Here is a 55,085-nt window from a genome sequence, read left to right on the forward strand (position 1 = left end):
CGGTTGTGTAGGGCTGTGACCTGTGTCTTCGGTTGTGGCCTGGTGCGGATTTGTGCACTAGCCGGTGGGCCGTAGGGTGCCTGCGTGGCCTATGTGCGCACGGTGAAGACATCCTCGGGGGCGATGGCTGTGCAGGTCGTGTGGTCCTCGCGGCGCGGGTCACGCCGGATCGAGCATCTGGGTTCGGCGCATGACGAGGCCGGGGTGGCCGCTTTGAAGGCTGCCGCGGCGCAGCGACTGGCCGCCGGCCAAGCGCAACTCGACCTTGGCTTGGCCGAACGTTCGGCGGCCGAGCCGTTGCCGATCACGTCCTCGAAGTCGGCGCTGCTGTGGGAAGCATTGTGCGCTGCTTATGACAAGGTCGGGTTCGCCAACGTCGCCGATGGGGATGAGGCGTTTCGTCAGTTGGTGTTGGCCCGGATCATCGAACCGACCAGCAAGGCCGATTCACTTCGGGTCGTCGAGGAGACTGGGGTCGTCCCGGTGTCGTATCCGACGCTGAACCGCCGTCTGCCGGTGTTCGCCAAACCCGCTTTCCGGCAAGCGCTTTCGACCGCATGCGCTGCCCACGCGCAATTGGGTCCGGCCAGTCTGGTGCTCTATGACGTGTCGACGCTGCACTTCGAGACCGATGCTGGTGATGGGTTCCGGGAGCCCGGATTCTCCAAGGAAAGACGGTTGGACCCGCAGATCACCCTGGGGTTGTTGACCGATGCTGGCGGGTTCCCGTTGACGGTGGCGGCCTTTGAGGGCAATAAGGCAGAGACCGCGACCATGCTGCCGGTGATCAACGCGTTCAAGGCCGCTCACCAACTCACCGACGTCACGGTCGTCGCTGATGCCGGGATGATCTCGGAAGCCAACCAGGTCGCCCTGCACGCGGCAGGGCTGTCCTACATTCTCGGCGCGAGGATTCCGTTTTTACCTGATGTGGTGCGCGAGTGGCGCGACAAGCACTCCGATGAGGCGATCCCCGACGGCCTGGTGCTCACCCAGCCCTGGCCATCAACCAGCGGCGAGAAAACCCGCGGCATCCCGGACCGGATCATCCACTACCAGTACCGCCATGACCGGGCCCGGCGCACGCTGCGGGGGATCGATGAGCAGGTGGCCAAGGCCGAACGTGCTGTTGACGGGCATGCCCCGGTCAAACGTAACCGCTACATCCAGCTCACCGGGGCTACCAAGAGCGTGAATCGCACACTGGAGGCCAAGGCCCGGGCGTTGGCCGGGTGGAAGGGATACACCACCAACCTGGTGAGCCAACCGGCCACTTTCGTCATCGAGGCGTATCACCAGTTGTGGCGCATTGAAAAGGCGTTCCGGATGTCCAAGCACGACCTGCAAGCCCGCCCGATCTATCACCGCACCCGCGACTCCATCGAAGCCCACCTCAGCGTTGTCTTCGCCGCGATGGCGGTATCGCACTGGATCGAGCACCAAACCGGTTGGAGCATTAAGAAATTCGTTCGCACCGCACGCCGCTACCGTACCGTCACTATCCAAGCCGGCAAGCACACCCTGACCGCTGCTGAACCGCCACCACCCGACCTCGCCGAAATCCTCGCAAACATCCACAGCCTACGTGCGCACTAGCCTGATAAAAGTCGGGTACCGTCACTATCCAAGCCGGCAAGCACACCCTGACCGCTGCTGAACCGCCACCACCCGACCTCGCCGAAATCCTCGCAAACATCCACAGCCTACGTGCGCACTAGCCTGATAAAAGTCGGGTCGAAAAGCCGTCGATGGCGCTCAAACGCCGGCTGCGCCGGAAGTGGTCTGCGGCCACCACCGCCGAACGCGGGCATCCGGCAACCACAGCAGCACGGTGAGCACCTCGGCGGCCACGCTGATCGCCGCGTACGGCGCCGGATCCCAGCCCCGCTCGGCGAAGCCGAACAGCCCGACCGTGCGTGACGCCGCGAACGCCACCAGCGAGCCGCCGGCCACCGCGGCGCCGGCCCAGCTCAGCCAGCCCGGCCCGCCGGCGCAGATCAGCAGCGCGACGGCGAACGACACGCTGGCCTGCACCAGGAACGCGACCCCGATGCTCGGAATGTGTTGGTAGCCATGCACATACAGGTAGGCGTGGCTGAGTGCGCTGACCGTCAACGACGCGGCGATGCCGAGCCGAGTGGCTATTGTCGTCAAAGTCATTGCAGGGTCCGCTCTTTCAGTGCCAGAACGGTGTCGCCCCGGCTGTAGGCGACCTCGCGCACGCCCAGCGCGTCGCGCAGCCTGCCGGCGGGCAGGGTGACCGGCTTGGGCGCCGGCCCGTCGCCCGGGTGCGGGAGCGGGTAGGCGGTGGTGGTGCCGCTGTGAAAGGTCACGTTGTCCTCGGTTTTGGAGAACAGTTGGTGCACATGGCCGTTGAGGCAGGTGACGGAGGCGAACCGGCGCAGATAACTCAGTGCCTGCGCGGCGTCGTCGGTGCCCCAGCCCCATTGCGGGTACATCGCGAACAACGGGATGTGGCTGAACACGATGATGGGAGTGTCGCTGGACAGGCCGGCGACGTCCTTTTTGACGAACTCCAACTGGTCGGCGCCCAGGTGCCCGAGCTTGCGCAGGTTCAGCGTGTTGACCAGCGCGATCAGGTGCACGCCGGCCACGTCGAGGCTGTACCAGCCGTCACCGGCCGAACCCGCCCCGAAGACGCTGCGGTACTTCTGCCCCGCGTCGTCGACCGAATCGTGCTCGCCGGGCACGGTGAACACGTGCGGGGTCTTCAGCGCGCTCATCATCTGCTTGGCCTGGTCGAACTGCTCGGGCGTGGACAGGTGGGTGAGATCGCCGGTGTGGATGACGAAATCCGGGGTGTAGCCCAGGTTGTTGACCTGGTCGATGGCCCGGCCGAAGGTGCCCGCCACGTCGGGGTTGGGGGCGCCGGTGAAACCGAGGTGGCTGTCGCTGATCTGGGCGAACCGCAGGGTGGGCTGAGCGCGGGTGTGCTGTGCGGCCGCCCGGCCGGCGACGTGGGAGATCACCTCGCCCCCGGTCACGGCGAACCCCACCGCCGCCCCGAACCACGCCGTGTGCCGGATCAACTGCCGGCGGCTCATGTTCGGATTCATCCCGTCACCACCACGGTGCCGCGCATCATCGGGTGAATCGAGCAGACGTAGTCGAAAGTGCCCGCGGCGGAGAAGGTGTGGGTGAAGACGGCCCCGGTGCCCATGCCCGGTGAGTGGAACGACCCATCGCTCGCGGCCACCGTGTGAGGTTCCTCGTCGCGGTTGATCCAGGTGACGGTGGTGCCGGCGGGCACGGTCAGGGTGGCCGGCGCGAACGCGAAGCCGTCGATGACGACCTGATTGGGGCCGGCCGCCGCCGGCGCCGCGGTGACCGGCGTCTGGGTGCTGGGCGTGCCGCCGCCCGCGGCGGGCCGCGGAGCCGAGCAGCCGGCTACCGCCACGGCGACGGCCAGCGCCGCGGTCAACGATTTTGCAAGGGTCATGCCCACAGATAGGGCCGCGGGTTACACGGCTCAGGTGCGGCGCACCGGGGCGAACACCTCGATGATGCCGTCGGCCTCGCGAACCATCAACGCCGGCAAGGGTTTCGGCTCGATCGGCAGCTGGTGGGTGAGCACCTTTCCGCTGGGCGAGAACGACGTGGTGTGGCAGGGGCAGCGCAGCGTGTCGTCGGGCGCGTCGAACCACAGCTTGCATCCCTGATGCGTGCACACCCCGGATATCGCCTGCACCTTGCCGTCGACGCGGCGGACGAACCCGCTCACCGCGCCCAGGTCGAAGGCGCGCAGGACGCCGTCGGGCACCTCCGAGCTGGCCGCGACCCGCTGCCAGCTGCCCTGGTTGGGGGCCAGCGTCCCGGACGCGATCTGCGGGGCGCGATCCGGGCCGGACTGCCCGGCGATCACGGTGCGGTCGATGGACACCGCGGCGACCGCGGCGGTGGCGGCCGCCGAGGTGCCGACGATCACCTGGCGGCGGGTGCTGCCGCGCCCGGGCCGCGGTCGGGTCGGCGCGCCGGACATCTGCTCGGCCAGACGCCGGTGCAGATCGGCGAGGAATTCCGGGCGCGGCGCGTCGGCCACCTCGGAGTCCGGCCGGGCCGCCCGCAGCTCGATCGCGGTGCGCAGCTGGGCCGCCTCGAAATCGTCGGGCAGGAACGGCCGGGGCCGGCGGCCCCGCAACAGGTCGTCGACGTAGCGCCGCAGCCCTCGCGCGTTCATGGCCGGCCTCCCTCGTTGACCTGTGCCGCCAGCCGCAGCGCACGGTGCTGCAGCACCTTGGCGTTGGCCACGCTGATTCCGAGTTCCGCGGCTGCCTCCTTGATCGAATTACCTTGCAGGAAGCGCGATTCCAGGATGCGGCGATAGCGGTCCGGCAGGCTGTCCAGCACCCGGGCGACGCGCTGCGGGGCGGTGCTGATCGCGTCGGGGTGCTCGGGCGGTTGTTCGATGTCCTCGATCGAGGTTATCTCCCGCCCCAGCGTCTCGCGCCAGTGCGCGGCCAGCACCGTGCGAGCGGTGGCGCGCAGGTAGGCGCGCACCTCGGCGGCGCTGGCGGTCAGCCGCAGCGGCCGCAACGCGGCCAGGAAGACCTCGGCGGTGAGGTCCTCGGCGTCGGCCCGGTTGCCGACCCGGGCGAACAGCGTGCGATACACCCAGGCCGCGTTGTCGGAGTAGACGGCTTCCCAGTCCGGGTAGCCGCCCTCGGGCACCGCGCGCAGCGGTCGCGGGCCGACGGGTTCGTTGTGTGCCGCCACCTGCCTCCTTCACCGCTATGAAGTATCGGCTCGGGTTACACGGGTCAGCTCGCGGCGAGTGCAGCCTCGGCAGCCAGCAGCTCGCCCAGCCTGGCGGCGGTGGCCGCGAACACCGACTTGGCGATGCCCAGGATCCGCGCCCGCACCCGGGGTTTGGCCGACGCCGACGGCAGCAGGTGGCCGATCAGATGCCCGAACAAATCCAGCCGCGCGCCGGACAACCACGTCATCAACTCCGGGTCGTCGAACCAGCGCAGCTGATTGGTGTAGTCGGCCAGCGCCAGCCGCAGCCAGTCGACGTCGGTGTCGGGGTGCGGCAGGGGCACGCAGAGCTCGTTTCGGCGCGCGTCGTCGCCGTAGCCGGCCTCCACGTGGGCGATCAGCGCGGCGGAGAAAATCTGCTGACAGCCGCGCACGCTTTGCAGCGTGATTCGCCCGGGTGTGAAAATCGGTGTGGCTGGCCGCTTTTCGGCGCCATCGGCGGTGCAGTCCAGGTAGAGCGCGCGACCGTCGACCGCGACGGCGCCGCCGTCGAGCACCATCGCGCCCGGCTCGATGGAGCGCACGTGGCCCAGCCGCACCACGTCGGTGATCCGGCGCAGCTGCTCGAGTTCGAGCCGGGTGACGGTCGCGCAGCGGTACATGGTGGGCCGCACCGCCGGATCGATGCGCAGCAGCAGGCCAGCGGCCTCGAGCCGGGAAAACAGCTCGGCCACCGAACCGGCTTCGTTGATGGCGCGCAGCTGGGCGGTGAAGCTGTGTTTGATCTGCTCGGCGAACAACGCGCCGGGCTGCATCGTCGCGCGATCCAGCAGCCAGGAATCCCGGGGCATGATCCAGGTCAGCCGGTCCGGCTCGACGCCCTGGCCCAGCAGCCACAGGCAGGTGTCGATGCCGGTCTTGCCGGCCCCGACGACGACGTAGCGCTGATACCCGGGCCGGCGCGGCAGCTCGTTGGGCGGCACACAGTCGACGCCGTCGCCGACGGTGTAGGGCGGTGGGCGCATCGCCGGCACGCTGACGTGCATGTAGGTGGCGTCGACGATGCGGCGGGTCACCTCGACGGTGTGGTCGGCGCCGGCCAGCGTGCGAAACCGCCCGTCGCCGAGGTACTCGCTGTCCGGGAAGTAGCGCACGCGCCCGGTCGGCAGCAGCCGGGTGCGCATGACGCGGTCGTAGTAGGCGCAGATCTCGTCGGCCGTCGCCAATTCGTAAAGGCCGCGGTTCCAACCGATTTGGTCGATGCTGTCGCCACCCAGGCGCAGGGAGTTGACGCCGTAGAACGCCGAGGGTTGGTGCAGCCGCACGAATGGATACGCCATGGTCCAGTGCCCGCCCGGCGCGTGATGGCGGTCCACCACCACGACACGGGCCTGCGACGCGGCCGTCTCGGTGACCAGCGTGTCGATGAACGCCATGCCCATGGCGCCGGCGCCGACCACCAGGTAGTCGGCCTCGATGGTGTGCATACAGGCCTCAGGCTAGCCCCAGGCGCCGCTTGCCAAGGCCGGAACCGGGTTACTAGGATATGCAAGTATCCGCGTCACGTCCCGTGCCGTCCACCACATTCGAGGGCCCCATGACCACACAGATTCCGCACTTCATCGACGGGCAGCGCACCGCCGGGCAATCCACTCGCACCGCCGACGTCTTCGACCCCAGCACCGGGGCCGTCCAGGCGCAGGTGCCGATGGCGGGCCGGGCCGACATCGACGCCGCGGTGGCTTCGGCCATCGAGGCGCAAAAGGGTTGGGCCGCAACGAATCCGCAACGCCGCGCCCGAGTGCTGATGCGTTTCATCGAGCTGGTCAACCAACACAACGACGAGCTGGCCGAGCTGCTGTCGCGCGAGCACGGCAAGACCCTGGCCGACGCCAAGGGCGACATCCAGCGCGGCATCGAGGTGATCGAGTTCTGCGTCGGCATCCCGCACCTGCTCAAGGGTGAGTACAGCGAGGGCGCCGGGCCCGGCATCGACGTCTATTCGCTGCGCCAGCCGCTGGGCGTGGTCGCCGGCATCACCCCGTTCAACTTCCCGGCGATGATCCCGCTGTGGAAGGCCGGGCCCGCGCTGGCCTGCGGCAACGCGTTCGTGCTCAAGCCCAGCGAGCGCGACCCGTCGGTGCCGGTGCGGCTGGCCGAGCTCTTCGTCGAGGCGGGCCTGCCGCCGGGCGTGTTCCAGGTGGTGCACGGCGACAAGGAGGCCGTCGACGCCATCCTGAACCACCCCGACATCCAGGCGGTCGGGTTCGTCGGCAGCTCGGACATCGCCCAGTACATCTACGCCGGGGCCGCCGCCACCGGCAAGCGCTCGCAGTGCTTCGGCGGCGCCAAGAACCACATGATCGTGATGCCCGACGCCGACCTGGACCAGGCCGTCGACGCGCTGATCGGCGCCGGGTACGGCAGCGCCGGCGAGCGCTGCATGGCGATTTCGGTCGCGGTCCCGGTCGGCGACAAGACCGCCGACCGGCTGCGGGCCCTGCTCGTCGAGCGGATCAACAACCTGCGGGTGGGGCACAGCCTGGACCCCAAGGCCGACTACGGCCCGCTGGTGACCGAGGCCGCGGTGGCGCGGGTGCGCGACTACATCGACCAGGGCGTGGCCGCCGGCGCCGAGATCGTGGTGGACGGCCGCGAACGCCGCAGCGACGACCTGACTTTCGGGGACGCCAACCTCGAGGGCGGCTTCTTCATCGGGCCTACCCTGTTCGACCACGTCACGCCCGATATGTCCATCTACACCGACGAGATCTTCGGGCCGGTGCTGTGCATCGTAAGGGCGCAGAACTACGAAGAAGCGCTGGCGCTTCCTTCTCAGCACGAGTACGGCAACGGGGTGGCGGTGTTCACCCGCGACGGCGACGCCGCCCGCGATTTCGTGTCCCGGGTGCAGGTCGGCATGGTCGGGGTCAACGTGCCGATCCCGGTGCCGGTGGCCTACCACACCTTCGGCGGCTGGAAGCGCTCCGGCTTCGGCGACCTCAACCAGCACGGGCCGGCGTCGATCCAGTTCTACACCAAGGTCAAGACCGTCACGTCGCGGTGGCCGTCCGGCATCAAGGACGGCGCCGAATTCGTGATTCCCACAATGGATTAGAACCGAGAAAGAATTCCGGCCCCACTATGTTTACCCTGGACGACGACGAGCGGGTGATCGCCGAGACGGCCGCCGCGTTCGCCGCCAAGCGCCTGGCCCCGCACGCGCTGGAATGGGATGCGGCCGAACACTTTCCGGTCGACGTGCTGCGCGAGTCGGCCGAGCTCGGGATGGCGGCGATCTACTGCCGCGAGGACGTCGGCGGCAGCGGGCTGCGCCGGCTGGACGGGGTCCGCATCTTCGAGCAGCTGGCCATCGCCGACCCCACCACGGCGGCGTTCCTGTCCATCCACAACATGTGCGCGTGGATGATCGACAGCTACGGCACGCCCGAACAGCGCAAGGGCTGGGTGCCGCGGCTGGCGGCGATGGACGTCATCGCCAGCTACTGCCTGACCGAGCCGGGCGCGGGGTCCGACGCCGCCGCGCTGAGCACCCGCGCGGTCAGACAGGGCGGCGATTACGTGCTGGACGGCGTCAAGCAGTTCATCTCGGGCGCCGGGGCCTCGGACGTCTACCTGGTGATGGCCCGCACGGGCGGTGAAGGGCCGCGCGGCATCTCTGCGTTCGTCGTCGAAAAGGGTTCTGCTGGGCTGAGTTTCGGTTCGCCCGAGGAGAAGATGGGCTGGCACGCCCAACCCACCGCGCAGGTGATCCTGGAGGGGGTGCGGGTGCCCGCCGACGCGATGCTGGGCGGCGCCGAGGGTGAGGGCGCCGGATTCGGCATCGCGATGAACGGCCTCAACGGCGGCCGGCTCAACATCGCCGCGTGCTCGCTGGGCGGCGCGCAGGCGGCCTTCGACAAGGCCGGGGCCTACGTGCGCGATCGGCAGGCGTTCGGGTCGCCGCTGCTCGACGAGCCGACCATCCGGTTCGCCCTGGCCGACATGGCCACCGGCCTGGAAACGTCGCGAATGATGTTGTGGCGGGCCGCCGGTGCGCTGGACGCCGACGATCCCGACAAGGTCGAGTTGTGCGCGATGGCCAAACGCTACGTCACCGACACCTGCTTCGAGGTCGCCGACAAGGCGCTGCAGCTGCACGGCGGCTACGGCTATCTGCGCGAGTATGGTCTGGAGAAGATCGTGCGCGACCTGCGGGTGCATCGCATCCTGGAGGGGACCAACGAGATCATGCGGGTGGTCATCGGCCGGGCCGAAGCGGCGCGGTTCCGGGCCACCGCATAGAAAGGCCGTCGGATGACCGAGCGCGTGGTGGTGGCTTTCCTGGGCCTGGGCAACATGGGCGCGCCGATGGCGGCGAATCTCGTTGCGGCCCAACATGCGGTGCGCGGATTCGATCCGGTGCCCGCGGCGCTGTCGGCCGCCACCGCGTCCGGTGTCGCCGGTTTCGACACCGCCACCGACGCGGTGACGGGGGCCGACGTGGTGATCACCATGCTGCCCAACGGCGAGGTGGTCAAACGCTGCTACGCCGAGATCCTGCCCGCCGCGCGCCCGGGCGCGCTGTTCATCGACAGCTCCACGATCTCGGTCGCCGACGCCCGCGAGGTGCACGCGCAAGCGCAGTCGCACGGCGTGGCGCAGCTCGACGCGCCCGTCTCGGGCGGGGTGAAGGGTGCTGTCGCCGGCACGCTGGCGTTCATGGTGGGCGGCGAACCCGAGGCACTGGAGCGGGCCCGGCCGGTGCTGGAACCCATGGCGGGCAAGATCATTCACTGCGGCGCGGCCGGGGCCGGGCAGGCCGCCAAGGTGTGCAACAACATGGTGCTGGCGGTGCAGCAGATCGCCATCGGCGAGGCATTCATCCTGGCCGAAAAGCTCGGGTTGTCGGCGCAGTCGCTGTTCGACGTGATCACCGGGGCGACCGGCAACTGCTGGGCCGTGCACACCAATTGCCCGGTGCCGGGCCCAGTTCCGACGTCGCCGGCCAACAACGACTTCAAGCCGGGCTTCGCCGCCTCGCTGATGAACAAGGACCTGGGTCTTGCGATGGACGCGGTGACCTCGACCGGCGCGGCCGCCCCGCTGGGCCGGCACGCCGCGGAGATCTACGCGAAATTCGCCGCCTCCCACGGCGACAAGGACTTCAGCGCGGTCATCGAGATGCTGCGCGGCGCTTGCTAGCACCGAGCGTCACGCCGGCGTGGCACCCGGGCGCGACGGTCACGCTGGCGTGACGCTCGGCGCCGCGGGGCGAGTTCAGAAGTCGCCCGCGTTGCGGCGCAACGTCTCGATCGACGACGCCAGCTGCTGCGACTCGGTGTCGCTCATCCCGATGTCGGCGAACACCTGCTTGTTGAGGGTGACGGTGGCGTCCTCGACGGTGGAGCGGCCCAGCTCGGTGATCTGCACCAGCGTGGTGCGCCCGTCGGTGGGGTGCGGCACCCGCTGCACCAGCCCGTCGGCCTCCAGCCGGCGGATCGCGTGGGTGACGCTGGTGACGTGCACCTGCAGCCGGTCGGAGGCCTTGGTGATGGGCAGCGCCCCGGTCCGACTGAACGCCAGCAGCCGCAGCAGTTCGTAGCGGGAGAAGCTCAGGTCGTACGGGCGCAGCGCCGTCTCGACCCGGGCCAGCAGGATCTGGTGCGCGCGCATCACCGAGGTCACCGCGACCATGCCCGGCGCCACGTCGCCCCACCCGGCGCGCTCCCAGTTGGCCCGGGCGGCGGCGATCGGATCGCGTTCGTGAGGACGTGAGTCGGCCACGCCCTTTCTTACCGCACTTGCCGCTCCAGCGTGGCCTTTCCCACCGCCGACAGCACCGCCACCGTGGAGGCGCGGCTGCCCACCGTCAGCCGGGCCGCGCCGTCCGGGTAGTAGCGCGCCCGGACGCCGCCGCGGGCGAAGACCCGCTGCCACGCGCGTCCCTGCGGATCGGGCGGCAGGTAAACGAAGTTCGCGTGCGCGTCGGTGGTGTAGACGCCCAGCGCGCTCAGCCGCATCCGCAGCCGGCGGCGTTCGGCGGTGATCGACCGGATGCGCCGGGACAGTTCGTCTTCGGCCCGATACGACGCCGTGACGGCGAGCAGGCTGGTGATCGCGATGCCGAACGGCAGCTGCTGGTCCCACAGCGGCCGCGCCAGCCGCGGCGACGCCACCCCGTAGCCGATCCGCAGCCCGGCCAGGCCGTACGCCTTGGAGAAGGTGCGCACTACCACCACATTGGGGAAGCACGCCACCAGCGCCGCCACGTCGATCCGGTGCTCGGGCGCGGTGAATTCGACATAGGCCTCGTCGAGCAGCACGACGGTGTCGCGCGGCACCCGGCGCAGGAACCGGAAGACTGCGGCCGCGGACTCCACGGTTCCGGTCGGGTTGTGCGGCCGGCACAGCACCACCACGCGGGCGCGCGCGGCCGCGTCGGCGAGCCCGTCCAGGTCGTGCTGCCCGTGCTCGTCCAGCGCGACGGCGATGGTGTTCAGCCGGGCCATCCGCGCCACGATCGGATACCCGTCGAAGGTGGGGGTGGCCATCGCGATGGCGTCCCCCGGCGCGGTCAACGCCTGCAGCACCTGCAGCATCACGCCGGTGGCTCCGGCGCCCAGCACCACCAACTCGGCCGGCACGCCGATGTGCTCGGCGATCACCCCGCGCAACCGCTCGGGCAGGAACTCCGGATACCGGTTGGCGGTACACACCGAACGGATCAGCGCAGCGCGCACCGCCGGCAGCGGCGGGAAGGGATTCTCGTTGAGCGACAAGGCAAACGGGTCGACCGCGTCGGGCAGCGCCTCGCCGATGCCGCCGTCAGCCGGGCGCGGGACGGTCAGCATCCGCCCCGCCCGCCCCAGCGCACCGCGGCGGCGCCGGCGAAATCGCCGGCGTGCGCGAACGCCGCCATCATGACCACCTCCCCGGCCTTGATCCGCTGCTCGGATATCGCGCGGTCGAGGTTGACCGGGATCCCGGCGCCGAACAGGTTGCCGCACTCGTCGAAGGTGTCGAGGTGCCGTGCCGGCGGCAGCTCCAGCGCCTCGCGCCAGTTGCGCAGGAACGCCCGGTTCGGCTGGTTGGTGACCAGCAGGTCGATGTCCTTGGCGGGCAACCCGATTCGATCGCACACCGCCAGCGCCACCTCGGGTACCTGCCGGTTACCGCGGGCCAGCACCTTGGTGATCTTGCTGTCGGTGAAGCCGATGCTGCCCTCGCCGGGCCCGGCCTGCCACCACTTGCGGGGCGGGTCGTAGGACAGCGTCATCTCGCCCGCGTATTCGCCGTAGCTGCGGCACTCGACGTCGAGGACGGGCGAGGAGTCGCCGACGGTGACCAGCCCCACCGCGGCGCCGTCGCCGGGCACCGCCGCCTGCGCCTTGCGCCGGATCGTCGGCTGGTCGAAGAACTGGCCGGCCGCGTTCTGGGCGATCGCGATCAGCGCGGTGCGTCCCTGGCCCGACGACAGCAGTGTGCGAGCCACGTTGAGCGCCAACACGAATGCCGCGCACCCGCCGTTGTTGAGGTCGAGCACCCAGGACGGGCGCATGCCCAGCCGGTGCGCGATGCCGCCGCCCTGGCCGTAGAACGCCATGTCGGGCACCTGGGTGTGGGTGATCAGCACGTCGGCGCCCTCGATGACGTCGTGGCCGTGCCGCTCGATCAAACCCTGTGCCGCGCGTTCGATCATGTCGATGGAGCTCTCGTCGTGGCCGACGTGGTGGCGGTACTTCGGGGCGCGGAACATCACGTTGTCGCGCAGGTCGTCGGATTCGGCGAATTGCGCGTAGTAGTCGGCGGGGATCGGCTCGCCCGGCAGATAGCTGGCGACGTCGATCAGGCTGACGGTCGACGCGTTCATCGCGTCACCTCATCCACACCGGGGTGACCGGCAGGCCGTGCCGATGGCGGTATTCGGCGATCGCCTTGAGGTTGCGCAGCTCCAGCAGATGGCCGGCGCCGAACATGTCCCAGAAGTCGCCCACCCACACCGGGCGCTGCGGCGGCGCGGTCTGCGGGTACGGGTTGTGGTCGTAGAACGGGTGATGGCAATTGGTCCACAGCACAACCGATCCCGGCTTGTCGAGCACGGTCTGGGCGTCGACGACGCGCATCAGGTAGATCATCCACAGGTGGTCGCCCTGGTCCCAGGCGCAGTGGTAGTCCACGGTCCGCGCCTGCGCGTTGGCGACGGTGCGGGTGTAGATCTTGGTTTCCGAACCGAGCCGGTCGTGGGCCAGCCACAGCCCGGGCTCGTCGGTGGGGGTGAACCCGCGCAGGCTGTAGGTCCACTCCTCCAGGCTGCGGGTGTCGGCCATGTACTCGAACAAGTCGTCGGGTGGACAGTCGATGTAGTCGTTGACGGTGCAGTACTGTCCGAAGACCTGGTCGTGCGGGTACACCGACCGCATCATGTCCATGATGATCGGCGTGGCCTTCTCCCGGGGGCTGGTCTCGATGCGGGTGACCCCGTCGATGAGGTCGCCGATGTCCTCAAGCGCTGGCAGCGACATTGGTGCGGATCTCCTTTGTAACTGAATTCTGTTTGACAGCAGCATCTTTGACCGCCGACGTGGTGAGAAACGGGGCGAACGGCGGGATCTCGTCGGCGGCGCACTCGACGCTGACCACCGCCGGGCCATCGACATCGAGCGCCGCGGCCATCGCGGCGGCGAACCCGTCGACGTCGCCGACCTCCACCGACGTCAGGCCGGGGAACATGGCGGCCAGCCCGGCGCCCAGCCGGCTGGGCCGGAAACGGTTGTAGCTGTAGCGGTCGCCGTAGAACAGCTGCTCGCGGGTCACGCACATGGCGTGCGCGTTGTTGTTGAACAGCACGAACGTCATCGGTAGCCGGTATTGCACGGCGGTGTGCACCTCCATGCCGTGCATGAAGAACGCGCCGTCCCCGGCGATGACGACGGTGCGCCCGCCAGGGCGTCCACTATTGTTGCGCCCCAACGCTATTCCAATCCCCGCCCCGAAGCTGTTGCCCATGCCACCCATGCCGAGCGCGACGACGAACCGGCCGTCGCGGCGCACCGGCAGGTAGTGGATCGCGGCCGCGCCGGTGTTGCCGGCGTCGACCACGATGTCGACGCCGCGCGGCAGCACGCCGTCCAGCACCGCCATCGCGTCGCGGTAGCGCACCCCCGGCCCCGTGCACGGCGGCGGCGTCAGCTCGGTCGGCCGGCCCCCGCCTTGCCCGGCCGGCGCGACCGGTCGCCGGTGGCCGCGCAGCGCGCGGATCAGCAGCCGCAGCGAGCCGCGCAGGTCGCCGGTGTGCACGTGGGTGCAGGCGAGATAGGGCGGCGCCGACCCGATCGAGACGGTGCGCACCGCGGCCAGCGCGTCGTCCAGGCCGCTGCGCGCGGTGACCGCCAACCGGGTCCCGACGATGAGGCACACCGCGCTGCCGGCCACCGCCTCGGCCACGTTGCGGTGGCCCATCACACCGGTCACTCCCAGCGTCCGGCCGTCCGGCCCGGGTGCGCCGGCGACGTCCTTGGCGTCCGGCACGGTGGCCACCCGCGCCCCCAGCAGCGCGCGCAGCTCCTCGAGCTCGGCCCGGGCGTCGTCGCGGGCCACCTGTTCGCCGGCGATGATGGCGATCTCGCCGGTCACGCGGCGCAATTGCGCCGCGATCGGGTGCGGGTCGCCGGCCGGGGGCCGCCATTGCGCCGCAATCGGGTCCCGCCCGCCGGGTGCGCCGTGGCCGTTGCGCTCGCCGACGCCGACCCGGGCCTGCTGAATGTCCTTGGGCAACAACAGCACCGCCGGGCCTCCGGCCCGCGCCGCCGAAATGGCCTGCGGCAGAAGCGAAACGATGTCGTCGGGGGTTTGCACCCGCCGGCAGAACACCGAGACCGCCGAGAACAGCGCGCCGGCGTCCAGGGATCCGTTGGCGCCGCTGGTGTCCTGGAAGCTGCCCCGGCCGTCCAGCGCGGCGGCGGGCTGGCCGACCAGCGCCAGCACCGGCACCCGGCTGGCGAGCGACTCGCCGAGTCCGGCCACGAGATTCAGCGATCCGCCGCCCGAGGTCGCGGCCACCACCCCGAGTCCCGCTCCGCTTCGGCTGTATCCGTCGGCCATCGCGGCGGCGGAGAACTCGTGCTTGGCCAGCACCGCGGTGAGCTCCGGCCGGAAATGCGCCGCGTCGTAGAGGTCCTCGATGTTGGCGCCGTCCACCGCGAAGAGGTGGTCGGTTCCGATCGCCGCAAGGTGGCCGACGATGTGGTCGACCACCCGGTGCCTTCCGAGCATGTGGGAAGACACGAGGCGGGCCGCCGATGGGTTCACGATCGTCGCGCGGCCGGGGCCGGTGAACCGTTCGTCGGCCGTCACCGTGGTGCCTAGATGACCATCGAAATGGCCGGCGTGGTGCGCGAGTACCGGGTGGGCGGTCAACCGGTGCGGGCCCTGGACCGGATCAGCCTGCAGCTGGCCGGTGGGCAGTTCGTGGCGGTCGTCGGGCCCTCCGGCGCGGGCAAGAGCACGTTGCTGCATCTGCTGGGCGCGCTGGACTCCCCCGACTCGGGTTCCATCCTCTTCGACGGCGAGGAGATCGGCCGGCTCGGCGACGAGGCGCAGTCGCGGTTCCGCCATCGCCGGGTGGGCTTCGTGTTTCAGTTCTTCAACCTGTTGCCCACCCTGTCGGCCTGGGAGAACGTGGCGATCCCGCGGTTGCTCGACGGGGTGCGGCTGGGTCGGGCCAGGCCGGACGCGCTCCGGCTGCTGGAGCGGGTGGGCCTGGGCAACCGCACCGAACACCGGCCCGCGGAGCTGTCCGGCGGCCAGATGCAGCGGGTCGCGGTGGCGCGGGCGCTGATGATGGACCCGCCGCTGATCCTGGCCGACGAGCCGACCGGCAACCTGGATTCCTCCACCGGCGCGGCCATCCTGGAGCTGCTGGCCGAGGTGGCGCACGAGGGCGGCGGTGACCGGCTGGTGGTGATGGTGACCCACAACAGCGACGCCGCGGCGGCCACCGATCGGGTGATCACGCTGCAGGACGGCCGGGTCGGTTCGGACGTGCTGGCGGTCGCCGGGTGAGGTCGGGGCGTGCGGTCACGGCCGCGGCGAGCCGGCTGCGCGTGTTCAGCCTGCGCGAGCTCGCTGTGCATCGACGCCGCACCACCGCGTCGATCGCCGTGATGGCCGTCTCCGCAACGTATTTGGTGGCGGTCTTCGGCATCTTCGGCTCGATCACCGGATCGGTGAGCCGGCTGGCCGACGGGATCGCCGGGGTGGCCGCGCTCGAGGTCTCCGGCATCACCGACGCCGGATTCGCCGACTCGGTGCTGGCCGATGTCGCCGCGGTGCCCGGGGTCGCCACCGCCGCGCCGATGATCCGGACGACGGCGGCCACGCCGTCCGGGCCGGTCCTGCTGCTGGGCGTCGACGCCCGCACCGCCGCGCTGGGCGGCGCCCTCACCGACGCGGTGTCGCGACCGGTGCGGGAGCTTTCCGCGTCGCCGGACGGCGTGCAGGTGGGGCCGCGGGCCGGGTATGCGAAAGGTCAAGCGTTCCAACTTGGTTCGGCCCCGGTCACCGTCACCGAGGTGCTGGCCGGCAGGCAGTTCGCCGAACTCAACGGCGGACACTATGTGCTGGCGCCGCTGGCGTTGGCGCAGCGCGTCACCGCGCGCGCCGGACAGCTGGACTCGATCCTGATCACCCTCACGCCGGGCGCCGACCCGGCCGCCGTCCGCGCCGCGGTCGGCGCCGCCGTGGGCGGGCGGGCGATCGTGGCGGCGCCCAGCTCGCGGGCGGCCCGCGCCGGCGACGGCGTCCGGCTGATGAATTACATGGCGCTGCTCGGCGCGGCGGTGGCGCTGGTGGTCGGCGCGTTCCTGATCTACACCACGATGACGATGGCGATCACCCAGCGCCGCCCCGTCATCTCGATGCTGCGCGCGCTGGGCGGGCGGCGCCGCGCTGTGGTCGGCGACCTGCTCGCCGAGGCCGCCGTTCTCGGGCTGATCGGCGGGGCATTGGGGTGCGGCGCCGGAATCCTGGCCGGGCGCATGGCAATTGGCCGGCTGCCCCGGGCCGTCACGCAGGGACTGGAAGCCCGCGTCGAGTACTGGCTGCCCGGCTACGCCGTCCCGCTGGCGCTGGCGGCGACGGCGCTCACCGCCGTGGCGGCCGCGGCGATGGCCGCGCGGCAGGTGTACAAGGTTTCCCCGGTCGAGGCGCTGGCGCCGGTCGGGGCGTCGGCGGCCGACGCGGTGCCGCCGTGGCTGCGGGCCGCCAGCGGGGTCGGCGCGCTGGCGCTGTTCGCGGTGGCGGCCCTGGCGGTCCCGGCCGGCGCCCCGACGGGCGTGCCGCTGGGCGCCGTGCTGGTCGCCGAGCTGACGGCGGGCTTCGCGCTCACCGTGCCCATCGTCACCGCCACGTCCGCGCTGTCCCGCGTGTTCGGGTCGTGCGGTGCGCTCGCCGCCGCGACCATCCGGCGCGCACCGCGGCGGGTGTGGGCCACCGTGATGACGGTGTTGATCGGGGTGCTCACCACGGTGGTGATCACCGGCACCAACGCGGACATGATCGGGTCGGCGCGCGCCATCTTCGCGCCGGTCGCCGAGGCTGACGTGTGGGTGAGCGCGGATCCGCCCGACAGTTTCCCCACGGATGTTCTGCCGCAAGGGCTTTCGGAAAGACTCGCCGCGCTGCCCGGTGCGGCGCGGGTGACCGAGGGGGCGTGCGGGTTCGCCGTCGTCGCGGGCACCCGGGTGCTGCTGGACGGGTTCGCCGCGGGCAGCAGGGACGCGTTGTTCCGCGCGCTCGACGACCGGGTGCGCGCCGAGGTGCTGGCCGGGCGGGGTGTGGTGCTCACCCAGAATCTGGGCAAGGCGCTCAACGTGCGGGCCGGCGACCGGCTGCGGTTGCAGACCCCGCACGGCCCGCGGGAGGCGGCGGTGCTGGCGGTGGTGCCGTTCTTCTCGACGGTCATCGGCACCGTCGGGATGGATCTGGCCCAGCTGCGGGCATGGTTCGATCGCCCGGCGGCGACGACGCTGCAAATCACGGCGGCCCCGGGGGTGGATCCGCGGCGGCTGCTGGCTGACGTCCGCGCGACGGTGCCGGCGCCCAACCACGTCTACGACGGCCGCGCCGCGCTGGCCGGGCTGCAGGCCCCGCTGCACCAGAGCATGTTCATCGCCAACGCGGTGTGGATCATCGTGGTGGCGGTGGCCGCGGTCGCCCTGCTCAACACGTTGACGCTGTCGGTGACCGAGCGGCGCCGCGAGATCGGTGTGCTGCGGGCGATGGGCGCCGGCCGCCGGTTCATTCTGCGCATGGTGCTGGCCGAGGCGGCCGGAATCGGTTGTGTCGGCGGTGGTTTGGGGTTTCTGCTCGGGCTGGCGGACCAGTGGTTGTTCAGCCGCATCAGCGGGGACATGATGAACTTCCCGGTGGCCTTCCGGCTCAGCCCGCTGGCGCTTGCCTGCACCGCCGGGGCGCTGGGGATCACCCTGCTCGGTTCGGTGCCGCCCGCGCGGCGGGCGGCGCGGCTGAACATCATCGAGGCGGTCAGCGTGAACTGAGCACGGCGAATCCCTGCAGGTGGGGTTTGCACGGGAAGGGCACCGGGGTGCGGGGCACGCTGCGCAGCATCGAGGTGTCGAACCCGGCGGCGGCGATGGCCGCCCCGGTCCGCCGGTTGGGTTCGCAGCCGCCGGCCAACCAGGACCACGGCCGGGCGATCAGATCCTGCAGCCGGCCCGTCAGCCCGTCCCCGCGCACATGCTCGAGTACCACCAGCCTGCCCCCGGGCACCAGGACCCGGCGGATCTCGGCCAGGGTGGCCCCCACGTCGCGCACCGAGCACAGCACCAGCCCGATGTGCACCGAGTCGAAACTGTTGTCCGGGAAGGGAATCGACTCGCCGGACCCGGCGACCACGTCGACCGCGACCCCCTGGCGGGCGGCCAGCCGGGCGGCCATCCGGCGAAACGACGCCTCGGGCTCCACGGCCGCCACCGACGTCACCGCGGCGGGCAGGAACATCAGGTCGGTGCCCGGCCCCAGGCCGACCATCAGCAGCCGCCCGGTGGCGTGACTCATCGCCTGCCGCCGATACCGCTGGTAGAAGAGCCGGTCGAACACCGGCTGCCCGAACCGGTACACGTAGGGGAACAGCACGTTGCGGAATCTCATCGGGAGCCCAGATCCATTCGGAACGGCGGATATTCGTCGCGCATCAACGACACGTAGACGGCCACCCGGTACCGCCACCGCACGACGCCCATCAGCAGATCGAACATGCCGGGCGGGACGGTGCCGGTGCACAGCAACGTCAGCGCGGCGGTCAGGCACAGCACCTGCAGCAGCGGCTCCATCGACCAGCAGACCAGCACGTGCGGGATCGCCAACAGCCACTTGACCGGCACCGCAAGCCTTTTCAGCCGTCGCGGATAGTCGACAGCGAGGTCGCCAGGATAGTCGGGCGAGGTCGCGAGCGTGAACGGCGGGTATCGGTCCGTGCTGTTCATCGGGAATCGGTAGTTCATCAGCCGCCAGGACCAGCGCAGCACGCCGACGTTGAAGTCGAAGAGCCGCCGCGGATACCGACCGGTGCAGATGATCGCGATCCCGGCGACGACGGTGCACAGCGGGTACACCAGGTAGAGCCCGATCAGGATCGGGTAGTGCGGCACCGCCAGCACGCACCACTTCACCAGCCACAGCCAGCGCGACGGGGCGTCGAAATCGCCTCGCACCCTTATGGATTCGCCCGGTCCGTTCACCGGCGTGACGGAATCTTCGGCGCTTCCCCCAAGCTGCGGTTGATCGCTTCCCCCACGCTGCGGTTGATGTGGTCGGACATGCGGCGGTGGCTGGTCCAGCGCAGGAACATCGTCAGCGCGGCGGCCTGCAGCCGGTCGGAGACCAGCGCGGCCGGGCGCAGCACGGCCTCGCCGTGCGACACCGGCAGCGAGGCCACCCAGGACACCGCCCGGACCCGGCGGCGCCGGGTCTTCTCGTACCAGCGCAGCGCGTTCGCGACGTCGGCCTGGCCGCCGGGTGTCCCCCGCCCGAAATCGGCCAGCGCCTGGCACAGCACCATCGTGTCGAGCAGCGCCTGGTTGGTCCCCTGCGCCAGGGTGGGCGGCATGGTGTGCGCGGCGTCGCCGAGCAGGGTGACCCGGCCCCGCCCGGGGGGCGGGATCGGATGCCGAAAATGCGGGAACGGCGACGCGGCCAGATCCTCGTCGGTCAGGATCGCCAGCACCCGATCGACCGGCTCGGACCATCCGGCGAAGTGCGAGCGGATCGTCTCGATCGGGTGTTGCGGCCGGACGAACCCCGTCGACCACGGCAGGTCGAACCACCACTGCACCTCGGCGCCGCCGGCCGGCCACAGGCCGAGGTTTCCGCTGCCGCCGATCATCATCAGGGCGGCGTCGGACTCGGCGATCTCCGGGAGGCTGACCAGGCCCTGCCAGCTGCACCAGCCGGTCGCCTTGGCGTGCCGGGCGCCGACCCACTCGCGCACCATCGAGTGCAGGCCGTCGGCGCCGATCAGCACGTCGCCCTCGGCCACGGTGCCGTCGGTGAATTCGACGCTGACCCCGTCGCGGGAGGTGGCCAGTGCGACCGCGCGGCGGTCACAGTGGATGCGCCCGGTCGGGAATCCGTCCAGCAGCCGTTCCAGCAGCACCCGGCGCGGCACCATCCGCACGGGCGCGCCCAGCCGCCGCGCCATCGCGGTCACGTCCAGCGTGGCCAGCGGCCGGCCCGTCGACGTCACCGCCCCCACGCTGGACAGCTGCCGGCCGGCGCCGTCCATCTCGACGCCCAGCTGGCGCAGCACCGTCTCGCCGTTGGACCACACCGTCACCGCGCCGCCCGCGGCCGCCAGCCGGGGGCGGCGCTCGAAGACGGTGACGTCGTGGCCGTCGCGCAGCAGTCCGCGGGCCACCGAGATGCCGGCCACGCCGGCGCCCACCACCAGCACCCGCAGCGGACGCGCGTCGCCGACCACGCTGGCTCCGATCGTTTACAGGGAACGCTGCAGCAGCACCTGGCCGCTGTCGGCGGCCACCACTTGCACGGCGGCGATCTGGTCCACCGGCGTCGAGATCGACCCCGCCGGTGACGCGGTGTGGCCGGGCACGGCCACCCAGGTCGCCAGCCGGGTGCGGCTGCCGTCGCGGCCCACCACCACCATCGCCAGGGTGTCGTGGTGGGCGTTGAGCGGGGCCAGGCACACGCACCTCAGGTTGATCGAGGTGCCCCAGTGCTGGCCGCTGACCTGCACGGTCGAGGTCAGCAGGGTGGTGCCGACCTGGGCCATCGGCTCGGCCGACGCGGTCACCTGCCGGGCCGGAGTCGACGACCACCCCTCGAGGCCGACGAACACGCCGATGGCCAGCACCGCCGCCGCGGCAGCCGATGCCACCCAGGTCGCCACCCGGCCGCGCCGGCGCCGCCGGCGCACCGCGGTCAGCAGGGACGGCAACAGGTCGGCGGACAGCTGCGGGGCGGGGCCGGCCTCGTCGATGGCGGCCACTTCGTCGTGGTCGAGCCGGGACAGCAGCGCGGGCACCCCGCTGATGTCGGCGACCGCCTCGCGGCAGCCGCGGCAGTGGGCCATGTGTTGCTCGAATTCGCGGCGCTGCGCGGCGGACAACGAACCCAGCACGTACGCGGCATCCCACATCGCGTAGCGGTCTTCGGGAGGGCCGACGTCGTGCACCGGCGTCCTCATTTCATCCATGTCTGCTCACCCCTCAAACATTCGGAAAGTCCCTCATCGGGTGACCCCGAGTTCCTGCAGAGTGAGTCGCAACGCCCGCACCGCATAGTGTAGTCGCGACTTCACCGTTCCCTCGGCGATGCCGAGGTCTGTAGCTATCTGCGCGGTGGTCCAACCGCGGTAGTAGGACCGTTCGATCACGGCGCGGTGCTCGGCCGACAGCTGGGCCATCGCGTCGGCGATCAGCAACCGGTCCAGCGCCGCGTTGACCTCGTCCGGCGTGGACTGCTCGGGCGCCCCCGCGGTGTCGGTCGAGCCGACCACGTTGCGGAACCGCGCGCTGCGCCGGTCGTCGATGATCATGTTGCGGGCCACCGTGAACAACCACGCCCGGGCCGAGCGCTCGGTGTCGCCGATGACCTCGGGATGCTGCCAGGCCCGCAGCAACGTCTCCTGCACCACATCCTCGGATTGGCTCGCGTCGCCGGTCAGCCGCAGCGCGTAGCGCCACAGCACCGCGGCGTGTTCGTCGTAGAGCGCCTTCATCAGAGCGGCCTCGGCGGTCCCGGACGCCCTGGAAATGCCGACCACACGAGCCACTCGATCACCTCCTGCCGGGGAAACGAGCCCGGCGAAGGTTCGGTTCAACGGCCCCGACCCGGTGCGCCCCTACCCGAGCGTCAGGATGCGCGGCCCGGCGTCGGTGACGGCAACGGTGTGCTCCCAGTGTGCCGCACGCGAGCCGTCGGTGGTGATGACCGTCCACTGGTCGTCGAGCACCACGGTCTTGCCGGTGCCCAGGGTCAGCATCGGCTCGATGGCCAGCACCGAGCCGGGGGCCAGCAGCGGACCGCGGCCCGGCGAGCCCTCGTTGGGCAGGAACGGGTCCATGTGCATCTGCCGGCCGATGCCGTGCCCGCCGTAGCCCTCGACGATGCCGAACGCCCGCCCGTGCCGGGTCTCGGCGGCGCGGGTGCCCAGCTCGATGGCGTGCGAGACGTCGGTCAACCGGTTCCCGGGCACCATCGCCGCGATCCCGGCTTCCAGCGACTCCCGGGTGGCCTGGCACAGCGCCTCGTCGGCCGGGTCCAGGGCGCCCACCCCGAAGGTGATCGCCGCGTCCCCGTGCCAGCCGTCCAGCACCGCGCCGCAGTCGATCGACACCAGGTCACCGGGCACCAAAACCTCTGCGGCCGAAGGAATTCCGTGCACCACCCGGTCGTTGACGGAGGCGCAGATGGAGGCCGGGTAACCGTGGTAGCCCAGGAACGACGGCACCGCGCCGGCATCCCGGATCACCGACTCGGCGATCTGGTCCAGGCTCAGCGTCGACACCCCTGCGACCGCGGCCGCGCGGACCGCCTGCAGCGCGGCGGCCACCACCGCCCCCGCGGCGGCCATCGCGTCGAGTTCGCCGTCGCTGCGCTGCGGCACCACCTTGCGGCCGCGCAGCCGCGCCAGCGCGTTCATCCCTACTTGCCCAGCGCGCGCAGCGCCCGGGCGAACACCTCGTCCAGGGTGCCGACGGCGTCGACCGTCTTGAGCTGGTCGCGGTAGTAGTCCAGCAGCGGCGCCGTCTCGTCGCGGTACACCTTCATCCGGTTCAGGATCACCTCATCGGTGTCGTCGGCCCGGCCGCGCGCCTTGAGCCGCGCCAGCAGCTCGTCCTGGGACACCCGGAACTCCAGCACCGCGTCGATGTCGGTGCCGCGGCGTTCCAGCATCTCGTGCAGCGCCTTGGCCTGCTGCAACGATCGGGGAAAGCCGTCCAGGATGAAACCGTTGGCGGCGTCCGGCTCGCTGAGCCGGTCGTCGACGAGCTGGTTGGTCAGCTCCGCGGGCACCAGGTCGCCGGCGTCCAGGTAGCGCTTGGCCTCCAGCCCCAGCTTGGTCCCGTTCTCGATGTTGCTGCGGAACAGCTCACCGGTGGAGATCTGCGGGATCCCGAGCTTCTCGGAGAGCTTCTGGGCCTGCGTCCCCTTGCCCGCTCCCGGCGGCCCCAGCAAAACGACTCTCACTTGAGGAACCCTTCATAGTTGCGCTGCATGAGCTGACTCTCGATCTGCTTGACCGTATCCAAGCCCACGCCGATCATGATCAAAACCGCGGTACCGCCGAACGGCAGGTTCTGCACCGCCCCGCCGTTGCCGATCTGCAGGAACAGGTTGGGCAGCACCGAGATCGCACCCAGGTAGATGGAGCCGGGCAAGGTGATCCGGCTCAGCACGTAACGCAGGTAATCCGCGGTGGGCTTGCCCGGCCGGATGCCGGGGATGAAGCCGCCGAACTTCTTCATCTCGTCGGCGCGCTCGTCGGGGTTGAACGTGATGGACACGTAGAAGTACGTGAAGAAGATGATCAGCCCGAAGTAGATGCCGATGTAGACCGGGTCGCTGGGGTCGGACAGGTAGCTGCCGACGAACTTGTCCCACCAGCTGTTGCCGACGCCTCCGCTGCCGCTGCGGATCAGCTGGGTGATCAGGTGCGGGATGTAGATCAGCGAGGACGCGAAGATCACCGGGATGACGCCGGCCTGGTTGACCTTGAGCGGCAGGTACGTCGAGGTGCCGCCGTACATGCGCCGGCCCACCATGCGCTTGGCGTACTGCACCGGGATCCGGCGCTGCCCCTGTTCGACGAACACCACGCCGACGATGATGATCAGCGCGGCCACCAGCACGGCGGCGAAGATCATGCCGCCGCGGCTGTCCAGGATGGTCTTGCCCTCGGCGGGGATGCGGGCCGCGATGCCGACGAAGATCAGCAGCGACATGCCGTTGCCGATGCCGCGTTCGGTGATCAGCTCGCCCATCCACATCACCAGCGCCGCGCCGGCCGTCATCACCAGCACGATGACGACGAGGGTGAAGATGGATTGGTCGGCGATGATGTCCAGCGAGCAGCCCTGCAGCAGCCCGCCGTTGGCGGCCAGCGCCACGATGCTGGTGGCCTGCAGGATGGCCAGCGCGATGGCCAGGTAGCGGGTGTACTGCGTCATCTTGGCCTGACCGGACTGGCCTTCCTTGCGCAGTTCCTCGAAGCGCGGGATGACGACGGTGAGCAGCTGCACGATGATGCTGGCGGTGATGTAGGGCATCACTCCGACGGCGAACACGGTGAGTTTGAGCAGCGCGCCGCCGGAGAACAGGTTGATCAGCGAGTAGATCTGCCCGGCCGCGCCGCCGCTGGCTTCCTTGATGCACTGCTGGACGTTGGGGTAGTTGACGCCCGGGGACGGCAACGCGGCCCCGACCCGGTACAGCACGACGATGCCCAGCGTGAAGAGGATCTTCCGTCTCAGGTCGACTGTCCGCAGCGATGAGATGAAAGCCGAAAGCAACTCTTCCTCCTGCGCAGCCGGGATTTCCTGCATCACGCGCCCAACACCCGCAGGCCAGGACGTACGGCCCGACTCAATTACAGCGCGTCAAACCGTGTACGAGACTAACAGCTGGTCCGGCCGGGTCCGGTCAGGGCCTTTCCAGGAAGCCGTAAGCCGCGGGGCGTACAGTGCGGATGAATCGTTGCATTTGCTAAGTAACTTGGGAGCAGCATGACACGCACCGACCAAGACAGTTGGGACCTGGCCTCGAGCGTGGGCGCGACGGCGACGATGGTGGCCGCGGCCCGGGCGCTGGCCAGCGCGGGCGAGCGCCCGATCATCGACGACCCGTTCGCCGCGCCGTTGGTGCGGGCGGTCGGGCTGGATTTCTTTCGCCGCCTGGTCGACGGCGAGGTGGCGCCCGCGGATCCGCAACGCGGCGAACGCGACCTGCAGCTGGAGACGGATTCGATCGCGGTGCGCACCCGCTTTTTCGACGACTTCTTCACCGGCGCCGCCCGGGACGGGATCCGCCAGTCGGTGATCCTGGCCGCCGGGCTGGACGCCCGCGCCTACCGGCTGGACTGGCCGGCCGGCGCCGTGGTGTACGAGGTCGACCAGCCCAAGGTGGTGGAGTTCAAGACCAACACCATGGCGGCGCTGGGCGCCCGCCCGGCCGCGCAGCTGCGCACGGTCAGCATCGACCTGCGCGAGGACTGGCCGGAAGCATTGCGCGCCAACGGTTTTGACGTGACACAGCCGACGTCGTGGAGCGCGGAGGGCCTGCTGATGTACCTGCCGCCGGAGGCACAGGACCGGCTGTTCGACAACATCACCGCCCTGAGCGCGCCCGGCAGCCGGCTGGCCACCGAATATCATCCGGACGCCACCGGCACGACGATGGCGCAGCGCGCGCAGGAGTTCAACGATCGGTGGGCCAGGGTGGGCTGTGACATCGACCTGTCCGGGTTGTTCTTCGACGGCGAGCGCAGCAACGTCGTCGAGTACCTGACCGGGCGCGGATGGCGGGTCAGCGCCCGGCCACGCCGGGACCTGTTCGACGACTACGGCCTGGCCTACCGCGAGGACGACGAGACGGCGCAGTTCCCCAACATCGTCGCCGTGAGCGCCGAGCTGGGCTGACCGTCAGGCGGGTTTGGCGGCGGGCGCCCGGACGACCAGCGGGACGGCGGGGAAACACCACGCCATCTCGGTGCGCGACTTGCGCAGCGCGGCGGTGCCGTAACCCCGCTTGCGGAAATCGGGGTGGATCCAGATCCGCACGTTGACCTCGCCATTGAGCAGCTCGCCGAACACCATGCCGACCTTCTGACCGGAATCGACGGCGACGAACCAGGCGGCCTCCTCGTCGTCGAGGCGGGCCGTCGCCGCGCGGATCTCGTCGTCGAGGTCGCCGGCGGGCCCGCCGGATCCGTCGCCGGCCGAGCCCATGTCCTGGGTGCGGGCGGCGAAGATGTCGCGGTCCTCGGTGGCCGAGAACGGGCGCAGCTCCAGGGTCTCGCCCGAGCTGGCCGGGCGCTCGCCCACGGTGAAGCTCAGCTGCTTGTTCAGGTCCTCGAGTTCGGCCAGGATCTTGCGCCGCGAGTCGATGGTGAGCTGATCGAACGACATGCCCATCACCGCCTCGGCGGCCAGGTGCGAGGTGTCCAGCAGCCGCACGATCGCCTCCACCGCGGCCGCCTTGTTCTCCGATTCCACCACCACGTCGGCGATTTCATGCCGTCGTTCCAGCGCTTTCAACAGGGCATCGGCGATTTCCCGGCGGGCGGCTTTGCGGTCCTGGTCGGTCATTGCACCAGCCTAGAACGCCGGTGCGGCTACCGCGCCACAACCGCGGGACACGGGCGGTTTCCCAACTCCAGGAACCGTTGGTAGCGGTCCTGCACCGGGGCGGCCCAGGCCGGGTCGGGCTCGACGACGCGCTCGGTGCGGACCCAGCGCGCGGCGTCGGTGAGGGTGGTCTCCAGACCGGCGGCCATCCTGGCCAGGAACGCGGCGCCCAGCGCGGCGCCCTCGGCCACCGCGGACACCTCGACCGGGCGCCCGGTGGCGTCGGCGATGGCCTGCAGCCACGGCCCCACCCGGGTGCCGCCGCCGGTGGCCACGATGCGCGACACCGGCGCGCCGGACAGCTCGATGAGCTGGCGCACCACGAACCCGGACGCCTCGTAGGCGGCCCGGCGCAGCGCGGCGGCGTCGTGGGTCAGGTCCAGCGCCTCGAGCACGCCGCGGCGGTCCGGGTCGTGGAACGGGCTGCGCTCGCCGCGCAGGTAGGGCGCGAACACCGGCACCCGCCCGGGCTGGGCGGATGCCGGATCCGCTTGTGCCACAACGCGATCCACCCAGCCGAGGAACAGCCCGCCGGCGTTGCTGGCGCCGCCGATCTGGCTCTTGCCCGGCGTGGTGTGCGGGATGGTCCACAGCCCGGGCATCTGCCGGGCCTGGGAAATGGTGGCCCACACGATCAGCGTGGTGCCGCACATCACCAGCACGTCGCCGTCGCGGTCGGCGCCGGCCACGAGCTGTTCGCACAGCGCGTCGATGGCGCCGGTGGCCAGCGCCGCGCCGCCCGGCAGCTGCCCGACGACGGCGCCCATACTGTGCACCCGCGGCATCTGCTCGACGCGCGCGCCGCGCTCGGCGCACGCGGCGGCGTCCCAGCCGGTCCCGTCGAACAACGGGAAGGCGGTGGCGGCGGTGGCGACGTCGATCACGGCCTGGCCGGCCAGCGCGTGGTTGGCCACCGCGGGCGCCGGCCAGTAGCCGGCGGCATCGGGAGCGCGGGCCGCCGTCCAGCGCAGGAACTCGGCGGCCTCGCCCAGCGCGGGCAGCGGCTGGTTTTGCGGGCCGCCCGGGGTGCGGCCCCGGCCGTCGCCGTAGAGCAGTCCCGGGGTGATCGGCGTGCCGGAGTCGTCGACCGCCGTCATCGACGGCACCATGGCCGCGACCGCCACCGCCGCGACGCCGGGCTGGTGCAGCAGTTCGTCCAGGGCGGCCGACGGGCCGCGCCGCCACGCCGCCTCGGCGTCGTGCTCGAGCCGGTCGGGTGCCGGTATCCGCAGTTCGTGCGGGATGCGCACGCGGGCCATGACCCGGCCGTCGGCGTCGGCGGCTAACGCCTTGACCGCGGTGCTGCCGACGTCGATGCCGATTGTGACGTCCTTGCGTGACACGGGCGTCACCGTACGCCAGCATTGGCAGGCGTGACGTCCAAACCGCGCGCCTTGGTGACCGCCCCGCTGCGCGGGCCGGGCCTGGACAAACTGCGGGTGCTGGCCGAGGTGGTCTACGACCCCTGGATCGAGCAGCGGCCGTTGCGCATCTACAGCGCCGAGCAGCTGGCCGAGCGGATCGCGGCCGAGGAAGCCGAAATCGTGGTGGTGGAAAGCGATTCGGTGCGCGGCCCGGTGTTTGAGCTCGGTGTGCGCGCGATCGCCGCGACGCGCGGCGACCCCAACAACGTCGACATCGACGGCGCCACCGCGGCGGGCATCCCGGTGCTGAACACCCCGGGCCGCAACGCCGACGCCGTCGCCGAGATGACCGTGGCGCTGCTGCTAGCCGCCACCCGTCACCTGCTTCCCGCCGACGCGGATGTGCGCGGCGGCAACATCTTTCGCGACGGCAGCATCCCGTATCAGCGGTTCCGCGGCGGCGAGATCGCGGGCCTGACCGCGGGGCTGGTGGGCCTGGGCGCGGTCGGCCGCGCCACCCGGTGGCGGCTGAGCGGGCTGGGTCTGCGGGTCATCGCGCACGACCCCTACCACCCCGAGGCCCGGCACGGTCTGGACGAGCTGTTGGCCGCGTCCGACGTGGTGTCGCTGCACGCCCCGGTCACCGACGAGACCACCGGCATGATCGGCGCCGAGCAGTTCGCGGCCATGCGCGATGGCGTGGTCTTCCTCAACACCGCCCGCGCCCAGCTGCACGACACCGACGCACTGGTCGAGGCGCTGCGCGCCGGCAAGGTGGCCGCCGCCGGGCTGGACCACTTCGTCGGTGAGTGGCTGCCGACCGATCACCCGCTGGTCGGCATGCCGAACGTGGTGCTGACGCCGCACATCGGCGGGGCCACGTGGAACACTGAGGCCCGGCAGGCGCAGCTGGTGGCCGACGACCTGGAAGCGCTGCTGGCCGGCGCGACGCCCGCCCACATCGTCAACCCGGAGGTGTTAGCCCGATGAAGTTCGTCGACGACCCGGAACAGGCGGTGCTGGACGCCGCCAAGGACATGCTGCGCCGCGGCCTGGTGGAGGGCACCGCCGGCAACATCTCGGCGCGCCGCTCCGACGGCAACATCGTCATCACGCCGTCGTCGGTGGACTACCGCGACATGCAGCTCGACGACCTGGTGCTGATCGACCCCGCCGGTTCGGTGCTGCAGGCCGCGCAGGGCCGCTCGCCGTCCACGGAGATGCAGCTGCACCTGGCCTGCTTCGCCGCGTTCGACGACATCGGCTGCGTCATCCACAGCCATCCGGTGTGGGCGACCATGTTCGCCATTGCGCACCAATCGATTCCGGCGTGCATCGACGAGTTCGCGGTGTATTGCGGCGGCGACGTGCGCTGCGCCGAGTACGCCGCCTCCGGCTCCCCCGACGTCGGCGCCAACGCGGTCAAGGCGCTGCAGGGCCGCGGCGCCGCCCTGATCGCCAACCACGGCCTGGTGGCGGTGGGCCCGCGGCCCGACAAGGTCCTGCACATCACCGCGCTGGTGGAGCGGACCGCCCAAATCGTCTGGGGCGCAAGGGCTCTCGGCGGTCCGGTGCCAATTCCCGAGGACGTCAACCGCAACTTCGCCGCGGTGTACGGCTATCTGCGCGCCAACCCCTGACGCCTCGGATCCCGGGGCGCGCTGGGCTAACGCTGGTCGAACGCCACCTTCACCGCGCCGGTCCGGCCCTGGTCGGCCAGGGCGTGGAATGCGTCGCGCCAGCGGTCCAGCGTGAACGTGTGGGTGAGCATCGGGCGCAGGTCCACCCGCCCCGCCGCGGCCAGGTCGAGGTAGTGCGCGATGGCGTGCCGGCGCTGCCCGTCGACCTCCTCGACACCGAAGGCGTTGGAGCCGACCAGCGCGATCTCCTTGAAATACAAGGGGCTGTCCTCCCAGCGCCCGGGCGCGTGCACGCCGGCCTTCACCAGGGTGCCCCGCGACCGCAGCAGGCGGACGGCGACCTCGAACGTCTCGGGTTTGCCGACGGTGTCGTAGACGACGTCGACCGCGCCGGGGTGGGCCATCGGCAGCCCCAGCAGCGGCCGGCGCAGCCGGCCGCCGCCCCAGCCGACCATTTCTTCGATGACGGCCGTACGCGGTTCGTGCGCAACGACTTTGGCGGCGCCGAAGCGCCGGGCCAGCTCCGCCTGGGCGTCGAAGCGGGCCACCACGGCCACGGCGACCTCCGGGTAGAGCGCCCGCAGGATCGCCACCGCGCACAGCCCGAGCGAGCCGGCGCCGTACACCAGCGCCCGCCCCGAGCGGGGCGGCGGGTGGCGCGTGATCGCGTGCAGCGACACCGAGAACGGGTCGGCGAACACGGCCATCTCGTCGGGGACCCGCTCCGGCACCGCGAACAGCATGCTGTCGTGGGCCGGCATCAGCTCGGCGTAGCCGCCGGTCACGTCGGCCGAGACGCCGGTGTGGATGCCGGGTTTGAGGTCGCCGTCGGCGAAGCTCCAGCACAGGCTGTAGTCGCCGGCTTCGCATGCGGGGCAGGGCGGTTGGATGCCGCGCGGCGCGCAGGACAGCCACGGGTTGAGCACCACCCGCTGCCCCACCGCCAACCCCCGCGCTCGGGGTCCCAGCGCCACCACGTCGGCCACCACCTCGTGGCCCATGACTTGCGGGAACGAGCAGAAGGCGGACATGGCGTTGTCGGCGTCGCCCTCGCCGAAGTCCATCAGGATCTGCTTGGCGTCCGACCCGCAGATGCCGGTCAGCCGCGGCCGGGTGAGCACCCAATCCTCGTGCGGCAGCACGGGTTCCGGCACGTCGCGCAGCCCGGTCGGGGTGCGGGCCAGGTTCTGGACCAGCGGGTTGGCGTCGTCGGGCACCGCGACGGGCTCCGGCGCGACGCCATAGACCAGTGCCTTCATGGCGCCGCCGCCCCGGCGATCGGCACCCGCTTGCCCGCGTACGTCATCAGTAAAGGTTGCCGCGAATCGCGGGAAGCGTACAGTGGGAGCAGCTTGTTATATCGGCTAAATATTAGCTTGGCTACTACCTCGACGATCTCCGATAGGGGCGCGCACATGACTTCCACCAGGTACGAGGGCGACACCTGGGACCTGGCCTCCAGCGTGGGGGTGACCGCGACCATGGTCGCGGCGGCCCGCGCGATGGCCACCCGGGCGGACAACCCGCTGATCAACGACCCGTTCGCCGAACCGCTGGTCAAGGCGGTCGGCGTGGACCTGCTGTCCCGGCTGGCGGGCGGCGAGCTGGACCCGGCCGAGCTGAACGACGTGCACGACGGCGCCGCCGGATCCGCCGGGGCGATGTCGCGGATGGCCGACAACATGGCCGTGCGCACCAAGTTCTTCGACGAGTTCTTCCTAAACGCGACCAAGGCCGGCATCGCGCAGGTGGTGATCCTGGCCTCCGGGCTGGACGCGCGCGCCTACCGGCTGGCCTGGCCGGCCGGCACGGTGGTCTACGAGGTGGACCAGCCGCAGGTCATCGACTTCAAAACCACGGCGCTGGCGCAGCTGGGCGCCGCGCCCACGGCCGAGCGCCGGGTGGTGGCCGTCGACCTGCGCGACGACTGGCCCGCCGCGCTGCGCGCCGCCGGGTTCGACCCGACCCGGCCCACCGCATGGAGCGCCGAGGGGCTGCTCGGCTACCTGCCGCCGGAGGCGCAGGACCGGCTGCTGGACACCATCACCGAGCTGTCCGCGCCCGGTAGCCGGCTGGCCACCGAGAGCGCGCCCAACCCCGCGCCCGGCGAGGAGGAGAAGCTCAAGGAACGCATGCAGGCGATCTCGCAGCGCTGGCGCGCGCACGGGTTCGACCTCGACATGGCCGGACTGGTCTACTTCGGCGAGCGCAACGAGGCCGCCCCGTATCTGGCCGGCCACGGTTGGCGGCTGAACAGCGTCACCATCCGGGATCTGTTCGCGGCCAACGGACTTGACCCGCTCGATGACGACGACACCCGGATGGGTGAGATGCTCTACACCTGGGGGATCTATGAGTGAGGGACGCACCGACGGCGACACCTGGGGTCCGGCGCAGAGCGTGGGAGCGACGGCGACCATGGTCGCCGCCGCCCGCGCGGTGGCGTCGCAGGGACCCGACGCGCTGCTCGACGATCCGCTGGCCGAACCGCTGGTGCGGGCGGTGGGACTGGATCCGTTCATCCGCATCGTCGACGGCAAGCTCGACTTCCCCGACGACCCGCTGTTCAACCGCCGGGCGCGGGCCGAGCAGATCACGGTGCGCACCAGGTTCTTCGACGACTTCTTCATCGACGCCACCGAGGGCGGGCTGCGCCAGGCGGTGATCCTGGCCTCCGGCCTGGACACCCGGGCCTACCGGCTGGCCTGGCCGGCCGGCACGGTGGTCTACGAGATCGACCAGCCGCAGGTCATCGCGTTCAAGACCGACACACTGGCCAACCTCGGCGCGGCCCCCACCGCCGAGCGCCGCACCATCAGCATCGACCTGCGCGACGACTGGCCCGCGGCCCTGCGCGAAGGCGGTTTCGACGTCACCCGACCGACGGCCTGGAGCGCCGAGGGGCTGCTGCCCTATCTGCCGCCGGAGGCCCAGGACCGGTTGTTCGACAACATCACCGCGCTGTCCGCGCCGGGCAGCCGGCTGGCCACCGAGCACGTGCCGGACCCCAACGCGTTCTCCGACGAGCGGTTGGCCCGCATCTCGGAGCGCTGGCAGCGTCTCGGTCTCAACCTCAACGCCGCAGACCTGTTCTACCGGGGCGAGCGCAACGTCGTCGCCGACTACCTCACCGGCAAGGGCTGGCGGGTGACGCCGCATCCGGCCCGACAGTTGTACGCCCGCAACGGTTTCGAGTTCCCCGAGGACGAGATGAGGGCCACCTTCGGAGAGATGAGCTACGTCGACGCCACCCTCACCGGTGGCCGCGGCTAAGGTTGCTCGCGATGACACGCACGCATGACGACGAGTGGGACCTGGCGTCCAGCGTCGGCGCCACCGCAACGATGGTCGCGGCCGGACGCGCCATGGCGACCAAGGATCCCCGCGGTCTGATCGACGATCCGTTCGCCGAGCCGCTGGTGCGCGCGGTCGGGGTGGACTTCTTCACCAAGATGATGGACGGCGAGCTCGACCTGGATGCGATCGAGAACGCCACCCCGGTGCGGATTCAGTCGATGGTCGACGGAATGGCGGTGCGCACCAAGTACTTTGACGACTACTTCGTCGACGCCACCGACGCCGGGGTGCGTCAGGTGGTGATCCTGGCCTCCGGCCTGGATTCGCGCGCCTACCGGTTGCCGTGGCCGGCGGGCACGGTGGTCTACGAGATCGACCAGCCGCGGGTGATCGAATTCAAGAGCAACACGCTGGCCGAGGTCGGCGCCGAGCCCACTGCGACCCGGCGCACCATCCCCATCGATCTGCGCGGCGACTGGCCCGCCGCGCTGAGCGCCGCCGGATTCGATCCGGCCGCGCCGACGGCCTGGCTGGCCGAGGGCCTGCTGATCTATCTGCCGCCGGAGGCCCAGGACCGGCGGTTCGACAACATCACCGCGCTGTCCGCGCCGGGCAGCACCATCGCCACCGAATTCGTGCCCGGCATCGTGGATTTCGACGCCGAGCGGGTGCGGGAGATGTCCGGCTCGTTCCGGGAGCACGGCGTCGACATCGACATGGCGTCGCTGGTCTACGCCGGCGAACGCAACCACGTCATCGATTACCTGAACGGCCTCGGGTGGCGGGCCGAGGGTGTGACCCGCACCGAACTGTTCCACCGGCACGGCATCGAGGTGCCCGCCCCCGAGAACGACGACCCGCTCGGCGAGATCATCTTCATCAGCGCCACGCGGACCGGTTAGAGCCGCGACGGCCCCAGCCACAGCGCGCTGGCGCCGCTGCAGGATCGCTCGACGTTGTCCAGGATCGCGCCCAGGGTCTTGACCGTCAGGGCGCCCAGCGCGTCGGGCAGCGACACCGCCGCCGGTTGCGACGAGGCCCGCGGCCGCAGCACGTCCAGCAGCGAGCCGCTCGGATAGGTGACGATGCGCACGTCGGCGTCCTCGTCCAGCCCGGCGAGAATCTTGGCCCGCCGCACCGCGATTCGAAAGCCGCCCAGTTCGTCGACCAGCCCCCGCTCGTGGGCGTCGGCGCCCGTCCAGACCCGGCCCCGGGCCACCCGTTCGACGGCGTCGGTGGTCAGGTTGCGGCCCTCGGCCACCCGGGACACGAAGTCGGTGTACACCAGGTCGGCCTCGGCCTCGCGGTGGGCGCGCTGCTCCGGGGTGAACGGCGCGTCGATCGACCACGCGTCGGCATTGGCGTTGGTGCGCACGGTGTCCGACCCGACGCCCAGCCGCCCCAGCAGGTCGCGGATCACCAGCTTGCCGGTGATGACGCCGATCGAACCGGTGATCGTTGCCGGGTTGGCGACGATCGCGTCGGCGGCCACCGACACGTAGTAGCCGCCGGAGGCGGCCACCGCACCCATCGACGCGACCACCGGCTTGCCGCGTTCACGTGCCCTTTTCACTTCGCGCCAAAGGGTTTCCGACGCGGTGACCGAGCCGCCGGGGCTGTTGACCCGCAGCACGATCGCCGACACCGCGTCGTCGGCGGCGGCCTCCCGCAGCGCCGGCGCGATGGTGTCGCTGCCCACGGTGGCGGCGCCGAACGGCAGGAAATGGGGCCCGCCGCGCCCGTCGACGAGGGTGCCGTCGACGTTGATGACCGCCACCGTCGGTGGGCGGCGGCGCCCCGGTAGCGAGGGCACCGGCGGGGACAGCCGGGACCGGGCCGCGCCGGCGTAGCGCGACACATACAGCCGGGGCGGCTCGGTGTCCGGTGAAACATCTTGTACGCCAACGAGTTCCGCGATCCGGTCGTACGCCTGGTCGCGGAAGCCGATCCGGTCGACCAGGCCGGAGTCCAGCGCGTCCTGGCGCAGCAGCGGCGCGCGGTCGGCCAGCGCGTCCAGCGTGTCGGTGTCGAGCTTGCGTGATTCGGCTACCGCCTGCCACACCTGTTCCTGGACGCTGTCCAGCATCCGGGTGACGGCCTCGCGGTGCGCCTCGGTGAAGCCGTGTTCGGTGAAACGGTTTACCGCGGACTTGTATTCGCCGCGGGCGACGAATTGGGCCTCGATGCCGGCCTTGTCGAGCGCGTCGCGCAGGAAGGTGGCGTTGCTGGCGAAGCCGATCAGCCCGACGCTGCCGCCGGGCTGCATCCAGATCTCGCCGAACGCCGACGCCAGGTAGTACGACAGCGTGCCCGGATAGGTCTCGGCCCAGGCCAGGGACGGCTTGGCGGCGGTGAAGGCGACGATCGCCTCGCGCAGCTCCTGCACCGCGGCCGACGGCGACGGCGCCAGCTGCACCCGGGCGATCAGCCCGGCCACCCGCGGGTCCTCGGCCGCCCGGTGGATGGCGTCCACCGTGTCGCGCAGCGATGCCGCCCGGCTGCCGCCGGTGACGAGCGCCAGCGGGTCGAAGCCGGACGTCTCCGGCGGCATCGACCGCAGATCCAGCTCGAGCACACAGCCGTTGGGCACGCCGTGATGGCGGGCGGTGTCGACGCGCCCGGCCAGGGCACGGATCTCGTCGGCGCCTTTGGACAGGCCGGGTATCGAGGACAGCAACGCGAACATGTCTGCAGACTACCGACGAACGGCCGTACGGTGGTCGGGTGAGGTTTTCCATCGCCATCCCCCAGTTCGACTACGACGGCTTCGACGGGGCGGGGCTGCGTTCCTTTTTGACGCGCGCCGAGCAGCTCGGGTTCGAGGGCGGCTGGGTGCTCGAGCAGATCATCGGTCCGGCGCCGCTGCTGGCGCCGCTGGAGCTGCTCGCCTACTGCGCGGCCTGCACCGAGCGGCTGCGGCTCGGGGTCGCGGTGTTGGTGACGTCGCTGCACGATCCGCTGCAGCTGGCCTCGGCGGTCACCGCCGTGGACCGACTCAGCCACGGCCGGTTGGACATTGGCGTCGCACCCGGCGGCGGCACCCGCAAGTTCGCCGCCTTCGGAGTCGACAAGGACACCTTCGTCGCGTATTTCACCGAGGGCTTGAAGCTGATGAAGGCGGCTTGGTCCGACGACCCGCGGGTGACGTTTCACGGGCGGTTCCGCGACGTCGACGACCTGCCGATCGCGCCCAAGCCGGTGCAGCGCCCGCACCCGCCGATTTGGTTCGGCGGGCTGGCGCCGAAGGCGCTGGCGCGCGCGGTCCGGCACGGCGACGCGTTCATGGGCGCGGGCTCCTCGACCACCGAGGCGTTCGCCGGGGCGGTGGCCGTGCTGCGCCGCGAACTCGACGAACAGCAAAGGGACCCGGCCGAATTCACGATCGGCAAAAGGGTTTACCTGACGGTCGACGACGACGCGGCGCGGGCCCGCGAGCGGGTGCTGGCCGGGCTGGGCCGCATCTACGGGCGGATGCCCGGCGTGGCCGACGTGCCGGTGTCCGGCACGCCCGGGGACGTGGTCCGGGGGCTGCGCGAGGTCATCGACGCCGGGGCGCAGACGCTGCTACTGAACCCCGTCGGCGCCGATGTCGCGGAGAACCACGAGCAGATGGAACGCCTTGCCGCGGAAGTGATTCCGCAGCTGAATTAGCCGCGCGGGCCGACTACAGCTCGGTGACCGAGCCGCCCGCGGCGGTGATCTTCTCGCGTGCGCTGCCGCTGAACTTGTGCGCGGACACCTCGACCTTCACGGTCAGCTTGCCGTCGCCGAGAACCTTGACCAGCGAGTTGCGCCGGACCGCGCCCTTGGCCACCAGCTCGTCCACCCCGACCGAACCGCCTTGCGGGAAAAGGCGATTGATGTCGCCGACGTTGACGATCTCGTACTCGGTGCGGAACCGGTTACGGAATCCCTTGAGCTTGGGCAGCCGCATGTGGATCGGCATCTGCCCACCCTCGAAGGTCACCGGCACGTTCTTGCGGGCCTTGGTGCCCTTGGTGCCGCGGCCGGCGGTCTTGCCCTTGGAGCCCTCACCGCGGCCGACCCGGGTGCGGGGGGTCTTCGATCCGCGCGCCGGCTTGAGGTCGTGCAGCTTGATCGTCATTTCTTGCTACCTCCGGTGCCCGCGGAGCTCGCGTCGGCCGGCGCCACCTCGACGAGGTGGCTGACCACCGCGATCAGACCGCGGGTCTGCGGGTTGTCCTCGCGGATCACCGAGTGGCGGATCCGCCGCAGGCCCAGGGTGCGCAGGGACTCGCGCTGCTTCCAGCGGGCTCCGATGGTGCTGCGCACCTGGGTGATCTTCAGTTGACTCATTGCGCCGCCGCCTCTCTCGCCGCCGCCGCACTGGCCAGCGCGTCACTTTCCCGGCGCGCCTTGAGCATTCCGGCCGGCGCCACGTCCTCGATGGGCAGGCCGCGCCGCGCGGCCACCTCCTCGGGCCGCTGCAGCAGCTTGAGCGCGGCCACGGTCGCGTGCACCACGTTGATGGCGTTGTCGCTGCCCAGCGATTTGGCCAGGATGTCGTGCACCCCGGCGCATTCCAGCACCGCGCGGGCGGCGCCGCCGGCGATCACACCGGTACCCGGGCTGGCCGGGCGCAGCAGCACCACGCCGGCGGCCGCCTCGCCCTGCACCGGGTGGGTGATGGTCCCGCGGATCAGCGGCACCCGGAAGAAGCCCTTGCGGGCCTCCTCCACGCCCTTGGCGATGGCGGCGGGAACTTCCTTGGCCTTGCCGTAGCCGACACCGACCATGCCGTTGCCGTCGCCGACGATCACCAGTGCGGTGAAGCTGAATCGCCGACCGCCCTTGACCACCTTGGAGACCCGGTTGATGGCGACGACGCGCTCCAGGTAGTTGCTCTTGTCGCCGTCGCGGTCGCGGCCCCCACGACCGCCGTCGCCGCGCCGACCGCGGCTGTCGCGGTCACCGCGCGAGTCGCGGCTGTCGCCGGCGCCCTGTCCGCCGGCCGGCTGCTCCGCCATCATGCGGTCCTTCCAGTCGTGTTCAAGTTCTCGATCATCAGAATTGCAATCCGTTCTCGCGGGCGGCGTCGGCCAGCGCCGCGATCCGTCCGCCGTAGGTGTATCCGCCGCGGTCGAAGACCACGCTGTCGATACCGGCGGCCTTGGCCCGCTCGGCGATCAGCTGGCCGACCCGCACGCTGCGGGCCTTCTTGTCTCCCTGCAGGCTGCGCACGTCGTCCTCGATCGACGACGCGGCGGCCACCGTGGTGCCGTTCTCGTCGTTGACCAGTTGCACGTGGATGTGCCGCGCCGACCGGTTGACCACCAGCCGCGGCCGCTCGGGGGTACCCGCGATCTTCTTGCGCAGCCGCGCGTGCCGGCGCAGCCGAGAGACGCGCCGGGTCGCGGATACGCTCTGCCCCACCGGCTTTCGCGCGGCGGTGTCAGCTTGTGTTTGCGCCATGGTTACTTACCTGTCTTTCCGACCTTGCGGCGGATCTGCTCGCCCTCGTAGCGCACGCCCTTGCCCTTGTACGGGTCGGGGCGGCGCAGGCGGCGGATGTTCGCCGAGATCTGGCCGACCTTCTGCTTGTCGATCCCGCTGATGGAGAACTTCGTCGGGGACTGGACGGCGAAGGTGATGCCCTCGGGCGCCTCGATCACCACGGGGTGGCTGTAGCCCAGCGCGAACTCGAGGTTGGAGCCCTTGAGCTGCACCCGGTAACCGACGCCGAAGATCTCCATCTTCGTGGTGTAGCCCTGGGTCACGCCGGTGACGAGGTTGGACACCAGGGTGCGGGACAGCCCGTGCAGCGAGCGGTTGCGCCGCTCGTCGTTGGGGCGGGTCACCACGATCGCGCCGTCGTCGTTGCGCGACACGGTGATCGGCTCGGCGACGGTCAGATCCAGGGTGCCCTTGGGTCCCTTCACCGAGACCTTCTGGCCGTCGATGGTGACGTCGACTCCGGCGGGGACCGGAACCGGTTGCTTACCAATACGCGACATGTCTACCCCCTCACCACACGTACGCGAGGACTTCGCCGCCCACGCCCTGCCGGGCCGCCTGGCGATCGGTGAGCAGGCCCGAGGAGGTGGAGATGATCGCCACGCCCAGGCCGCCCAGAACGCGCGGCAGGTTGGTGGATTTCGCGTACACCCGCAAACCGGGCTTGGACACGCGGCGCAAGCCGGCGATGCTGCGCTCCCGGCTCGGGCCGTACTTGAGCTGAACGATCAGCGACTTGCCAACCCGGGCATCCTCGGTCCGGAAGTCGCTGATGTAACCCTCGTTCTTGAGGATCTGGGCGATGTTGGCCTTGAGCTTGGAGTGCGGCAACGTCACCTCGTCGTGATACGCCGAATTGGCGTTGCGCAGACGGGTCAAGAAGTCTGCGATCGGGTCCGTCATAGTCATGGTTTAGCCCCTGTGTCCCGTCACCAGCTGCTCTTCTGCACGCCGGGCAGCTCGCCCGCATGCGCCATCTCGCGCAGGCAGATCCTGCACAGACCGAATTTGCGGAAGACCGCGCGCGGCCGGCCGCACTTGTTGCAGCGTGTGTAGCCGCGCACCGCGAACTTCGGCTTGCGTGCGGCCTTGTTGACCAGTGCCTTCTTTGCCATCTGCTCAGTTCTCCTTGAAGGGAAAGCCGAGGGCCCGCAACAGCGCTCGTCCTTCGTCGTCAGTCGTCGCCGAGGTGACGACGTTGATGTCCATGCCGCGGACCCGGTCGATCTTGTCCACATCGATCTCGTGGAACACCGACTGCTCGGCCAGCCCGAAGGTGTAGTTGCCGACACCGTCGAACTGCTTGGGCGAGAGCCCGCGGAAGTCGCGAATACGGGGCAGCGCGATCGAGGTGAGCCGGTCGAGGAACTCCCACATCCGGTCCCCGCGCAGGGTGACCCGGGCGCCGATCGGCATGCCCTCGCGCAGCTTGAACTGCGCGATGGACTTGCGCGCCCGGCGGATCTCGGGCCGTTGCCCGGTGATCAGCGCCAGGTCGTTGACGGCACCGTTGATCAGCTTCGCGTCGCGCGCCGCCTCACCGATGCCCATGTTGACCACGACCTTGGTCACCGTCGGGATCTGCATGACGTTGGCGTATCCGAACTGCTGCTGCAGCGAATCGCGAATCTCGTTGCGGTAGCGCTCTTTCAGGCGCGGCTGAACTTTCTCTGTCGTGGTCATCTCAGATGTCCTTGCCGTTGCGCTTGGAGATACGGACGCGCTTGCCGGTCTCCTCGTCGAGGCGGTAGCCGACCCGGGCGGGCTTGCCGTCGGAGTCGACCACCATGACGTTGGAGACGTGGATGGGCGCTTCCTGGGTGACGATGCCACCGGACTGGGCGCCACGCTGGTTGGTCGAGATCGCGGTGTGCTTCTTGATCCGGTTGACGCCCTCGACCAGGACGCGCTCGCGGTCCGGGTAGGCCTTGAGCACCTTGCCCTTGGCGCCCTTGTCTTTGCCGGCGATGACCAGGACGGTGTCGCCTTTGCGGACCTTCATTTACAACACCTCCGGGGCGAGCGAGATGATCTTCATGAACCGCTTCTCGCGCAGTTCCCGGCCGACCGGCCCGAAGATGCGCGTCCCGCGCGGGTCGTTGTCGGGCTTGATGATCACCGCGGCGTTCTCGTCGAACTTGATGTAGCTGCCGTCGGGACGCCGGCGCTCCTTGACGGTGCGCACCACGACGGCCTTGACGACGTCCCCTCGCTTGACGTTGCCGCCGGGGATGGCGTCCTTGACGGTGGCGACGATGACGTCACCGATGCCGGCGTAGCGTCGCGACGAACCGCCGAGCACACGGATGCACAAGATCTCCTTGGCGCCGGTGTTGTCGGCGACCTTCAGCCGCGATTCCTGCTGAATCACTCGATCTCCTGACCTGGTTGCGTGTACACGGCAGGAGAACCCACCGAAGTGGGCATTCGGCGAGCATGACCCACCAAAAAAACCTGACGTGCGCGGTCTTGTAAAGCGGTTAGTCACCGAAGGGCACGCGGGGCCGATTCGCACCGGCCGAGGTCTGCCCAAGGCAACCCCTAGAGTCTAGGGGACGACCAGCTCAGAGCCAAATTCCGGGTGCAGGGCTCTCAGCCGGCGAGATTTCGCAGCTAGGAGCCTGCTGAATTAATTCCGCGTGGCGGGACGAGTTGTCCTGGGGTTTTGGGGATGATTGTTGGGTGCAGGGTCGCTCTGATGATCAGCGTGAGTTGTTGGATGCGGAGTCGGTTGCCGGGCATCTTCTGAAGGCCGACAGCATGTTTGCGTTCCTGGCGGCGCACCGCAGCGAGTTGTTTCCCGAGGAGATGTTCGCGGACTTGTTCCCGTCGCAGCGGGGCCGGCCCAGCGTGCCGGCTGAGGTGATGGCCTCGGTGATCACCTTGCAGGCCCTGCACGGTTTTTCGGATAACGAGACCGTGGATGCGGTGACTTTCGATCTGCGCTGGAAAGCAGCGTGCGGGTTGCCGATCACGGCGGGCGCGTTTCATTCGACGACGTTGACGTATTGGCGGCTTCGGATCGGCCCAACCGGATCTTTGAGGCGGTCAAGACGGTGGTGGCCGAGACCGGGGTGTTGGCGGGCAAGACACGGCGGGCCTTGGATTCCACGGTGCTCGACGATGCGGTGGCCACGCAGGACACCGTGACGCAGTTGATCGCCGCGATCCGACGAGTGCGCCGCGAAGTCCCTGGCGCTGCAGCGGTGATCGAAGCCCACTGCAGCGCCCATGATTACGACGATCCGGGGAAACCCGCGATTGCGTGGGAGGATAAGGCCGCTCGGGATCGGCTGGTGGATGGTTTGGTCGGTGATGCTCACCGGGTGCTGGGCTATCTGCCTGACCAGGAACTCGCGCCGCGGGCTGCTGAGGCGGTGGCGTTGTTGGCGTTGATCGCCGGTCAAGACGTTGAACCGGTCGAGGGCTCTGATGGCACCGACGGGCACTGGCGCATCGCGCAGCAGGTCAGTGGGGATCGCGTGATCTCCACCGTCGATGCCGACACGCGGCACGCTCACAAGACGGTGCACCGCCGCCAGGACGGCTTCAAAGCCCACCTTGCCGTCGAGCCCGACACCGGAATCATCACCGATTGCGCGTTGACCAAGGCCAGCGGCGCGGACAACCACGAGGCCGTCGTCGGGCTGAGCCTGCTCGAGGGTGAACACACCCCGGTGCGGGTCCTGGGCGATTCGGCGTATGGCACCGGGGCCGCCCGGGCGGCACTGGCCGACGCCGGCCATGTCGCGGTGATCAAACCGCTACCGCTACGCCCGCCGGTTCCGGGTGGCTTCACCAGCGACGATTTCCTCATCGATTTCGACGCCCGCATCGTGACCTGCCCGGCTGGACACGGAATGCCGATCCGTCCCAGTGGCGGAGTCACCTTCGAAAGATACTGTCGCTCATGCCCGTTGGCGTCCCGGTGCACGACCGCCACGCGCGGACGCAAACTCACCCTTCATATCCACGAGCAATTATTGCGCGCTGCTCGCGTCGCGGCCCGCGACCCCGATTGGCAAGCCGAATACCGCCAACACCGGCCCATGGTGGAACGCTCAATGGCCTGGCTCACTCGCGGCAACCGCAAGCTCCGCTACCGAGGAACCGCCAAAAACAACCATTGGCTGCACCACCGCGCCGCAGCACTGAACCTACGTCGGCTGCTCACCATGGGCCTGACCCGCACCGACACCACCTGGGCCATCGCCTAACACGCCCTCACACCAAGGCCTTGCCTCAACCGCCGACCGCTGCCACGCTCAACAACGGCGGGGCGATCTCTTTTCTGTCGACCCACAGGGTCTGACTACAACACGCCGCTAGACGGTTCGAGACGCCCCGCCCCAAAACATCCCCTAATTCAGCAGGCTCCTAGAGCAGCTAGAACGGCGGCGGGTCGGCGTCGGGCCCATGGCCGGCCGGCCAGGACTGGCTCGCCGCAGGGGCCGGCCGAGTTGCCCGGGCCAGCCGGGCGGCGCGGTTGGCCCGGCGTTCGGCGGCCACCCGGGCGGCGCGATTTTGGCCGCGGGTGCGCCGGCGGGTGGGCATCATCGCGGTGCGCTCACCGCAGGGCTGGGATCCGGCCGCGACCGGCCGGGCCGGCTCACCGGTGGGCACGCACAACGACGGGAACAGCAGCGCGCTGCCCGGGGTGGTGACATAGGTCCGCCCGGCCGGCGAGGTCAGGATCAGCGTCGCATCCGGCAGCTGCTGTTCCCGCCAGCCCCAGAAGGTCTTCACCAAATGGTGAGTTCTGCAGTAGCACTTGAGGTTTGACGCGTGGGTGGGCCCGCCCTCGGCATAGGGAATCGTATGGTCCAGGTCGCACTCGGTGGCCGGGCGGTCGCAGCCGGGCCAGCGGCAGGTCAAATCCCGGCAGCGCACGAAGTCGGCCAGCGCCGCCGACGGCGTGTACCGGTTCTCCGGCGGCGCATCGGCGGGGTGGACCAGCGGCATCAGCCTGGCCGACGCGGCCAGCTCGGCGACCAGCTGCGCCGGGAGGAGACCCTCGGCGCCGACCTCGACCGCCGGCCCGCCGCCGGTGCCCTCGACGCTGGCCCGCTCGGCGATCAGGTGGATCACCACCGGCCCGGCGGCGGGCCGCGTACCGGCCGCACAATCGGCGCGGCCACACCGGCAGCCCAACCGGTCGGCCCCGGCGGCCAGCGCCCCCAGCGCGTCGGCGCGGCGCTGCTCACCAGTGCGCGGGTCGTGCTCGCACACCGTGGCGGCCAACGCATCCAGTCGTTTGTCCAGCGCGTGCGCGTCGGGACTCGACACCGTGCCCTCCAGATGCGACAGGCCCTCACCCATCTCGGCGATCCAGACGTGCCGGCTCGCCGCCTGCTTCTCGGTGCGCCGCACCGCGTCGGCGTCGGCCTTGGCCACCACCGCGTCCACCCGGGCGGCCAACCGCGCCCGGGTCATCGACGGCCAGCGCGCCGCCGTCGCGGCCAACTCGGCGTCCACGGCCGCCAGCACCCGGCGATCGGTGATCAGATCGGTGCGATACACGATCGTGGCGAACAGCCGGAAGTCGATCTCCCCGGCCCGAAAGACCTCACCCACCCGGGGCAGCCGTTCGCGCATCGCCCGCGCGTAGCGCACCTTGGCGGCGGCCAGCCCCTGCCCGATCCGCAGCTGGGCCGCCACCTCCGCGCTCACCGCGGCCTCGGTGTCGACCGCCCAGTCCTCGCACTCCGAGCAGCGCGACAGCCGATAGGCGAACAACTCCCCGATGGCCGCCAACTGCTCGGCCGCCGCCCGGTTCTCCACCCGCGCGAAGACACCGATCCGCTGCACCAGCGCCGCCGACTCCGGCGTCGCCGACGGGTAGCACCGCTCCATCAGCTCGTCGAACCAGGCGGTCGCGTCTTCGCACATATGTTCGAGAGTAGCACCGTCCGCCGACTCGGGCGCTCGGCAGGACCGCGACCTGTGGATAACCGGCGCACCGGGCGTACGCGGCCGTCAGTCGCCCTGCCGCACCCACGCGATGATGTACAGGGTCATCGCCGTCACCAGCGCGATCAGCACCCACTGCACGATCGCCTGGTCGATCCAGGACCCGGGCGGCGGCGCCCCGGGCAGGATGTTGCGCAGCGGCACGATGGCGAACAGGTTGGCCGCGTACCAGGTGGCGAACGGCGGCAGGAATTTGCGTCGGCCCATCGCCATGGGAATCGCGACCAGCAGCGCCAGGGTGGGCAGGCTGATCAGCACCAGGCAGATCCCGAGATCGAAGATCAGCGGCCCCTTGGCCCGCTTCAGCGTGATGACGACGTCGCCGTTGTCGCTGCCCCGTTGCGTCGGCAGCGCCGCGGGGTCGCGGACGCGGTCGACGGTGATCTGCCAACCGTCCAGGGCCCCGGTGACTTCCACCCGGGCGGGCACCTTCTTCAGGTTGTCCCCGGAGCCGACGAACGCGTCCGCGGAGATCGGCTCGGTGCGGTAGGAGTCGAACGGCCAGTTCCCGGGATCGCCGTGCGCCTCCACGGTGGTGCTCAGTTGCGCCGGCGCCTTGCCCTTGGGGTAGTGCAGATCGCCCAGATCGCTTGTGGGATAAAGGCGCACCGCCACGTCATTGGCCAAGACGTCGAATCGGTTGTCGTACTGGGCAACTCCGGGATAGACCAGGACGTTGACCGAGAGCCGATTCGCGACGGGCTTGAGCTCCTCGAGGCGCAACTGCACGATGGTGGCGTCCCCGCCGCCCTGGCTCAGATCCAGCGGCGGCAGCGGCCCCTCGGAGCGCTGCAGGAAATGCACCCCGAACAGCGACAGCACGTAGACGATGACGACGCCCGCCAGGATGCACACCCCGATCGCGATCCGCGGCCTGTCCCGCTTCTTCGTCACGGGCGCTTGAGCTGCCACCGCCGTTGCTGTCATCAGGCCAACACCATTTGGGTTGCGCGGTGCGACATGTCGTCAGATGCTAGCGAACGCAGGGGTCCGGTGCGCGGTGAAATCTCTTGTCCACCAAGGCATCACGCGGGCGTCACCGTCCCGCCATCCGCCGTTCACGCCTCGCCGGGTTTGCTAGTTCGAACCCACTTCGGCCACGCAGCGAAAGCCGATGTGGGTGGTCGCCGAGTCCTGCGACTGCGGCGAACGCGCCGCCGGGCGGTAGCGGTGGCAGTACTCCGGCGCGCACAAATGGCTGCCGCCCTTCAAGGTCTGGTTGACGCCCGGGTCGGCGGGGCCCGACGGGGCGCAGCAGGGCTTGGTCGCCGCCCCGATCCGGTGATGGGTGGAGAATTCGGTGGTGGTCCACTCCCAGACGTTGCCGATCATGTCGAGCAGGCCGAACGCGTTGGGCGCGAAGACGCCGACCGGCGAGGTGCCCACCCAGCCGAGCGCCCCGTCGTTGCGGTACGGGAAGCGGCCCTGCCAGGTGTTGGCCATCAGCCGGCCGTCGCTGGTGGGCTCGTCGCCCCAGGGGTAGGTGGTGGTGGCCCCGGCGCGGGCGGCGTATTCCCACTCGGCCTCGGTGGGCAGCCGCCGCCCCGCCCAGCGGGCGTAGGCCGCGGCGTCGGGGTAGGCCACCTGCACCACCGGATGGTCGGCACGATCGGCGACGTCGCTGTCCGGCCCGAAAGGATGGCGCCAGCTGGCCCCGGGCACCCAGTGCCACCACTGCCTCCAGTCGCGCAGGTCCACCGGCCCCGGTGTGGGCCGGAAAACCATTGCACCCGGCTGTAATTGGGACGGGTCGGCGCCCGGGTACAGCGCCGGGTCGATCGGTTGCTCGGCCACCGTCACGTAGCCGGTGGCGGCGACGAACTCGGCGAACTGCGCGTTGGTCACCGGGTGGCGTTCGATCGCGAAGGGCTCCACCGTCACCGTGTGGATCGGCGCCTCTTCGGGATAGAAGCTCGTCGAGCCCATCCGGAACGACCCGCCCGGCAGGTCCGCCAGCTCGCTGCGCACCCCTTCAGGGTAGGACCCTGACGGGAACTCAGTCCGTGCGCCGGTACCAGGTGATCAGGAACAGGACCATCGACGTCACCAGCGCGATCAGCACCCAGAGCACCAGGGCCTGGTCCACCCAGGCTCCGGCGGGCGGTGACCCGGGCAGGAAGTTGCGGATGGGGATGACGGCGAACAGCAGCGCCGCGAACCAGGTCACGAACGGCGGCAGGAAGCCCCGCTTGCCGGTCAGCATCAGCAGCGCGATGGTCAGCGCCATGGCGGGCAAGGCGAACAGCACCAGGCAGATTCCCGCGTCGAAGATCAGCGTGCTCTTCGACCGGTGCAGCGTGATGATGACGTTGTCGGCGCGGTCCGATTCCTGACTGGCTTCGCCGACCCGCTGCACGCTGACGTCCCAGCCGTCCAGCCCGCCGGTGACCTCCACCCGCGCCGGGATGTAGTGGCGCGCATCCCCTTGTCCCACAAGAACTTCGGCGGACATGGTGTCGGTGCGGTAGGAGTCGAACGGCCAGTTGTTGGGGTTGCCGTGCGCCTCGATGGTGGTCGCCACCTGCGCCGGTGACTTGCCGGCCGGATACTGCAGGTCGCCCAGGTCGTTCGGCGGGTCCATCCGCACCGCGGTGTCGGTGGTCAGCACGTCGAGGCGTTTGTCGAACATCGACTCCTCGGGGATCACGAGCACCTTGACCGTCAACCGGTTGGCGATGGTGTCCAGCTTCTCCAACCGCACCAGCACCACCGTGTCGCTGGTGGCGTTGAGGTCCGGCGGCTTGAGCGGCCCGGCCGTCTTGGCCAGCAGGTGCACACCGAACAGCGAAAGAACGTACACGGCAACGAATCCCAGCACGACGGCCGCGGCGATGACCGGGCGGCGGCGCCGCCGCGCGGGCGGGGCGTCCGGCGGTGCCGCGGGCGGTTGCTCGGAGGGCACCGAAGGCGGCGGCGCGGGGGGCGCTTGATGGGTCATGTCATACCTCCAGAGGGGAATTCGGGCCCTAGAGCAGGGATGCTAGCGAACTCGGCCCCGGTGCGCGGCTGCTTGGGAATTTCGTCATGTGTAGGTAATTTTCGCCCGCACGCCGCGCTTGGGCGCACCGCCCAGCGAAACCGCACCGCCCGAACAGGCCGGGCCCGCCGCCCGGCGGGGACGGCGCACTCGTTCATCCGACGTTTGTTTGCCTGTTCATCCGGTCGCGGTACATCTCGGTACCCGGACTGTCAAGGAGCCCTCGTCGTGATGCGCACCCGATCGGCGGTCATCGCCGGCGTGCTGATGGCAACCACCCTGGTGGTCTCGGCGTGCGGCGAGACGCCCGCCAGCCTGCCCTACACCGCCGGCGCCAAGGTCGATTGCGGCGGCAAGCAGACCCTGTCCGCCAGCGGCTCCACCGCGCAGGCCAACGCGATGACCCGGTTCATCGCCGCCTACCGCACCGCGTGCCCGGGACAGACGCTCGACTACACCGCCAACGGGTCGGGCAACGGAATCGCCGACTTCCTCGCGGGCAGAACGGATTTCGCGGGGTCGGACACGCCGTTGTCGGGCGACCAGTATGCCGCCGCCAAGCGACGCTGCGGCGGAGCCGACGCCTGGAACCTGCCGGTGGTGTTCGGCCCGTTGGCCATCACCTACAACCTGGCCGCGGTCGACTCGTTGGTGCTCGACGCGCCCACCCTGGCCAAGATCTTCAACGGCACCATCACCCGCTGGGACGATCCGGCCCTGGCCCTGCTCAACGCCTCCATGCCGGCCGAGGACATTCGCGTCGTCTACCGCAGCGACGGCTCGGGCACCACCGACAACTTCCAGGCCTACCTGCAGTCGGCCGCCGGCGGAGTGTGGAACAAGGGCGCGGGCAAGACCTTCAACGGCGGCGTGGGCACCGGCGCCGTCGGCAACACCGGCACCGCCGCGGCCGTCAAGAGCACCGAGGGTGCGATCAGTTACAACGAATTGTCCTTCGCGCTGCAGCAGGGCCTGTTCGCCGCCGAGATCAAGACGCCGGCGAGCCGCCGATCGCTGCGTCCGGTGCGGATCGGCACCGATATCTTCGGCAAGACGATCAAGGGCGCCCGGATCGTCGGCACCGGCAACGACCTGGTGCTCGACCTGTCGTCGTTCTACAACCCCGCCCAGCCCGACGTCTACCCGATCGTGTTGGCCACCTACGAGATCGTGTGCTCGAAATACCCGGGCTTCGACGTGGCCAAGGCGGTCAAGGCGTTCCTGCAGGCCGCCATCGGGCCCGGGCAGGTCGAGTTGGCCAGGACCGGCTACATCCCGCTGTCGGCGGACTTTCAAGCCAAGGTGTCCGGCGCCGTCGACGCGATCAGCTCACCGCAGGCGCCCAACCCGGACTGACCGGTCGCGGCTTCAGTCCCGCGAAAAAGCAAGGGCGATCTCGGTTTCCACGTCGCGATAGGGCCGGCCGGACAGGTCGAGGGTGACCCGGGCGATGGTGCCGCCGGTGAACACGAACGGCGCCTTGAACCGGCTGGACACCCCCGATCCGCCGTTGCGGCCCACGGTGATTCCGGCACCCGCCAGCCCGAACGTCCCCGGGTGGGTGCTCACCCCGGCCAGGGTGCCGACGACCTCGTCGTCGATGAACAGCGTCAGGTCACCGAGCGGGGTGTGGCTGTCGGGGACCGTCCCCGTCCGTGCATAGCTGGCGCCGAACAGATGCCTGCCCAGCGGCACGGGCACCGACGAGGAGACCTCCTGCTGGCGTTCCCCGAGGAAGTTGTAGACGTAGTGCAGCCGCCCGTCCTGGATGAACAGCACGTGCCCGCCGTGCGCCCCGCCCTGCTTGAACAGCACCCCCTCGGCGCCGGTGGTGTCGACGGTCGCCTCGGCCAGCACCGAGAACGATCGGCCGCGGATCTCGGCGGCGGCGCCGATGCCGACGTCGGCGCAGTCGGGGTAGTAGACATAGCTGTCCCGTTCGCCGACCAGGTACGGCCGGGACCGGGTCATGGTCTCCAGGATGTTCAGGTCCGACAACGGCAGCCCGTTGTACCTGGCCGCCTCCGCGAACCACAACGCCTTGAGTTCTTCGAGTTTGTCCGGGTTTTCGGCGGCCAGGTCGTGGCATTGGCTGCGGTCGGCCTCGATGTGGAACAGCTCCCAGCGGTCGGCGTCGAAGTGCGACCAGCCGGCCGGGGTGGCCGCGTGCACGGTGTTGGCGAACCAGCCCTCATGCCAGATGCCGCGGGTGCCCAGCATGGTGTAGAACTGGGTGGTCTTTCCGGTGTCGGCGTTCGGATCATCAAGGGCCGCTTTGAAACTCACGCCGTCCAGCGGCTTCTGGGCGATCCCCTTGACGGTTTCCGGCGGGGACATGCCCAGCAGGTCGTACACGGTCGGGGTGATGTCGCAGACGTTGACGTAGTTGTCGCGGATCTCGCCGTGCGCGGCGATTCCGTTGGGCCAGGAGATGATCGCCGTGTCGGCGATGCCGCCCTCGTGCGAGGCGTACCGCTTGTACAGCTTGTAGGGGGTGTTGAACGCCATCGCCCAGCCGATCGGGTAATGGTTGTAGGTCTGCGGCCCGCCGAGCTGATCGAACAGCTTCATGCTTTCCTCGACGGTGTCGATGTAGCCGTTGAAGAACTTGCCCTCGTTGACCGATCCGTTCGGGCCACCCTCGCCGCTGGCGCCGTTGTCGGAGATCACCACGATGATGGTGTCGTCCAACTGGCCCGATTCCTCGAGATAGTCCAGGATCCGGCCGATCTGGGCGTCGGTGTAGCTCAGGAAGCCGGCGAACACCTCGGCCATCCGGGCGAACAGCTTCTTCTCCTCGTCGTTCAGCGAGTCCCACGGCCGCACCGTGTCCTGCAACGGCCAGGGCTCGCCGCTCGGCCCCGTCACGTCCAGATACGGGTTCACCGGGGACAATTCGGTGTCGGACGGCACGATCCCCATCGCCTTCTGCCGCTCCAGCACCACCTCGCGGTAGCGCTCATAACCCATGTCGAAGCGGCCGGCGTAACGGTCGGCCCATTCCTTGAACACGTGATGCGGCGCGTGCCCGGCGCCCGGGCACACATAGGAGAACCAAGGCTTTTCCGGCGCAATCACTTTGGCGTCGCGGATGAACTCGATCGTCTTGTCGGCGAGGTCCTTGGAGAGGTGGTAGCCGTCCTCCGGGGTGGCCGGCGGGCTCACCGGATGGTTGTCGTAGACCAGGTCGGGGTACCACTGATCGGTCTCGCCGCCCAGGAAGCCGTAGAACCGCTCGAAGCCGCGCGAGGTCGGCCAGTGCCGCTTGGTCGAGGCCATGTTGGATTCTTCCAGCGGCGTCAGGTGCCACTTGCCGACACAGTAAGTGTTGTAACCGTGTTCGGCGAGCGCCTCGGACAGCAGCGCGGTGTCGAACGGGATGCGGCCGTTGGCGTTGGGGAAGCCCTCGGTGAACTCCTCGATGGTGGCCATCCCGACGGTCGTGGCGTTGCGACCGGTGAGCAACGCCGCCCGGGTCGGCGAGCACAGCGCGGTGGTGTGGAACTGCGAGAGCCGGACGCCGCGTTCGGCGATGCGCGACATGGCCGGCATCTCCACCAGACCGCCGAAGCAGTCCCACGTCGCGATCCCGGTGTCGTCCCAGACCAGATACAGGATGTTGGGCGCGTTCGGCGGGGCGGTCGGCGCGGCGTAGGGTCCCCAGTCCGGTTCGGAATCCCGGATGTCGAGCTCGACCCGGCCGGAAAATTCCGCGGATTGCCCCGAACCAGCCACCATCGTCAGCCTCACTCTCGTCGCGGACTCGCCGCGCGTCGCGTGCAGACTACACCCGGGGCCGGGCGTTTCGGTGCCTCTTGCGGGGAGGGGTTACTTCGCCTTTTCCAGGATTTCGACCAGCCGCCAACGCTTGGTCGCCGACGTCGGGCGGGTCTCCATCAGCGAGACGCGGTCGCCGATCCCGGCGATGCTGTTCTCGTCGTGCGCCTTGACCTTCTTGGTGGTCCGGATGATCTTGCCGTACAGCGGGTGCTTCACCCGATCCTCCAGCTCGACCACGATGGTCTTCTGCATCTTGTCGCTCACCACGTAGCCGATGCGGGTCTTGCGCCGGCCCCGCACCTTGGGGTTGGGCGGAGTGTGCTTGGGCCCCTTGGCATCTGCGTCCTTCGACGCGGCCGTGGCGGCCTTCTTGGGGGCGGCCTTCTTCGCTTCTGCCATCACGATTCCTTACCGTCCGGCCCGCTTGCCAGGCCCAGTTCACGTTCCCGCAGCACGGTGTAGACGCGCGCGATCTCCTGACGCACCGTGCGCAGCCGGCGGTTGTTGGTCAGCTGGCCGGTCGCCATCTGGAAACGCAGATTGAACAGCTCTTCCTTGGATTCGCGCAACCGCTCGGTCAGCTCGTCGTCGGTGAGCTCACGCAGTTCGCCAGGCGAAATTCCCACTGCCATCAGAACTGATCCTCTCGGGTCACGATGCGGGCCTTGATCGGCAACTTGTGGATCGCGCGGGTCAGCGCCGCCCGGGCGGTCTGTTCGTTGGGGTAGCTGAGCTCGAACAGCACCCGGCCCGGCTTGACGTTGACCACCCACCATTCCGGTGAGCCCTTACCCGAACCCATCCGGGTCTCGGCGGGCTTCTTGGTCAGCGGGCGGTCGGGGAAGACGTTGATCCACACCTTGCCGCCACGCTTGATGTGCCGGTTGATCGCGATACGCGCGGACTCGATCTGCCGGTTGGTGACGTAGGCGTGCTCTAACGCCTGGATGCCGTAGTCACCGAAGTTCACCGCCGTGCCGCCGCTGGCGATGCCGCGCTGGCGGGGGTGATGCTGCTTGCGGTGCTTGACCTTGCGGGGAATCAACATGATTCAGCTCTCCGTGCTTTGCGGTTCGGCGGCGGGCGCGGCCTCGGCGGGTTGCCCGGCCGCGGTGCTCTCGTCGGCGCTCGCGGCCGCGCGGCCGGCCTCGGTGCCGGTGGCCGTGGTGCCCGACGCGCCACTGCGCCGGGGGCGGGTGCCCGACGGGCGCTCGCGGCGCGGACGCTCGGCGCCCGCCGGGGCGGCAGCGGCCAATTCGCGCTTGCCGCCGACGACGTCTCCCTTGTAGATCCACACCTTCACACCGATCCGACCGAAGGTGGTCTTGGCCTCATACAGCCCGTAGTCGATGTCGGCGCGCAGCGTGTGCAGCGGCACCCGGCCCTCGCGGTAGAACTCCGAGCGGCTCATCTCGGCGCCGCCGAGACGGCCGGAGCACTGCACCCGGATGCCCTTGACGTTGGGCTGGCGCATCGCCGACTGGATGGCCTTGCGCATCGCGCGGCGGAACGCCACCCGGTTGCTCAACTGCTCGGCCACGCCCTGGGCCACCAATTGTGCTTGCGACTCAGGGTTTCTCACCTCGAGGATGTTGAGCTGCACCTGCTTGCCGGTCAGCTTCTCCAGGTCGGCGCGGATCCGGTCGGCCTCGGTGCCGCGGCGGCCGATGACGATGCCCGGACGCGCGGTGTGGATGTCCACCCGGACCCGGTCGCGGGTGCGCTCGATCTCCACGTCGGCGATACCGGCCCGCTCCAGGCCGGTCGACAGCAGCCGGCGGATGGCGACGTCCTCCTTGACGTAGTCCGCGTACTGCTTGTCGGCGTACCAGCGGGACTTCCAGTCGGTGGTGATGCCGAGGCGGAAGCCGTGCGGATTGATCTTCTGGCCCACTAGTCTGAGCCTCCCTTCGCGTCAGAAGTCTCAGACGTCTTCGCCGGTGTCTTCTTGGCCGCGGTCTTCGCGGGTGCCTTCTTGGCGGGTGCCTTCTTGGCCGGGGCCTTCTTGGCCGGCGCCTTGGCGGCGGCCTTGCTGGCCTCGGCGCGGCGGGTCCTGGACGACTTCGCCGACCGCTGGTCCTTGGCCGGCCGGCTTTCCACCACCACGGTGATGTGACTGGTGCGCTTGCGGATTCGGAACGCACGCCCCTGCGCGCGCGGACGGATGCGCTTGGCGGTCGGGCCCTCGTCGGCGTAGACGGTGGCGACCACCAGGGTGGCCGGGTCCAGCCCATTGTTGTTCTGCGCGTTGGCCGCGGCGCTGGCGATCACCTTGGCCACCGGTTCACTGGCGGCCTGCGGCGCCCACCGCAGGATGTCGAGTGCGTCGGTCACCGAGCGGCCGCGCACCAGGTCGATCACCCGGCGTGCCTTTCTCGGCGACACCCGCACGAAGCGTGCCTTGGCCACCGCCGAAGGGAATTCCGTTGTGGTCATCGCCGTTTGGCCTTCCGGTCGTCCTTGATGTGCCCCTTGAAGGTGCGGGTGGGCGCGAATTCACCAAGCTTGTGGCCGACCATCGCCTCGGTGACGAACACCGGCACGTGCTTGCGTCCGTCGTGCACGGCGAAGGTGTGCCCGATGAAGTCAGGAATGATCGTGGAACGCCGCGACCATGTCTTGATGACCTGCTTGGTGTTCTTCTCGTTCTGCGCGTCCACCTTCTTGAGCAGGTGGCCGTCGACGAACGGGCCCTTCTTCAGGCTGCGTGGCATGTGCTACTCCTGAACTTCCATCTCGCGCTAGCGACCGTGCTTCTTGCCGGTGCGCCGGCGCCGGACGATGAGTTTGTTGCTGGCCTTGTTCGGGTGGCGGGTGCGGCCCTCCGGCTTGCCCCAGGGGCTCACCGGGTGGCGACCACCGGAGGTCTTACCCTCACCACCACCGTGCGGGTGGTCCACCGGGTTCATCACCACACCGCGGACGGACGGGCGCTTGCCCTTCCACCGCATGCGGCCGGCCTTGCCCCAGTTGATGTTGGCCTGCTCGGCGTTGCCGACCTCGCCGACGGTGGCGCGGCAGCGCACGTCGACCCGGCGGATCTCGCCGGACGGCATCCGCAGCGACGCGTAGCTGCCCTCCTTGCCGAGCAGCTGGATGCTGGACCCGGCCGACCGGGCCAGCTTGGCGCCACCGCCGGGCCGCAGTTCCACCGCGTGGATCACGGTACCGGCCGGGATGTTGCGCAACGGCAGGTTGTTGCCGGGCTTGATGTCGGCGTTGGGACCCGACTCCACCACGTCGCCCTGCGAGAGTCCCTGTGGGGCAATGATGTAACGCTTCTCGCCGTCCAGGAAGTGCAGCAGCGCGATGTTGGCGGTCCGGTTGGGGTCGTACTCGATGTGCGCGACCTTGGCGTTGACGCCGTCTTTGTCGTTGCGGCGGAAGTCGATCACCCGGTAGGCGCGCTTGTGGCCGCCGCCCTTGTGGCGGGTGGTGATGCGGCCGTGCGCGTTGCGGCCACCGTGACCGTGCAGCGGACGCACCAGCGACTTCTCCGGGGTGGAACGAGTGACCTCGGAGAAATCGGACACGCTGGCGCCGCGACGGCCCGGGCTCGTCGGCTTGTACTTACGAATTGCCATGTCTAATCAGGTCTTTCTCTCGCTACGCCGGTGCCCCGAACAGATCGATCGGCTTGCTGCCCGGCGCCAGGGTGACGATGGCCCGCTTGGTGCTCTTGCGTTTGCCGAAACCGGTGCGGGTGCGCTTGCGCTTGCCCTGCCGGTTCGCGGTGTTCACCGAGGCGACCTTGACCGAGAAGATCTTCTCGATGGCGATCTTGATCTGCGTCTTGTTCGAGTCGGGGTGCACCACGAACGTGTACACGTTGTCGTCGAGCAACGAATAGGACTTCTCCGAGATCACCGGAGCCAAGATGATGTCGCGGGGGTCCGTGACGGTCGCCATCAGGCCGAAACCTCCTCGGGAGTACCGGTGTTGGCGGCGATGTAGGCGCGCAGCGCCTCGACGCTGAACA

General features: G+C 69.9%; 61 protein-coding genes and 1 pseudogene (1 of these 62 running past the window's edge). 15 read left to right on the forward strand and 47 right to left on the reverse strand.

All coding sequences use genetic code 11. The features are described 5' to 3' along the window. The first annotated feature begins 84 nt into the window (after positions 1-84). Positions 85-1,596, forward strand: a complete 1,512-nt coding sequence (locus tag H7I87_RS22465; protein ID WP_031347622.1) for an IS1634 family transposase — start codon at positions 85-87, stop codon at positions 1,594-1,596. Between the two features lie 159 nt (positions 1,597-1,755). On the opposite strand, the gene H7I87_RS22470 is transcribed toward H7I87_RS22465, so the two are convergent. From H7I87_RS22470 to H7I87_RS22495, 6 genes are read right to left on the reverse strand one after another with little or no spacing between them, the layout of a single operon-like run. Further along, the gene (locus H7I87_RS22470) at positions 1,756-2,160 is read right to left on the reverse strand and encodes a hypothetical protein (RefSeq protein ID WP_023862246.1); all 405 of its coding nucleotides are present in this window, start codon (positions 2,158-2,160) and stop codon (positions 1,756-1,758) included. After that, complete coding sequence (locus H7I87_RS22475) at positions 2,157-3,077, reverse strand: metallophosphoesterase family protein (protein WP_009979003.1); 921 nt, start codon at positions 3,075-3,077, stop codon at positions 2,157-2,159. The genes H7I87_RS22470 and H7I87_RS22475 overlap by 4 nt, the downstream gene beginning before the upstream one ends. Then, positions 3,074-3,460 carry a cupredoxin domain-containing protein gene (locus H7I87_RS22480; protein ID WP_009979005.1) on the reverse strand — a complete coding sequence of 129 codons (387 nt, stop codon included), beginning with the start codon at positions 3,458-3,460 and terminating at the stop codon, positions 3,074-3,076. Before H7I87_RS22480 ends, H7I87_RS22475 begins: the two co-directional genes overlap by 4 nt. A gap of 30 nt (positions 3,461-3,490) precedes the next feature. Continuing rightward, positions 3,491-4,198, reverse strand: a complete 708-nt coding sequence (locus H7I87_RS22485; RefSeq protein WP_009979006.1) for a Rieske (2Fe-2S) protein — start codon at positions 4,196-4,198, stop codon at positions 3,491-3,493. After that, positions 4,195-4,734 carry an RNA polymerase sigma factor gene (locus H7I87_RS22490; protein ID WP_023862245.1) on the reverse strand — a complete coding sequence of 180 codons (540 nt, stop codon included), beginning with the start codon at positions 4,732-4,734 and terminating at the stop codon, positions 4,195-4,197. The genes H7I87_RS22485 and H7I87_RS22490 overlap by 4 nt, the downstream gene beginning before the upstream one ends. A gap of 44 nt (positions 4,735-4,778) precedes the next feature. After that, a complete protein-coding gene (locus H7I87_RS22495; protein WP_023862244.1) occupies positions 4,779-6,203 on the reverse strand; it encodes an NAD(P)/FAD-dependent oxidoreductase in 1,425 nt (474 codons plus the stop codon). Positions 6,204-6,313: 110 nt separating this feature from the next. On the opposite strand from H7I87_RS22495, the gene H7I87_RS22500 reads away from it, so the two are divergent. Genes H7I87_RS22500 through mmsB form a run of 3 tightly spaced genes read left to right on the forward strand, consistent with a single transcriptional unit; the run spans position 6,314 to position 9,921 of the window. Further along, positions 6,314-7,834: a CoA-acylating methylmalonate-semialdehyde dehydrogenase gene (locus H7I87_RS22500; protein WP_023862243.1), complete on the forward strand. Its 1,521-nt coding sequence runs from the start codon at positions 6,314-6,316 to the stop codon at positions 7,832-7,834. A 26-nt stretch (positions 7,835-7,860) separates the two neighbouring features. Further along, entirely contained in the window at positions 7,861-9,021 is a 1,161-nt protein-coding gene (locus H7I87_RS22505; protein ID WP_011726061.1) for an acyl-CoA dehydrogenase family protein, read from the forward strand. Between the two features lie 12 nt (positions 9,022-9,033). After that, complete coding sequence (gene mmsB, locus H7I87_RS22510) at positions 9,034-9,921, forward strand: 3-hydroxyisobutyrate dehydrogenase (protein WP_033718366.1); 888 nt, start codon at positions 9,034-9,036, stop codon at positions 9,919-9,921. Between the two features lie 75 nt (positions 9,922-9,996). Here the strand turns inward: mmsB and H7I87_RS22515 are convergent, their stop codons facing one another. The 5 genes from H7I87_RS22515 to H7I87_RS22535 are packed head-to-tail and all read right to left on the reverse strand — an operon-like array spanning position 9,997 to position 14,991. Beyond that, the gene (locus H7I87_RS22515; RefSeq protein ID WP_009979012.1) at positions 9,997-10,503 is read right to left on the reverse strand and encodes a MarR family winged helix-turn-helix transcriptional regulator; all 507 of its coding nucleotides are present in this window, start codon (positions 10,501-10,503) and stop codon (positions 9,997-9,999) included. A gap of 8 nt (positions 10,504-10,511) precedes the next feature. Further along, entirely contained in the window at positions 10,512-11,570 is a 1,059-nt protein-coding gene (locus H7I87_RS22520) for a pyridoxal phosphate-dependent aminotransferase (protein WP_011726063.1), read from the reverse strand. Further along, entirely contained in the window at positions 11,564-12,589 is a 1,026-nt protein-coding gene (locus tag H7I87_RS22525) for a 3-oxoacyl-ACP synthase III family protein (protein WP_009979016.1), read from the reverse strand. The genes H7I87_RS22520 and H7I87_RS22525 overlap by 7 nt, the downstream gene beginning before the upstream one ends. Before the next feature lie 4 nt (positions 12,590-12,593). Then, positions 12,594-13,241 carry a hypothetical protein gene (locus H7I87_RS22530; RefSeq protein WP_003873468.1) on the reverse strand — a complete coding sequence of 216 codons (648 nt, stop codon included), beginning with the start codon at positions 13,239-13,241 and terminating at the stop codon, positions 12,594-12,596. Next, positions 13,222-14,991 carry a thiamine pyrophosphate-binding protein gene (locus H7I87_RS22535; protein WP_031348250.1) on the reverse strand — a complete coding sequence of 590 codons (1,770 nt, stop codon included), beginning with the start codon at positions 14,989-14,991 and terminating at the stop codon, positions 13,222-13,224. Before H7I87_RS22535 ends, H7I87_RS22530 begins: the two co-directional genes overlap by 20 nt. A gap of 93 nt (positions 14,992-15,084) precedes the next feature. Here H7I87_RS22535 and H7I87_RS22540 point away from each other — a divergent pair, with 93 nt between their 5' ends. Both H7I87_RS22540 and H7I87_RS22545 read left to right on the forward strand, forming a co-directional pair. Beyond that, positions 15,085-15,780 carry an ABC transporter ATP-binding protein gene (locus H7I87_RS22540; protein ID WP_009979025.1) on the forward strand — a complete coding sequence of 232 codons (696 nt, stop codon included), beginning with the start codon at positions 15,085-15,087 and terminating at the stop codon, positions 15,778-15,780. Continuing rightward, a complete protein-coding gene (locus H7I87_RS22545; protein ID WP_033724740.1) occupies positions 15,777-18,275 on the forward strand; it encodes an FtsX-like permease family protein in 2,499 nt (832 codons plus the stop codon). The genes H7I87_RS22540 and H7I87_RS22545 overlap by 4 nt, the downstream gene beginning before the upstream one ends. Here H7I87_RS22545 and H7I87_RS22550 read toward each other — a convergent pair. From H7I87_RS22550 to secY, 8 genes are all read right to left on the reverse strand, one after another. Further along, positions 18,262-18,888, reverse strand: a complete 627-nt coding sequence (locus H7I87_RS22550) for a class I SAM-dependent methyltransferase (protein ID WP_009979032.1) — start codon at positions 18,886-18,888, stop codon at positions 18,262-18,264. The two genes, H7I87_RS22545 and H7I87_RS22550, sit on opposite strands and share 14 nt — an antisense overlap. Next, positions 18,885-19,451, reverse strand: a complete 567-nt coding sequence (locus H7I87_RS22555) for a DUF4389 domain-containing protein (RefSeq protein ID WP_009979035.1) — start codon at positions 19,449-19,451, stop codon at positions 18,885-18,887. The genes H7I87_RS22550 and H7I87_RS22555 overlap by 4 nt, the downstream gene beginning before the upstream one ends. Before the next feature lie 23 nt (positions 19,452-19,474). Then, positions 19,475-20,716 carry an FAD-dependent oxidoreductase gene (locus H7I87_RS22560; protein ID WP_009979036.1) on the reverse strand — a complete coding sequence of 414 codons (1,242 nt, stop codon included), beginning with the start codon at positions 20,714-20,716 and terminating at the stop codon, positions 19,475-19,477. Between the two features lie 15 nt (positions 20,717-20,731). Then, on the reverse strand, positions 20,732-21,451 hold the full coding sequence (locus H7I87_RS22565) for an anti-sigma factor family protein (protein WP_003873476.1): 720 nt from the start codon (positions 21,449-21,451) through the stop codon (positions 20,732-20,734). A 33-nt stretch (positions 21,452-21,484) separates the two neighbouring features. Then, positions 21,485-22,012: a sigma-70 family RNA polymerase sigma factor gene (locus H7I87_RS22570; protein WP_255250719.1), complete on the reverse strand. Its 528-nt coding sequence runs from the start codon at positions 22,010-22,012 to the stop codon at positions 21,485-21,487. 87 nt (positions 22,013-22,099) lie between these two features. Then, entirely contained in the window at positions 22,100-22,900 is an 801-nt protein-coding gene (map, locus tag H7I87_RS22575) for a type I methionyl aminopeptidase (RefSeq protein ID WP_023870175.1), read from the reverse strand. Between the two features lie 2 nt (positions 22,901-22,902). After that, entirely contained in the window at positions 22,903-23,448 is a 546-nt protein-coding gene (locus tag H7I87_RS22580) for an adenylate kinase (RefSeq protein ID WP_003873479.1), read from the reverse strand. Further along, positions 23,445-24,770: a preprotein translocase subunit SecY gene (secY, locus tag H7I87_RS22585; protein ID WP_003879461.1), complete on the reverse strand. Its 1,326-nt coding sequence runs from the start codon at positions 24,768-24,770 to the stop codon at positions 23,445-23,447. Before secY ends, H7I87_RS22580 begins: the two co-directional genes overlap by 4 nt. Positions 24,771-24,983: 213 nt before the next feature. Between secY and H7I87_RS22590 the strand changes: the two genes are divergently transcribed. After that, entirely contained in the window at positions 24,984-25,895 is a 912-nt protein-coding gene (locus H7I87_RS22590; protein WP_033727278.1) for an SAM-dependent methyltransferase, read from the forward strand. Positions 25,896-25,898: 3 nt separating this feature from the next. On the opposite strand, the gene H7I87_RS22595 is transcribed toward H7I87_RS22590, so the two are convergent. Further along, entirely contained in the window at positions 25,899-26,564 is a 666-nt protein-coding gene (locus tag H7I87_RS22595; RefSeq protein WP_003879460.1) for a GNAT family N-acetyltransferase, read from the reverse strand. Positions 26,565-26,590: 26 nt separating this feature from the next. After that, positions 26,591-27,946 carry a xylulokinase gene (locus tag H7I87_RS22600; RefSeq protein WP_033727292.1) on the reverse strand — a complete coding sequence of 452 codons (1,356 nt, stop codon included), beginning with the start codon at positions 27,944-27,946 and terminating at the stop codon, positions 26,591-26,593. 30 nt (positions 27,947-27,976) lie between these two features. Here H7I87_RS22600 and H7I87_RS22605 point away from each other — a divergent pair, with 30 nt between their 5' ends. Next, complete coding sequence (locus tag H7I87_RS22605) at positions 27,977-28,957, forward strand: NAD(P)-dependent oxidoreductase (protein ID WP_033727279.1); 981 nt, start codon at positions 27,977-27,979, stop codon at positions 28,955-28,957. Next, positions 28,954-29,607 carry an L-fuculose-phosphate aldolase gene (locus tag H7I87_RS22610; RefSeq protein WP_009979046.1) on the forward strand — a complete coding sequence of 218 codons (654 nt, stop codon included), beginning with the start codon at positions 28,954-28,956 and terminating at the stop codon, positions 29,605-29,607. The genes H7I87_RS22605 and H7I87_RS22610 overlap by 4 nt, the downstream gene beginning before the upstream one ends. Before the next feature lie 26 nt (positions 29,608-29,633). Here the strand turns inward: H7I87_RS22610 and H7I87_RS22615 are convergent, their stop codons facing one another. Next, positions 29,634-30,866, reverse strand: coding sequence for a zinc-dependent alcohol dehydrogenase (locus tag H7I87_RS22615; RefSeq protein WP_033727280.1), 1,233 nt, complete (start codon positions 30,864-30,866; stop codon positions 29,634-29,636). 156 nt (positions 30,867-31,022) lie between these two features. Here H7I87_RS22615 and H7I87_RS22620 point away from each other — a divergent pair, with 156 nt between their 5' ends. From H7I87_RS22620 to H7I87_RS22630, 3 genes are read left to right on the forward strand one after another with little or no spacing between them, the layout of a single operon-like run. After that, positions 31,023-31,967 (forward strand): class I SAM-dependent methyltransferase, encoded by a 945-nt coding sequence (locus tag H7I87_RS22620; protein ID WP_011726069.1) that lies wholly within the window; start codon positions 31,023-31,025, stop codon positions 31,965-31,967. Next, complete coding sequence (locus H7I87_RS22625; protein ID WP_009979053.1) at positions 31,960-32,880, forward strand: class I SAM-dependent methyltransferase; 921 nt, start codon at positions 31,960-31,962, stop codon at positions 32,878-32,880. The genes H7I87_RS22620 and H7I87_RS22625 overlap by 8 nt, the downstream gene beginning before the upstream one ends. Positions 32,881-32,891: 11 nt before the next feature. Beyond that, positions 32,892-33,806 carry a class I SAM-dependent methyltransferase gene (locus H7I87_RS22630; RefSeq protein WP_033727293.1) on the forward strand — a complete coding sequence of 305 codons (915 nt, stop codon included), beginning with the start codon at positions 32,892-32,894 and terminating at the stop codon, positions 33,804-33,806. Here the strand turns inward: H7I87_RS22630 and sppA are convergent. Further along, positions 33,803-35,590 carry a signal peptide peptidase SppA gene (sppA, locus tag H7I87_RS22635; RefSeq protein WP_033727281.1) on the reverse strand — a complete coding sequence of 596 codons (1,788 nt, stop codon included), beginning with the start codon at positions 35,588-35,590 and terminating at the stop codon, positions 33,803-33,805. The two genes, H7I87_RS22630 and sppA, sit on opposite strands and share 4 nt — an antisense overlap. Before the next feature lie 38 nt (positions 35,591-35,628). Here sppA and H7I87_RS22640 point away from each other — a divergent pair, with 38 nt between their 5' ends. Further along, a complete protein-coding gene (locus H7I87_RS22640) occupies positions 35,629-36,555 on the forward strand; it encodes an LLM class flavin-dependent oxidoreductase (RefSeq protein ID WP_023900708.1) in 927 nt (308 codons plus the stop codon). A gap of 13 nt (positions 36,556-36,568) precedes the next feature. Here the strand turns inward: H7I87_RS22640 and rplO are convergent, their stop codons facing one another. From rplO to rplN, 10 genes are read right to left on the reverse strand one after another with little or no spacing between them, the layout of a single operon-like run. Then, a complete protein-coding gene (rplO, locus tag H7I87_RS22645) occupies positions 36,569-37,009 on the reverse strand; it encodes a 50S ribosomal protein L15 (protein WP_003873493.1) in 441 nt (146 codons plus the stop codon). Further along, the gene (gene rpmD, locus H7I87_RS22650) at positions 37,006-37,221 is read right to left on the reverse strand and encodes a 50S ribosomal protein L30 (RefSeq protein ID WP_003873494.1); all 216 of its coding nucleotides are present in this window, start codon (positions 37,219-37,221) and stop codon (positions 37,006-37,008) included. Before rpmD ends, rplO begins: the two co-directional genes overlap by 4 nt. Further along, positions 37,218-37,892 (reverse strand): 30S ribosomal protein S5, encoded by a 675-nt coding sequence (gene rpsE, locus H7I87_RS22655; protein WP_003873495.1) that lies wholly within the window; start codon positions 37,890-37,892, stop codon positions 37,218-37,220. Before rpsE ends, rpmD begins: the two co-directional genes overlap by 4 nt. A gap of 37 nt (positions 37,893-37,929) precedes the next feature. Then, positions 37,930-38,298: a 50S ribosomal protein L18 gene (gene rplR, locus H7I87_RS22660; protein WP_003879452.1), complete on the reverse strand. Its 369-nt coding sequence runs from the start codon at positions 38,296-38,298 to the stop codon at positions 37,930-37,932. 41 nt (positions 38,299-38,339) lie between these two features. Beyond that, positions 38,340-38,879 carry a 50S ribosomal protein L6 gene (rplF, locus tag H7I87_RS22665; RefSeq protein WP_003873497.1) on the reverse strand — a complete coding sequence of 180 codons (540 nt, stop codon included), beginning with the start codon at positions 38,877-38,879 and terminating at the stop codon, positions 38,340-38,342. 10 nt (positions 38,880-38,889) lie between these two features. Continuing rightward, positions 38,890-39,288 (reverse strand): 30S ribosomal protein S8, encoded by a 399-nt coding sequence (rpsH, locus tag H7I87_RS22670; protein ID WP_003873498.1) that lies wholly within the window; start codon positions 39,286-39,288, stop codon positions 38,890-38,892. A 20-nt stretch (positions 39,289-39,308) separates the two neighbouring features. Then, entirely contained in the window at positions 39,309-39,494 is a 186-nt protein-coding gene (locus H7I87_RS22675) for a type Z 30S ribosomal protein S14 (protein WP_003873499.1), read from the reverse strand. 4 nt (positions 39,495-39,498) lie between these two features. After that, on the reverse strand, positions 39,499-40,062 hold the full coding sequence (gene rplE, locus H7I87_RS22680; RefSeq protein ID WP_003873500.1) for a 50S ribosomal protein L5: 564 nt from the start codon (positions 40,060-40,062) through the stop codon (positions 39,499-39,501). Between the two features lies 1 nt (position 40,063). Next, a complete protein-coding gene (rplX, locus tag H7I87_RS22685) occupies positions 40,064-40,381 on the reverse strand; it encodes a 50S ribosomal protein L24 (protein WP_003873501.1) in 318 nt (105 codons plus the stop codon). After that, complete coding sequence (gene rplN / locus H7I87_RS22690; RefSeq protein WP_003403649.1) at positions 40,382-40,750, reverse strand: 50S ribosomal protein L14; 369 nt, start codon at positions 40,748-40,750, stop codon at positions 40,382-40,384. It lies immediately after the preceding gene. 311 nt (positions 40,751-41,061) lie between these two features. Between rplN and H7I87_RS22695 the strand changes: the two are divergent. After that, positions 41,062-42,596 (forward strand): annotated as a pseudogene (locus H7I87_RS22695) (IS1182 family transposase). A gap of 169 nt (positions 42,597-42,765) precedes the next feature. Here H7I87_RS22695 and H7I87_RS22700 read toward each other — a convergent pair. From H7I87_RS22700 to H7I87_RS22715, 4 genes are all read right to left on the reverse strand, one after another. Continuing rightward, positions 42,766-44,268 carry an HNH endonuclease signature motif containing protein gene (locus H7I87_RS22700; RefSeq protein ID WP_011726072.1) on the reverse strand — a complete coding sequence of 501 codons (1,503 nt, stop codon included), beginning with the start codon at positions 44,266-44,268 and terminating at the stop codon, positions 42,766-42,768. 87 nt (positions 44,269-44,355) lie between these two features. Further along, positions 44,356-45,243: a DUF4436 domain-containing protein gene (locus tag H7I87_RS22705; RefSeq protein WP_011726073.1), complete on the reverse strand. Its 888-nt coding sequence runs from the start codon at positions 45,241-45,243 to the stop codon at positions 44,356-44,358. Positions 45,244-45,426: 183 nt separating this feature from the next. Then, positions 45,427-46,317 carry a formylglycine-generating enzyme family protein gene (locus H7I87_RS22710; protein ID WP_011726074.1) on the reverse strand — a complete coding sequence of 297 codons (891 nt, stop codon included), beginning with the start codon at positions 46,315-46,317 and terminating at the stop codon, positions 45,427-45,429. A gap of 28 nt (positions 46,318-46,345) precedes the next feature. After that, positions 46,346-47,287 (reverse strand): DUF4436 domain-containing protein, encoded by a 942-nt coding sequence (locus H7I87_RS22715; RefSeq protein ID WP_011726075.1) that lies wholly within the window; start codon positions 47,285-47,287, stop codon positions 46,346-46,348. Positions 47,288-47,554: 267 nt separating this feature from the next. Between H7I87_RS22715 and pstS the strand changes: the two genes are divergently transcribed. Then, on the forward strand, positions 47,555-48,682 hold the full coding sequence (pstS, locus tag H7I87_RS22720; protein ID WP_011726076.1) for a phosphate ABC transporter substrate-binding protein PstS: 1,128 nt from the start codon (positions 47,555-47,557) through the stop codon (positions 48,680-48,682). 12 nt (positions 48,683-48,694) lie between these two features. On the opposite strand, the gene H7I87_RS22725 is transcribed toward pstS, so the two are convergent. The 10 genes from H7I87_RS22725 to rplD all read right to left on the reverse strand — a co-directional run. Continuing rightward, on the reverse strand, positions 48,695-51,064 hold the full coding sequence (locus H7I87_RS22725; RefSeq protein WP_011726077.1) for an arylsulfatase: 2,370 nt from the start codon (positions 51,062-51,064) through the stop codon (positions 48,695-48,697). 90 nt (positions 51,065-51,154) lie between these two features. Further along, positions 51,155-51,505 (reverse strand): 30S ribosomal protein S17, encoded by a 351-nt coding sequence (rpsQ, locus tag H7I87_RS22730; protein WP_003873509.1) that lies wholly within the window; start codon positions 51,503-51,505, stop codon positions 51,155-51,157. Next, positions 51,505-51,738 carry a 50S ribosomal protein L29 gene (gene rpmC, locus H7I87_RS22735; RefSeq protein WP_003873510.1) on the reverse strand — a complete coding sequence of 78 codons (234 nt, stop codon included), beginning with the start codon at positions 51,736-51,738 and terminating at the stop codon, positions 51,505-51,507. The genes rpsQ and rpmC overlap by 1 nt, the downstream gene beginning before the upstream one ends. Next, positions 51,738-52,154 carry a 50S ribosomal protein L16 gene (gene rplP / locus H7I87_RS22740; RefSeq protein ID WP_003873511.1) on the reverse strand — a complete coding sequence of 139 codons (417 nt, stop codon included), beginning with the start codon at positions 52,152-52,154 and terminating at the stop codon, positions 51,738-51,740. The genes rpmC and rplP overlap by 1 nt, the downstream gene beginning before the upstream one ends. Before the next feature lie 3 nt (positions 52,155-52,157). After that, on the reverse strand, positions 52,158-53,000 hold the full coding sequence (gene rpsC / locus H7I87_RS22745) for a 30S ribosomal protein S3 (RefSeq protein ID WP_011726078.1): 843 nt from the start codon (positions 52,998-53,000) through the stop codon (positions 52,158-52,160). After that, positions 53,000-53,542, reverse strand: coding sequence for a 50S ribosomal protein L22 (rplV, locus tag H7I87_RS22750; RefSeq protein WP_009979094.1), 543 nt, complete (start codon positions 53,540-53,542; stop codon positions 53,000-53,002). Before rplV ends, rpsC begins: the two co-directional genes overlap by 1 nt. After that, positions 53,539-53,820 (reverse strand): 30S ribosomal protein S19, encoded by a 282-nt coding sequence (gene rpsS, locus H7I87_RS22755; RefSeq protein ID WP_003873514.1) that lies wholly within the window; start codon positions 53,818-53,820, stop codon positions 53,539-53,541. The genes rplV and rpsS overlap by 4 nt, the downstream gene beginning before the upstream one ends. A gap of 27 nt (positions 53,821-53,847) precedes the next feature. Beyond that, positions 53,848-54,690 carry a 50S ribosomal protein L2 gene (gene rplB, locus H7I87_RS22760; RefSeq protein WP_003873515.1) on the reverse strand — a complete coding sequence of 281 codons (843 nt, stop codon included), beginning with the start codon at positions 54,688-54,690 and terminating at the stop codon, positions 53,848-53,850. A 22-nt stretch (positions 54,691-54,712) separates the two neighbouring features. Further along, entirely contained in the window at positions 54,713-55,015 is a 303-nt protein-coding gene (gene rplW / locus H7I87_RS22765) for a 50S ribosomal protein L23 (protein WP_003873516.1), read from the reverse strand. Further along, a protein-coding gene (rplD, locus tag H7I87_RS22770) for a 50S ribosomal protein L4 (protein WP_009979095.1) crosses the window boundary here: on the reverse strand, positions 55,015-55,085 show its 3' portion. The gene runs 583 nt beyond the window's last position; only the last 71 of its 654 coding nucleotides appear in the window; its start codon lies beyond the right edge, outside the window; the stop codon is at positions 55,015-55,017. The genes rplW and rplD overlap by 1 nt, the downstream gene beginning before the upstream one ends.

It is taken from the genome of Mycobacterium timonense (assembly GCF_025821985.1).
Classification (GTDB): Bacteria; Actinomycetota; Actinomycetes; order Mycobacteriales; family Mycobacteriaceae; genus Mycobacterium; species Mycobacterium avium.

Bases quoted from the DNA above. Each gene is read 5' to 3' on its own strand.
- H7I87_RS22725 (WP_011726077.1), bottom strand. From the start codon at position 51,064: ATGGTGGCTGGTTCGGGGCAATCCGCGGAATTTTCCGGCCGGGTCGAG.
- mmsB (WP_033718366.1), top strand. From the start codon at position 9,034: ATGACCGAGCGCGTGGTGGTGGCTTTCCTGGGCCTGGGCAACATGGGC.
- H7I87_RS22535 (WP_031348250.1), bottom strand. From the start codon at position 14,991: ATGCTCGGAAGGCACCGGGTGGTCGACCACATCGTCGGCCACCTTGCG.
- rplO (WP_003873493.1), bottom strand. From the start codon at position 37,009: ATGACGATCAAGCTGCACGACCTCAAGCCGGCGCGCGGATCGAAGACC.
- H7I87_RS22550 (WP_009979032.1), bottom strand. From the start codon at position 18,888: ATGAGATTCCGCAACGTGCTGTTCCCCTACGTGTACCGGTTCGGGCAG.
- H7I87_RS22500 (WP_023862243.1), top strand. From the start codon at position 6,314: ATGACCACACAGATTCCGCACTTCATCGACGGGCAGCGCACCGCCGGG.
- H7I87_RS22565 (WP_003873476.1), bottom strand. From the start codon at position 21,451: ATGGATGAAATGAGGACGCCGGTGCACGACGTCGGCCCTCCCGAAGAC.
- H7I87_RS22505 (WP_011726061.1), top strand. From the start codon at position 7,861: ATGTTTACCCTGGACGACGACGAGCGGGTGATCGCCGAGACGGCCGCC.
- H7I87_RS22520 (WP_011726063.1), bottom strand. From the start codon at position 11,570: ATGCTGACCGTCCCGCGCCCGGCTGACGGCGGCATCGGCGAGGCGCTG.
- H7I87_RS22495 (WP_023862244.1), bottom strand. From the start codon at position 6,203: ATGCACACCATCGAGGCCGACTACCTGGTGGTCGGCGCCGGCGCCATG.
- rplV (WP_009979094.1), bottom strand. From the start codon at position 53,542: ATGACCACAACGGAATTCCCTTCGGCGGTGGCCAAGGCACGCTTCGTG.
- H7I87_RS22615 (WP_033727280.1), bottom strand. From the start codon at position 30,866: ATGAAGGCACTGGTCTATGGCGTCGCGCCGGAGCCCGTCGCGGTGCCC.
- rpsQ (WP_003873509.1), bottom strand. From the start codon at position 51,505: ATGGCAGAAGCGAAGAAGGCCGCCCCCAAGAAGGCCGCCACGGCCGCG.
- H7I87_RS22475 (WP_009979003.1), bottom strand. From the start codon at position 3,077: ATGAATCCGAACATGAGCCGCCGGCAGTTGATCCGGCACACGGCGTGG.
- map (WP_023870175.1), bottom strand. From the start codon at position 22,900: ATGAACGCGCTGGCGCGGCTGCGCGGCCGCAAGGTGGTGCCGCAGCGC.
- sppA (WP_033727281.1), bottom strand. From the start codon at position 35,590: ATGTTCGCGTTGCTGTCCTCGATACCCGGCCTGTCCAAAGGCGCCGAC.
- rplE (WP_003873500.1), bottom strand. From the start codon at position 40,062: ATGACCACGACAGAGAAAGTTCAGCCGCGCCTGAAAGAGCGCTACCGC.
- H7I87_RS22610 (WP_009979046.1), top strand. From the start codon at position 28,954: ATGAAGTTCGTCGACGACCCGGAACAGGCGGTGCTGGACGCCGCCAAG.
- H7I87_RS22590 (WP_033727278.1), top strand. From the start codon at position 24,984: ATGACACGCACCGACCAAGACAGTTGGGACCTGGCCTCGAGCGTGGGC.
- rplX (WP_003873501.1), bottom strand. From the start codon at position 40,381: ATGAAGGTCCGCAAAGGCGACACCGTCCTGGTCATCGCCGGCAAAGAC.
- H7I87_RS22700 (WP_011726072.1), bottom strand. From the start codon at position 44,268: ATGTGCGAAGACGCGACCGCCTGGTTCGACGAGCTGATGGAGCGGTGC.
- rpmC (WP_003873510.1), bottom strand. From the start codon at position 51,738: ATGGCAGTGGGAATTTCGCCTGGCGAACTGCGTGAGCTCACCGACGAC.
- H7I87_RS22625 (WP_009979053.1), top strand. From the start codon at position 31,960: ATGAGTGAGGGACGCACCGACGGCGACACCTGGGGTCCGGCGCAGAGC.
- H7I87_RS22530 (WP_003873468.1), bottom strand. From the start codon at position 13,241: ATGTCGCTGCCAGCGCTTGAGGACATCGGCGACCTCATCGACGGGGTC.
- H7I87_RS22620 (WP_011726069.1), top strand. From the start codon at position 31,023: ATGACTTCCACCAGGTACGAGGGCGACACCTGGGACCTGGCCTCCAGC.
- rpmD (WP_003873494.1), bottom strand. From the start codon at position 37,221: ATGAGTCAACTGAAGATCACCCAGGTGCGCAGCACCATCGGAGCCCGC.
- rpsS (WP_003873514.1), bottom strand. From the start codon at position 53,820: ATGCCACGCAGCCTGAAGAAGGGCCCGTTCGTCGACGGCCACCTGCTC.
- H7I87_RS22480 (WP_009979005.1), bottom strand. From the start codon at position 3,460: ATGACCCTTGCAAAATCGTTGACCGCGGCGCTGGCCGTCGCCGTGGCG.
- H7I87_RS22595 (WP_003879460.1), bottom strand. From the start codon at position 26,564: ATGACCGACCAGGACCGCAAAGCCGCCCGCCGGGAAATCGCCGATGCC.
- H7I87_RS22715 (WP_011726075.1), bottom strand. From the start codon at position 47,287: ATGACCCATCAAGCGCCCCCCGCGCCGCCGCCTTCGGTGCCCTCCGAG.
- rplB (WP_003873515.1), bottom strand. From the start codon at position 54,690: ATGGCAATTCGTAAGTACAAGCCGACGAGCCCGGGCCGTCGCGGCGCC.
- rplW (WP_003873516.1), bottom strand. From the start codon at position 55,015: ATGGCGACCGTCACGGACCCCCGCGACATCATCTTGGCTCCGGTGATC.
- H7I87_RS22540 (WP_009979025.1), top strand. From the start codon at position 15,085: ATGACCATCGAAATGGCCGGCGTGGTGCGCGAGTACCGGGTGGGCGGT.
- rplP (WP_003873511.1), bottom strand. From the start codon at position 52,154: ATGTTGATTCCCCGCAAGGTCAAGCACCGCAAGCAGCATCACCCCCGC.
- H7I87_RS22630 (WP_033727293.1), top strand. From the start codon at position 32,892: ATGACACGCACGCATGACGACGAGTGGGACCTGGCGTCCAGCGTCGGC.
- rpsE (WP_003873495.1), bottom strand. From the start codon at position 37,892: ATGGCGGAGCAGCCGGCCGGCGGACAGGGCGCCGGCGACAGCCGCGAC.
- rplF (WP_003873497.1), bottom strand. From the start codon at position 38,879: ATGTCGCGTATTGGTAAGCAACCGGTTCCGGTCCCCGCCGGAGTCGAC.
- H7I87_RS22485 (WP_009979006.1), bottom strand. From the start codon at position 4,198: ATGAACGCGCGAGGGCTGCGGCGCTACGTCGACGACCTGTTGCGGGGC.
- rpsH (WP_003873498.1), bottom strand. From the start codon at position 39,288: ATGACTATGACGGACCCGATCGCAGACTTCTTGACCCGTCTGCGCAAC.
- H7I87_RS22525 (WP_009979016.1), bottom strand. From the start codon at position 12,589: ATGAACGCGTCGACCGTCAGCCTGATCGACGTCGCCAGCTATCTGCCG.
- H7I87_RS22675 (WP_003873499.1), bottom strand. From the start codon at position 39,494: ATGGCAAAGAAGGCACTGGTCAACAAGGCCGCACGCAAGCCGAAGTTC.
- H7I87_RS22470 (WP_023862246.1), bottom strand. From the start codon at position 2,160: ATGACTTTGACGACAATAGCCACTCGGCTCGGCATCGCCGCGTCGTTG.